Genomic DNA, 57,671 nt, shown 5'->3' with positions numbered 1-57,671 from the left:
GCAGCGTTTGCTGGAGTTCACTTGCACCGATTGCTTGCTTTGTCGCATCGGCGGCGAAGAGTTTGCGGTGGTGTGTGGCGTGGAGGCCGATCAAGTGGGGCCGAAACACCCAGCAGAGCAGATCAAAGCGTATTTGGATAACAGTAATTGGCCGTTACGCACCAAAGATGAAGCGCGCATTACCATGTCGATTGGGGTGGCGTTGTGGCAACCGGAAGACGATCTCGGCAGTTGGTACCAACGGGCCGATGAGGCGATGTACCGCGCCAAGCAGGGCGGTCGCAACCGCATTGAGTACTAATTCCTCTTTGCCTTGCCCCAGCCTTACCTTCAGTCTTTAGCTTGATCCTCGGCGTGCGCTGGCGCGCGACATTTGCGGTGGCACTGCTACCGCAACCTTCCCTGTGATATTCCCCTTCTAATCGACAACGCTGGCACGATAGGGCTGTGGCGACGGCGCGCGCTGTTGTCAGCTCCCGCGAGAGTACCAGCCAGCGAACTGTGAGTGACCAGCCAGCCAGCTAGGGCACGAACCACAGTCACTACATCATGAAGCTTCGGTTGTGTGAATTAATGAGCGTTTCGGCTTGGGGCTTAGCGGCGGGCGTTGGTTCAGAACAGCAGCTTACCCACGCCGTTTGCTGCGGCTGGGTTATGCCAACCACACCCAAAATGCAGGCCCAAAAAAAGGGCGCCTGATGCAGCTCAGGCGCCCTTGCGGCTTATCCTTAAGCATGGTCAGCTCATCCTGAGCTGACCCTCCTTAATGCTTTGCGTTACTGTTTTGCAGCGTACTTAGCGGCTACTTCACCGGCCAAGCGGCCAAAGGTAACGATGTCAGAAATGGCGTTGCCACCTAAGCGGTTAGCGCCGTGCACGCCACCGGTTACTTCACCGGCGCCGTACAGACCATCAATTACTTTGCCGTTGCTGTCTAAGATCTCAGTTTGGTTGTCGATCTTAACGCCGCCCATGGTGTGGTGAACACCTGGGTTAACTTCAATGGCGTAGTAGTTGCCTTCGTTCAATGCACGAGGTAACTGCTGACGTTCGAAGTCGGTGTCTTTGCCGCTGGCAACCAATTCGTTGTAGTGAGCGATGGTGCCGGTCAGGTTGGCGCCATCAATGCCCATCTTCTCACCCAGCTGCTGTGGGGTAGATTGGCTTGGCACTACGCCCAGCTTGATGTATTTCTCAATCTTGCTCAGAGACTTACGTACAGAATCATCGAAGATCAAGAAGGCAGTACCGCCGGTTTGCTTCAGGATGGCTGCCGCAGCTTTGTCGCGAGTGGTGATCTCGTTCACGAAGCGCTTACCTTCACGGTTTACCAAGATGGCGCCGTTACCACGTACCGCTTCAGTCACCATTACGCCGCCTTTGGTCGACAGAGTAGGGTGCGCCTGAATGTATTGCAGATCTTGCATGGCGGCGCCCGCTTCGGCTGCCACGTCAAGGCCGTCACCGGTGGCACCAGGGTGGTTGGTGGCACGGAAGCCTTTCAGTTTTGGATCCAGCTTGGCAACGCGATCGTTGTTTTTACCGAAACCACCGGTCGCCAGAATCACCGCATCGGCTTCAACCCAGTAGTAACCGCTGTACTTGCCTTTAACCAGCATGCCTTTAACGCTGCCGTCGCTGTCTTTCAATACTTCAACACCACGGGTGTTCAAGCGCATGTCGATGTTACGCTCAACGGCGTTATCGTACAGCACCTGCACAACGTGAGCGCCAACACCAGCACCACCAGTAGGACGGTGGGTACGGTTAACCGAGGCGCCACCCATGCGGCCAACATCAGACAGATCCGCGCCCATCTTCGTCATCCAATCCACGGAACCAGCAGAATCTTCAACCAACACTTTAACCAGTGCCGGATCGTTCAAGTTGCGGCCACCTTTCATGGTGTCTTTGGTCATCAGCTCGATGGAATCATCAATGCCTTTGGCTTGCTGCTGTTTGGTGCCAGCAGCGTTCATGCCACCAGCAGCCAGTTTAGCGTTGCCGCCGATCACCGGCTCTTTCTCAATCAGCATCACTTTGGCGCCGTTATCGAACGCAGATACTGCCGCAGAGAAACCTGCGCCGCCAGAACCGACGACCAATACGTCTACGCTTGCCGCAGGGGCAGCAGCTAAAGCCGCTTTGCGTTCGTCAGCTTGTTGCTGCAGCTTGGCGATGCTTGGCTCGTTGCGCTGCCATTTGCCTTGGTAAGGCATGTCGAATTCGAAGCTGTGGCAAGAATCACAGTAGTTCAGAGACTGCTCGTGGCCAGCGTGACAAGCGGTACAAGAGACGTCACCTGGGAAGTGAGAGTCGTGGGCGTTGTAGTTACCGCGATCGGTTTCTGCCGCCACCTCTTCTAGGGTGCCGTGGCACTCTTGGCATTTGCCGTTTTCAAAGCTGAGGTTGTCGTTGGACAGCTCACCGCTTTCCATGTGGCAGGCGTCACAAGACAGTTGTTCAGCGTGGAAGTCAGCCAGGTTATCGGCAGCGAAGGCGTTGGTGGTTAGGGCACCAGCGACAAATAAAGCACTTAAGGTAAGTGCGAAATTGCGAGTGTTCATGCAACCTCTTTTAAATAGTGGTTCTCTTATCTATGTGACAAGAAAAATATAATGATGATGAATTAATAAAACGACGATTTGGCAATTCCCGATTTATGCTGTGAAGAATATTCCACTAAAAATTGAACGCAACTGGAATAGCCGTTGTCTGTATTGAATTGCCAATGGCCTCACATGGGTGAAATGGCGCTATGCACGAATGCATTGCTGCACTAGGCTTTATGCGTTTTTGCATGGCGCATGTGGACTCAAATTAAGTTATTGGTTAGAAATACAATGGCTTTATCGTTTTTACCGTTAACTCCCCGCGTTAAATTACATTCATCGCTTTGATCACAATTTTTATTTATCGCTTTAATTAATCTTGCCGCCGATGTTGCCCCTATTTGATTCAAAGGATTAATAAAATGAAAAAAAGCGTAATTGCTTCTTCAATGCTGTTGGCATTGCTTAGCGGCGCGGCGCAAGCCCAAGTAGAAACCCCAACCTTCTACGGTGCCATCCGTTTGGCTGTGACCGACGCCGACACCAGCTTTGCGGTTAATCCAAGCGGCGGCGAAGGCACCACCATTGAAAACAACTTCTCTTTGGTTGGCTTAAAGGGTTCAGCGTCACTGACCGAAACCGTACAGCTGGTGTACAAAGCCGAAGCGATGGTGAAAAGCGATGATCAAGACAACAAAGATGGCGTATTGAGCAGCCGCGATACCTTTATTGGGGTGAAAGGCGAAGCCGGTACGCTGATCTTCGGTAAAATGGGCAGCGCGTTCTGGAAAGCCGAAGGTGGCGTGGATCAGTTCAACCTGACCAACACCGATATGGGCCGTTTGTTTGCGGGTAACTCCCGTTACGGCGACATGATCAGCTACACCTCGCCACGCATGTACAACACCAACGTATTGGTGTCTTACCAGCTGGAAGACGATGCCTATGGTGCAGATGTGAACCGTGAAGGTTCTCTATACTCGGTAGCGGTTATCCACGGCGATAAAGCCCTGAAGAAAACCAACTACTTTGTTGGCTTTGGCTACAACGCTGGTTTGGGTGGCGACGAAGCTTACCGCATCAGTGGCCAAACCAAACTGGGTCAGTTGAAGTTGGGCGCGGTGTACCAAGACACCAAAGATCTGTACAACGAAAACCTGGATGGCGACGGCTTTATGGTTGATGTGGCCTACCCACTAAGCGCCAAGCTGAGCCTGAAAGCCCGTTACGGCCAAGACGATTCTGGCAACGGCAAATACGCTGGTAATGTGGTTAAAAGCTTGACTGATGTTGGCGCTGCTGATGTTACCGACAGCAAAGTAACCAACTACGCCGTTGGTGCCGATTACAAGCTGAGCAAAGTGGCTAAGCTGTACGGTCACTACAGCCGTTTTGAAGCGGAGCTGGATAACGCTGCTGGTCGTCAATACGACGATGCCGACAACATCATCTCTATGGGCTTGCACTACAAGTTCTGATCACGCATTTGCGTAACCGAAGGGGCCTGTTGGCCCCTTTTTTGCGATCCCAGTAAAAGGTTTCGCGACCTTGGCCACAGTTGTTAGGGCGCGGTCTCAGTATTCTTCAGCCGATGAAAATTCTACTGTTTATATACGCCTGCGCCGCCCTGTTTTGGGCGCCGTGGGCCAGTGCGGCGCAACCGGAAACGGTGGTGTTTGGGGTGCATTCAAACACCGCGCCGCTGGAATGGCGCAACAACGGCGTAGATCAAGGCTTCCATGTGGAGCTTATGCGCCGTTTAGGTCAGCTCACCAACAAGCGCATTGTGGTGCGTCGCCATTCGTTTCAGCAATTGGTGAAAGCGGTGAGCGACAAGCACAGCGACATTGATGTGATTGCGGTGGTCAGCCCCATCGGCCGCAGCCGCTTACTGGCGCAGTCGGATCCCATCTATGCCACCCACGCTCGTGCCTACACGCGCCAAGGCCAAGCATTGGTTAATCGCTGGGAAGACTTAGCCAACAAGCGGGTGGCCATTAAAGTGGGCTCCTTTGTGGATGTGTACCTAAAAGGCAATCAGGTCAATTTCGAACGCATCGATGTGGATCTGTATGAAACCGGCTTTCAGATGATTGAAGCGGATGAAGTGGATGTGGTGTTGGCCGAAAGCTTTGTTGCGCGCCGTTTGCTGCCCTTTTATCCGCAAGTACGCAGCGCCTCCGATGCCTTAATTTTTGGTGCCTTTAACTTTGTTGCCAACGAACGCAACCGCGCGTTAATGGCCGAACTGAATAACGCCTTACGCCAGCTTAAGCTTTCCGGTGAATACGATCAGCTGGTGCGAAAATGGTTTGGCACCGGCCGAGAAAAAGTGGATCTGGCGTCCACCCAAAATCACGTAACCGCCTTGGCGATGTTGGTTGCCACCTTAGCGGTGATCGGCATGATCTCAACTTGGGGCATGACCGGCAGCCTGCGTAAGCGCACGGTAGAGCTAAACAACGAACTGAGCCACCGCCGCAGCGCCGAGCGCAAATTATCGCACCTGTCGCAGCAGTTTCAGCGCATGCTGGATGGCATGCCCCACGGCATTGCACTGTATACCCGCGATCAGTGTGTGTGGAGCAACGGCAAACACCACGATCTGCTGCAAGATCTGCATCTGCAGGATCAACAACAGCCACTGCAAATTGGGCCGCTGGTACAACGTGCCTTACGCAGTGGCCAGCCGCTGTTTAACGCCTTAGAACATCAACAACAGCATTGGCAGCTGCAGTTGCACCCCATCAGCAATACCGAAGTGGTGGCGCTGCTTGAAGACGTCAGCGAACAGCACCGTTTGCGTCAAGCCAACGAACAAGCCAGTCGCTTGGCCTCGCTGGGGGAACTCTCGGCTGGGGTGGCGCATGAGATCAACAACCCCACGGGGTTGATCGTGCACGCCATTGCGCTGTTTCAAGCGGCGCTGGAGGATCTCGAACCCGCCATTGCCAGCTACCAACAGCAGGATCCCTATTGGGACATCGCCGGGTTAGCGCCACGGCAGGCGCTGCAAGAGTTGCACTTTGGCAGCGACAGCATCACCGAAGCGGCGCGGCGGATCAGCCGCATCGTGAACGATCTGAAGCAGTACGCCCAGCCACAGCAGCTTAACCATCAATCGCTGTTGGTGAACGATGTGGTGCAGGTGGCGCTGCGATTAACCGCCAACCAAGTGAAGCGGTTTCACTTAACGCTGGTGCTTACTGAGGACAACCCAAGGATTTTGGGGGACAGCCAACAGCTGCAGCAGGTGTTGATCAACTTTATTCAAAACGCCTGTCATGCCATGAGTTGCCAAGACGGCCAGCTGCAACTGCGTACGCAGGTTGAGGGCGATCAGGTGGTGCTGAGCGTCAGCGACAACGGTTGCGGCATGGACAGCGCCACCATCGAGCGCATCAAAGAACCCTTCTTTACCACCCGCCGAGCCGATGGCGGCAGCGGCTTGGGCTTGTCGGTGTGCAGCCGCATTATTAATGAACATCAGGGGCAGTGGCAGATCCAGTCACAGCCCCAGCAAGGCACCACCATGGTGCTGCGTTTTAAGAAAGGATCCGAATTATGAAACTGGCTCGTAATATTTTGTTGGTGGACGACGAAGCCCAGTGGCTGCGGACGCTGTCGATAACGCTGATGCGACTGGTGCCGGAAGCCAGCATCGATACCTGCGTAGACAGCCGCCAAGTGGCCAACCGCATGATGGCGCGAGATTACGCCTTGGTGTTGCTGGATCTGACCATGCCGTTCCACAGCGGTGAACAACTGCTGGCGCAGATCCGGCAGCAGTACCCCAATACGCGCGTGTTGATCGTCAGCGGCGTTAACGAAGTAGACACCGCAGTGCGCTGCATTCGCAGTGGCGCTTACGATTACTTTATTAAAACCGGCGATGTCGATGAGCTGGCCCTGTCGGTACGGCGAGCGCTGGAAGTGGTGGGGCTCGAGCGCAGTTACGAACAGATCAAGGCGCGCTTTTTAAGCCGTACCCTAAGCCAGCCGCAAGCCTTTAGTCACATCCTTACCTGCGAGCCAGCGATGCTGGATCGATTGCGCTACCTCGAAGCCCTAGCGCAAAGCCCAGAGCCGGTGCTGTTAAAAGGGGAAGCAGGGGTGGGCAAGGGGCAGTTTGCGGCGGCGCTGCAGCAATTGATCAACCCCGAGCAACAACTCACCAGCGTGACCCTAGCGGGGCTGAGCGTCGAGCGCTTTGAAGCGCTGCTGTATGGCCAAGTCGCCAGCGCCAATGGCGACAGTGCCAAGCCGGGCTTGCTGCACCAAGCCCGAGGCGGGGTGTTGTATCTGCAACGGGTTGGCGAGCTGTGCTTAGAAGCGCAGGCCAAGCTGCTGGAGCTGCTGCAGCAAGAACACTACTTCCCGCTGGGCGCCGCGCGGCCGCAACCGCTGCGCTGTCGTTTGGTGTTCTCAGCGCAGCTCAACTTGTTGGAGCTGCAACAGCAAGGTCGTTTTCGGGCTGATCTGCTCTATCGGCTGCGCGGCCACCGCTTAACCGTGCCGCCACTGCGCCAACGTACCCTCGATCTGCCGATACTGATTGGGGCCTTTATTGAGGAAGCCGCGCAGCAGATGGCACGGCCGGCACCGTTGCAAAGCCCAGAGTTAGCGCAACGCTTAAGCCAGTATGCGTTCCCCGGCAACTTGGCTGAGCTGCGCGGCATGGTGTTTGATGCGGTCAGCCGCAGTGATGAGCAGCGGTTAAATGAAGCGCCCTTTATTGAAGCGATGAACGATCACCACAGTGACGCCCCGCAGCCAACCATTCAATTTGGGCAGCAGCTGCCGAGCTTAGCCGAACTGGGGCAAGCGCTGGTGGAAGAGGCGATGAGCCGCACCGCACACAACCAAACGGCGGCGGCCAAATTATTGGGGATCAGCCAAAGTGCGCTCAGTCGACGCCTGGCCAAAACTGAATAGAATTCATTAACAAAAGCTCGGATAACAACCGCACTGGTCGGGATCAAAATCAATGTTTTTTACTGTAACAATTGGCAATATGTTGTTATTCAAATGATTTATCCTTAGGTCTAGTGCAAAAAAATGGCACAGATAGCTGCAATTCCGTTGTGTGACGATACGCGTTGGCTTGACTACCTTAGTCACGGTGCTCTGTTGCATGCCAACGCCAAGGTGTTGGCACATAATGCCTCAGCGTCCCCATTTTTACGCCTTGCCGCGCTCAGTCAGCATATGGCGCTGTTGCAGCACGACAGCAGCGAACTGATGGTGGATGACTCCGGCACCCCTTGGGTCATGCAGTCACGCTACCTGGCGGAACTGGATTGTTGGTTGACCCAGATCCAAGCGGCGATGGACGAAAACTTTTCCCAGTTGATCTTGGCCAACCCACGGCCAATGCTGGTGCACGACAACTTTAAACCGCTGTTTGTCAACCAAGCTTATGCCGAGCTGTTTCAACTGAGCTCGGTGTCGCAGCTGTTGCAGATGGATTCGATCCGGCCATTGATTGGTGAAGAACACTGGCCGCAAGCGCAGCGTAACTACCAGCAGCTGATGATCCACGGCCACCTGTTAGCCGAACCCGTTTCCAACAGTTGGACCTGCGGCGGGGATCAGCTGCGTACGCGCATTCAAGATTTTGTGATCCAGTGGCAAGGGCGCAAGGCGCTGTGTACCGTGATCCATGATGTCGGGAACGAGCACGATAAATTAGAGCAGTTTCGCCATATGGCGTTTACCGATCCACTCACCAGCATCGGCAATCGCCGCAGCTTTAACGAGCAGGGCCATACCCACTTACTGGCCTGCTTAAATCACGACAAACTGCCGATATTGGCGATTGTGGATGTCGATCACTTCAAGCGCATTAACGACAATTACGGCCACCCGTTGGGGGATATGGTGTTGCAACACATCGCCAAGGTACTGCGGGATTGCGTCGATGAACATGGCTTTGCGGCGCGCATTGGTGGCGAGGAGTTTGCGCTGTTTGCAGCGATGAGCAACCGTGCCGATGCGATGGCGTGGATCAAAGCGGTAAAGCAGCGGGTGGATCAAAGCCCCTATTTGTTGGATGACGGCAGCGGCATTGATGTGCGGATCTCCATCGGCCTGACTCAGTGGCAGGGTGGCAACGATCATTTGGGGGATATGTATCAACGCGCCGATGGCGCGCTGTATCTGGCCAAGCGCCGCGGTCGAGATCAGATCCGGCTCGCTTAATCCGCTGCGACTGGAGCGCTCGGCTCACTGCAATCGTGCCCATCACAAGCCTCGCATCAGTGCGAGGCTTGCTGTTATTGGGCGCTCTTCAGGAGTGTTGCTTGGTTACGGTGGCGGCAAGGCTGCCGTCATGCAGGCGAATATTGAGGTTATCGCCAATGCCGATCTGACTGGCCGAGGTCAGTGCATTGCCGCTGTTGTCGGTAGCAATGGCGTAGCCGCGCGCTAACACCGCCAGTGGCGATACCCCTTCTAGTTGCGCCACTAACTGCCCCAGCTGCGAGCGTTTCGCCGCCATCTGCTGGGCTTGAGCTTGCTGCAACCGCCGCTGTAAGTTGGCCAGCTGTTGCTGGTGCAACTCGATGCGTTGCTGTGGCTGCTGGCTGTGCAGCCGTTGGCTCAGCCGCTGCTGGGCAAAGCGCTGTTGTTGCAGCTGGCCATGAATGGCGCGCTGCAACCGCAGTGATAAATCGTCTAAGCGCTGGCTGTGGGTTTGCAATTGAGCTTTTGGGTGCGCCGCTTGCAAACGGTTAGCCAGCAGCGACAACCGATGCCGTTGCTGGGTCAGTTGCTGCGACGTTGCCCGCTGCAACCGTTGCTGCAACTGCTGAGTTTGCAGCAGCAGGTGGCTGCGATCTTGGCTTAATAATTCGGCGGCGGCGGATGGGGTGGGGGCCCGTACATCGGCAACATAATCAGCGATGGTGGTATCCACTTCGTGGCCAACGGCGCTGATGAGCGGCAATTGTGAGTGGAAAATCGCTTGTGCGACCGCCTCTTCATTAAAGCACCACAGATCCTCTAACGAGCCCCCGCCACGGGTCAGCAGCAAGCAATCCACCTCTTGCCGTTGGTTGGCCAAGGCGATGCTGCGGCAGATGCTGGCGCTGGCTTCTTTGCCCTGCACCAAGGTGGGGTAGATGATCACCTTCAGCATGGGATCGCGGCGGTTCAGTACCGACAGCACATCTTGCACGGCGGCACCGCTGGCGGAGGTGATCACCCCTAAGGTACGCAGCTCGCTGGGGATCGCTTGTTTGGCCGCGGTGGCGAACAACCCTTGCCCTGCCAGTTGCATTTTCAGTGCGTCAAACTGTTGCTGCAGCAGACCATCGCCCGCCGCTTGCATCGATTCCACCACCAACTGAATGTCGCCCCGAGGTTCATACAGGGTTAAGTTGGCGCGCACCAAGATCTGCTGACCATTGGCGGGACGGAAGGTCACGCGGCCAGCCCTGCTGCGGAACATGGCACAGCGGATCTGGCTGCGATCGTCCTTCAACGTGAAGTAGATGTGGCCGGACGCGGGGGTGGCCAGATTAGAGATTTCGCCACTGAGCCAAACTCGGCCGAGGTTGCCTTCCAGAAGCTGCTTGATCTGGCGACTAAGGCCAGAAACGGTGAGGATATTGTTCGACACGTAAAACAATTTCGCCTGACGCTGAAATTAATCGACCATAAGTAACAATTTATCGTTGTTCTGGCAAGATCAGATCGCTATACTTCGCCAGCAATATTTCAAGCCCAAAACCCTACTCAGGTGGAATGTTGCACATGCTAAGAATCAAACAAGAGGCACTGACGTTCGACGACGTTTTGTTATGCCCAGCCCACTCTACCGTTCTGCCTAATACCGCCAACCTTGGCACCAAGCTAACCAAAACCATCTCGCTGAATCTGCCGCTGCTGTCCGCTGCCATGGACACAGTAACCGAAGCTCGCTTAGCGATCGCGATGGCGCAGGAAGGCGGCCTTGGCTTCATTCACAAAAACATGAGCATCGAGCAGCAAGCTAACGAAGTTCGTAAAGTGAAGAAATACGAAGCCGGTGTGGTGCAAGATCCGGTGACCGTTACCCCAGATACCACCATGCTTGAACTGCGCGAACTCACCCACAAATGTGGCTTTGCTGGTTTCCCCGTGGTCACCAGCAATGGTGAACTGGTGGGCATTGTTACTGGTCGTGACGTGCGTTTTGTCACCAACCCAGAGCTGACTGTGGCCGAGCTGATGACGCCGAAAGAGCGTCTGGTTACGGTACAAGAAGGGTGCGATCTGACCGACGCCCAAGCGCTGATGCATCAACACCGCATCGAAAAGGTGCTGGTGATCGACGCCAACTACGCCTTCAAGCTGAAAGGGATGATCACCGTTAAGGATTTCCAGAAAGCCGAACGTAAGCCCAACGCCTGTAAAGATGAACTGGGCAGTTTGCGCGTTGGTGCCGCGGTGGGCGCTGGCGCCGGCAACGAAGAGCGCATCGCCGCCTTGGTTAAAGCCGGTGTTGATGTGATTTTGCTGGATTCATCCCACGGCCACAGCGAAGGCGTATTGCAGCGCATTCGTGAAACCCGTGCGGCCTTCCCTGATCTGCAGATTGTCGGCGGTAACGTCGCCACCGCTGAAGGCGCTCAGGCGCTGATCGACGCCGGTGTGGATGCGGTAAAAGTGGGCATTGGCCCAGGTTCTATCTGCACCACTCGCATCGTTACCGGTGTTGGCGTGCCCCAGATCACCGCCGTGGCTGATGCCGCAAGCGTCTGTGATCAGCACGGCATCCCAGTGATCGCCGATGGCGGCATCCGTTTCTCTGGCGACATCGCCAAAGCACTGGCTGCGGGCGCCTCTTGCGTGATGGCTGGCGGTTTGTTTGCCGGTACCGAAGAAGCCCCAGGTGAAACCGAGCTGTACCAAGGCCGTGCCTTTAAGTCTTACCGTGGCATGGGCTCCTTAGGGGCCATGAGCCAAGGCTCCTCCGATCGTTACTTCCAGTCTGATAACGCCGCCGACAAAATGGTGCCAGAAGGCATTGAAGGTCGCATCCCTTACAAGGGCAAACTGAAAGAGATCATCCACCAGCAGATGGGCGGTTTGCGCTCCTGCATGGGCTTAACCGGTTGCGGCACCATTGAAGCGCTGCGTACTCAGGCCGAGTTTGTGCGGATCTCCGGCGCCGGCATCAAAGAGTCCCACGTTCACGACGTCACCATTACCAAAGAAGCACCGAACTACCGCATGGGTTAATCGGGATGAAGGGCAGACCAAGAGTCTGCCCTTTTTACAACATATATAAGAAGAGAAACAAAGCTCATGAGCAATATCCATGACCACCGTATCCTGATCCTCGATTTCGGTTCCCAGTACACCCAGCTTGTTGCCCGTCGCACCCGTGAAATCGGTGTGTACTGTGAATTGTGGGGTTGGGATGTATCCGAAGAGAAAATTCGCGCCTTTAACCCAACCGGCATCATCCTATCCGGTGGCCCAGAATCGGTCACTGAAGCGGGTTCGCCCCGGGCGCCAGAGTATGTCTTTAACGCTGGCGTGCCAGTACTGGGTGTGTGCTACGGCATGCAAACCATGGCCGAGCAGTTAGGCGGTAAGGTATCTGGCTCTGATCACCGTGAATTTGGCTACGCCCAAGTGAAGGTGCTGGAAGCCACCAAGCTGTTTGCCAACATTGAAGACGCGGTCAGCGAAGACGGCAATGCGCTGCTGGACGTATGGATGAGCCACGGCGACAAAGTGACTGAGATCCCAGCGGGCTTCAGCCAAATTGCCGCAACCGATACCTGCCCATACGCGGCCATGGCCGATGAGTCTCGTCAATTCTATGGGGTGCAATTCCACCCAGAAGTGACCCACTCAAAGCAGGGCAAGCGCATGCTCGAGCACTTTGTGCTTGATATCTGTGGTTGTGAAGCCAAGTGGACCTCCAGCGCCATCATTGATGACGCCATCGCTCGCATTAAACAGAAAGTCGGCAACGACAAGGTGATTTTGGGTCTGTCCGGTGGGGTAGATTCTTCGGTGGTGGCGATGCTGCTGCACCGCGCCATCGGCGACAAGCTGACCTGTGTTTTTGTTGATAATGGCCTGCTGCGCTTGAATGAAGGCGATCAGGTGATGGAGATGTTTGGCGATCACTTCGGCCTGAACATTGTGCGGGTGGATGCCGAGCAGCGTTTCTTAGGGGCGCTGGAAGGCATTGCCGATCCAGAAGCCAAGCGTAAGGCGATTGGCCACACCTTTATCGAGCTGTTTGATGAACAAGCCAGCCGCATTGAAGACGTAAAGTGGCTGGCGCAAGGCACCATCTACCCAGACGTGATTGAATCCGCAGGTGCCGCCACCGGCAAAGCCCATGTGATCAAATCCCACCATAATGTGGGCGGTTTGCCAGAGGACATGGAGCTGGGCTTGGTTGAACCGCTGACCGAGCTGTTTAAAGATGAAGTACGCAAGATCGGCTTAGAGCTGGGCTTGCCATACAACATGCTCTACCGCCACCCATTCCCAGGGCCTGGTTTGGGCGTGCGGGTGCTGGGTGAAGTAAAGAAAGAGTACTGCGATCTGTTGCGCCGTGCTGATGCGATCTTCATCGATGAGCTGCACAACGCCGACTTGTACAACAAGGTATCCCAAGCCTTTACCGTGTTCCTGCCGGTAAAATCCGTTGGGGTGATGGGCGATGGCCGCAAGTACGATTGGGTGGTCTCGCTGCGTGCGGTGGAAACCATCGACTTTATGACCGCCCACTGGGCGCACCTTCCGTATGACTTCTTGGGTAAGGTGTCGAACCGCATCATCAATGAAATCGACGGCATTTCGCGGGTGGTGTACGACATCTCCGGTAAGCCACCGGCCACCATTGAATGGGAATAAGCACAGGGCTGCCTGACTGACGGCGAAAGCGGTTGAGTTAACCTTGGCGTTCTTCAAAAAACCGAAGCATTTTTGCTTCGGTTTTTTTTGGCTGAGTGTGGGGTTATTTGATCAGCTGCAGCGACATTGGGTAGCGCCACAACACGCCATTGTTGGCTTTGATGGTGCCCATGATGATGAAGATAATGTTTAAGATCCCCAGCAGGATAAAGCCCAGTATGCCAATGCCGATAAAGCTCAACACGAAGCAGGCGAGGGCATAAATCAGCATGCTGATGATCCAATTAGCCACGTTCTTACCGTGCTGATCTACAAGGGGATGCTGCTCTTTCTGAGTCACCCACATCACCAATGGCATCAGTAATCCAAGCACGGGGATCACGAAACTGAGCAATTGGCTGAGATGCAGTAGGGTGCAGAACGCTTGCACTTCCATTCCCCACGGTTTTTGCTCGGACTCTGACATGGAACACTCCTTTGTGTGTCAATTGTTATGAGTTATATCAGTGGTAATCCTTTGATACTTCTCGTATTGGACGTTAATTCACGCCGCGGTTGCAACCGTTTTCTATTCACAGGTGAACACAATGTTGTTAACACCGTTCAATGTAACGAATGCCGACGGCAGTAACGAGTGAATTGCGCGTTGAATGCGATGGCTTAATAACGGGCTGAGTTCGAGGTTGCGACATTTTGTCGTTGCGGTTACGGCGCGTAAAGCCACGCTAAGTAATTGTATTTATGAATCCTGTTCTATTTTGCAGCTAAATCAGGCTGCAATGGAGGGTGAAAAACCTTTCCGCGCTGGCGCAGATGCCGTGCTTTAGAACGGATCTGCTAACCTTTTGTGACGCAGCTGAAGTTAAGGCTGGGCGGAGGGAATGGCGGTCACGTTTTGCATTCGGAGGTGAATTTCCTCACGAATACGGGTTTTTTGCAGGGTGATTTTGGTGTGAAAACTGACCAATCATTAAAGTTGCCAGCAAGTTAAAGTATTCCGTGGCTGTTGTAATGGATTTCTCATGAATAAATAAGTTGTGGGCAGCATCTGCTGTTGGAGAAACATGATGTTGATGCCGATTTGATGGCCAAAAAATGCGATTTTCATGAAAGTTGCTAATCCGGTCATCTTGGTGATTCATGTCACGGCAAGCTGTCTGCAGTTATCTAAAATGTGCGACATCGATCATCTCGCGGCACTGTTGGATGTGGATCCAACCGATCATCTGATTGGATACAGTGCTATTGAGGTTATCGAAGCTGCTGACGCAAATTCGACATTTACGAGGATCCGACTGTGACCTTTATTCAAACTTTAGCTACGTTAACGCCAATTATTTCGGTGTTGGTGTTTCTAGTACTGATGCGCATGCCCGCTTCTCGCGCCATGCCTATCTCTGCGCTATTAACCGGTTTAGCCGCTGCCTTCATCTGGCAGATGGATACCACGATTTTGGGCGCTTCTATTGTTCAAGGTATGTTGGATGCGATTACCCCGCTGACCATCATCTTTGGCGCCATCTTCTTACTTAAGACTCTGGCCGCTTCCGGCGCCATGGATACCATCCGCGCTGGTTTCACCAACATCTCTGGTGACGCTCGTGTGCAGGTGATCATCATCTGTTGGTTGTTCGGTTCCTTCATCGAAGGTTCTGCTGGTTTCGGTACTCCTGCTGCTATCGGTGCACCACTGCTGGTGCTGCTGGGGATCCCGCCACTGGCCGCCGCAGTTGTTGCTTTGATTGCTGACTCCACTTCCGTATCTTTTGGTGCGATTGGTCTGCCAGTACTGTTCGGTATGGACAAAGGTCTGGACGCTGGTGGCGTATCCATGGCTGCTGGCGAAATGGCTCGCCTGGGCATGACCGACTTCTCCGAGTACGCGCAGTACATCGCGAAGCACATGATCACCATCGACATGGTGACGGGTACGCTGATCCCACTGGTATTGGTTGCCGTTCTGACCGGTTTCTTCGGTCGTAACAAGTCCTTCATGGAAGGTCTGGCTATCTGGAAGTTCGCGCTGTTCGCTGGTTTCGCGTTCACCATTCCAGCTTGGTTGATTAACTACTTCGCCGGTCCTGAATTCCCATCGGTAATTGGTGCTTTGGTTGGTATGGCCATCGTTATCCCAATGGCGAAGAAAGGCTTCCTGTTGCCGAAAGAGCAATGGTACGACTTTGAAGGCGTAGAGAAGAAAGACACGCCGACTGCAGCCGCGGGCGAAGCGAAATTCTCTCAGGTTGCCGCTTGGACTCCTTACCTGGTGATGGCTGCCCTGCTGGTACTGTCTCGCGTTGTGGCTCCTCTGAAGAGCTTCCTGCTGAGCTTTAACCTGAAGTGGGCTGGCCTGATGGGCACCGAGTTGGCTTCTGGTTTTAAGACTCTGTACGCCCCTGGCGCCTTCTTCGTAACCGTATGTATCTTGGCTTTCTTCATCTTCAAGATGAAGCCAAAAGCGTTCGGTGGTGCCTTCACTGACTCTTGTAAGTCAATGATCCCAACCATCATCTCTTTGGGTGCTTCGGTACCGATGGTTAAGATCTTCCTGAACTCTGGCGCCAACAGCGCTGCTCTGGAATCCATGCCAAAAGCACTGGCTGCTTTGCTGGCTGACACCATGGGCGCAGTTTGGGAATGGACCGCACCAGTGGTTGGTATCTTCGGTGCCTTCCTGTCTGGTTCTGCCACCTTCTCTAACATGATGTTCTCCTCTTTGCAGTTTTCTGTAGCGGAGCAAACCGGTAACGCACCGGCGCTGATCATGGCACTGCAAGGCATTGGCGCGAACGCCGGTAACATGATGTGTGTGATGAACGTAGTAGCTGCTGCCACCGTTGTTGGTATGGCGGGTCGCGAATCTGAAATCATCCGTAAGACTCTGCCGATTGCTCTGGCTTACGCCATGACTGCCGGTACCATCGCGTTCTTCTGGGGTGGCTTCTAAGCCACGTTGATTCCCAAACGCGTATCGAACCGGGCCATTGGCCCGGTTTTTTTATGCCTGCGATTTGGGGCTGTTGGCACCTGGAGCGCGGCCAACTTGGGGGCGGCGTGGCGTTGAACCCTCGGCGCTTGTTGCGTCGTGGCCATCGCGGTTACGGCCTTGATTGCCAGAGAGGGAACAAGCCACAGTGCTTTGTTTATCGGGGTTAATCTTCGGTGGTTTGTTGCTGCCAATGGCGCTGGGGCAACGGGGTGAAAAGAGCAGATGCAGCCCGCTGAACCGGGCTCAGCCGCGCTCAGTGGCTGACCCGATTTGAGCCATTAACAGTAAGATTGATCGCGGCGAACAAGGGAAAGTGGGAGGGGGGTCAAATGTGTCGATTTTGACGCTAAATGCCGCGAAATTTCGTCAAATTCCATAATGTGATCGGTATCTACCGTGCCTGTGTCACACTGCGATTCTACGACAGTGATCTAGGCGAAATTTATAATTAAAACAAGGCTAAATTGCGTAAGTGTATGCTTTTAGTGCGGTCGCCATCGCATTTTTCGCGGTAACCATTTAATAGCCTGATCCCCGAAGTGAACGACCGAGCCTTAGCTTGGTTAGTCGTTACAGACCATAGGGATGAGATCACATGTTAACTGCAAACGTAACTGCATTAGCGAACAAGCTCGGCGAGATCCTCGATCAAGACCGAGTCCACACCGATTACCTGCGCCGTGTTGCTTGGGGCACCGATGCCTCTTTCTACCAAAAGCGACCACAGGTAGTTGTACACCCAAATACCGAAACTGAAGTGGCTGCGGCCATGGCTGAGTGCCATGCGGCGAAGACCCCAGTGACCTTTCGCGCCGCGGGCACGGCGTTGTGTGGTCAGGCAATTTCTGACTCCGTATTGATGGTTGCTGGCGGCAACTGGGACCAATACGAAGTGCTCGATGGCGGCGAGCGCATTAAGGTTCAGGCGGGTGTAATTGGTTCTAAGATCAACCAATTGTTGAATCCACTGGGTTGGAAGTTTGGACCAGATCCAGCCACCATCGCCTCAGCAATGGCGGCGGGCATTGTGGCCAACAACGCCTCTGGCATGAACTGTGGTACCCACGCCAACTCTTACCAGTTGCTGGAATCCGCACGTATCGTGATGGCCGATGGTTTTGTGCTGGATACGGCCTCGGAAGCGTCGCGGAAAGAGTTCAGTGCCAAATACCCACAGGTGCTGGCGGGCATCGAACAGATCCGCGACGAGATCGCGGCGGATGAAGAGATGACGGCGCGCATTAAGCGCAAGTACGGCATCAAGAACGTAACCGGCTTTGGCATGAACTCGTTCGTTGATCACAGCGATCCGTTCGACATCATCTTGAAGCTGATGGTGGGTTCTGAAGGTACCTTGGGCTTCCTGTCTGAGATGACCATGAAGTCGGTGCCAAAGGCCTCGCACTCGGCTTCTGCCATGATCTACTTTGATTCCTTGCGTGGCGCTTGTGAAGCCATTGTTGAGCTGCGTAAAGAAGCGTTTGAAGAAACCGGCGCGGCGGAGCTGCTGGATAACTTTGCCCTGAAAGCCGTTGCGGCCTCCAAGTACAAAACCCCAGAGTTTTTGAGCGACATCCACAAAGACGTAACGGCAGTGCTGTTTGAAACCTTCGGTTCAAGCCAAGCTGAGATCGACGCCAATGTGGCCAAGATGGGCGCCATCATGGCCAAGCACGGCCTGTACAAGGAAGTGGAATTCACCCAAGATGCGGCAGAAATTGCCAACATGTGGGCCATTCGTAAGGCGATTTTCCCACTGGCGGGCTCCATGCGCCCAGCGGGCACCTCTTGCATCATTGAAGACATCGCGTTCCCAATTGAAGTGCTGCCAGAGGCCACCATCGATCTGCAGAACCTGTCGTTCGAACACGGTTACAACGATGCGGTGATCTACGGCCACGCATTAGAAGGCAACTACCACGTTATCTTCTCGCAGGATTTCTCCACCAAGGAAGAGATCGACCGCTTTGATGGCTTTATGGATGCGGTGGTTGAACTGGTTGCGGGCAAATACGACGGTTCATTGAAAGCCGAACACGGTACCGGCTTTGGTATGGCTGCCTTCGTTGAGCGTGAGTGGGGCACCCCAATCTACAACATGATGAAGCGCGTTAAGCAGGTGATGGATCCAAATGGCATCCTTAACCCAGGCGTTATCATTAACGATGACCCACATTGCCACTCTAAGGGCTTTAAGCCACTCCCAGAAGTGCACGAAATCGTTGATAAGTGTATCGAGTGTGGCTTCTGTGAGCAGCACTGTGTGTCGCATTCACTGACCCTGTCGCCACGCCAACGTACTGCCGTATCGCGGGTAATGAAAACCCTAGAAACCACCGGTAACGAGCCGGAAGTGTTGGCGGCGCTGAAGGAGAACTTCCAGTACTTCGCGATGGACACCTGTGCGGCGGATGGCCTGTGTAAAGTGGCCTGTCCGATGGGCATTGATACCGGTAAGTACATCAAGGCACTGCGTGCAGCCAGCGCAACGGCGTTGGATAAGAAAATCTCCAACTTTACCGCCGATAAATTTGATGCTCTGGAAGGCGTTGCTCGCTTTGCCTTAGGCGGTACTGACATTGCTCGAGTCTTGATTGGCGAGAAGGGCATGAGCGGCGTAACGTCGTTGGCGCGTAAAGTGATGCCAGGTATGCCTATCCCGCAGTGGACCAGCGGCATGCCAAAACGCGGTAAAGCGTTGCCAGACATGACCACCAGCGGCGACATGAAAGCGGTGTACTTCCCAGCCTGTTTGAACCGCATGTTGGGCACAGCGCCGGCCAACAAAGATCAGCGTTCCATTCCAGCAACGATTAAATCGCTGTTTGAAAAGTCGAACATTGAGATGGTGTCAGGCATTAAGCCTCAAGGTTTGTGTTGTGGTCAGCCGTGGGAATCTTACGGCCATGATGAGCAAGCGGATCGTAAGTCCGACGAGCTGTCGCTGTGGCTGTTGGAAGTGTCCAACTACGGTGAGTACCCAATCTTGGTGGAAACCACCGCCTGTTTGGAACGGATGCAGCGTGCCTGTGACAAGCGTTTGAACATGATGGGGCCAGAAGAGTTTGCCATGAAGTACATGGTTGATCGTCTGGAGATCAGCAAGACCCGCGAAAAGATTGCCATTCACCCAACCTGTACCTGTCGTAAGACCGGCATCGTTGGCGATCTGGTTGGGGTTGCTGAACTGTGTGCCAATGACGTTGTGGTGCCGGAAAAGGTCGGCTGTTGTGGCATGGCAGGTAACCGTGGCATGAACTACCCAGAGCTGAACGAGCATGGCTTGCGCCACTTGAAGGCCGAAACCAAAGATAAGGGCTGCACCAGCGGCTACTCGGTATCGGCAACTTGTGAAATTGGCTTAACCACGCACTCTGGCATTCCGTACAAGAACATCTTGGTGCTGCTGGATAACCAGTCGGTGGCGAAGCGTTAATCGCGGGCTACCCCTTAAGCGCGGTTCCAGATTGGAATTGATCTGCTAACAGCGGGCTCAAACTTCGGTTTGGGCCCGTTTTTTTGTGTGGGAGCGGCTTTGATGTGGGCTTAACCAGCAGAAGCGGCGATTGCGGGTTACCATGGCCACCAAGGCGCTGAGTTAGGAGTGAGAATGGCCAAACCCAATAAAAAAGGGCCAAGCAAAACCGTTGATCTGTATTGCGCTAAGTGCAAACAGAAGTTGTATCACTACCGCAAAGGGGGCACTGGGGCCTTGGTGAAATGCTTTAAAGAGCGGATCACCAAGGATTTTACTGAGGAAGCGGGGATCTGCCCCGGCTGTGGTGGTCAGTTTGCGCGCGATACCTTAGTGCGTGGCACGCCCGCGTTTAAGATTATTGGCGGCAAGGTGGTGGTGAAGTGATTGTTGCCAAAATGGCAGCAACTGCTGCAACACCCGCTGGGGCGCTTCCAGCTGTGGGTAGTGGCCCACGCCTTGCAGTTTGATCACCGGCCGATCCGGCATCAACGCTTGATAGCGTTCAACCAAGCTGCGGCCAGAAATGGGATCTTCAATGCCGTTGATCAGCAACAGCGGAATATCGGCATTCACTAACGCCCCCAACCAGCGATCGCGATGGATGATCCGTTCTTTCATGTAGCGGATCAGGTAGGGGATGGCAGCGCGGCCATTGTTGACCAAGAGCAGCTGCCACAATCCCTCTAATTCGGGTTGTGATGGTGGGGTGTTGCCCCAGATCTGACGCAGGTTGCGATTAAAGCTGCGCTGGGAAAAAAAGCGTCCCAGTAGTGGCCCCATTGGGCTGGCTAACAGTCGCTGGATCAACAGCGGCCGATGGGATTCTGGAAACAGGCCGCCATTCAGCAACGCGCAGGACAGCCACTGCACCTGCTGGCGGTGGTGTTGCTGCCGAGCCAAGAGCTCTTGTGCCACGGTGTCGCCATAATCGTGGGCCAGCAAATGGGCTTGCTTCACCCCAAGGTGAGCGCACAGCGCTTCGGTTAGATCCGCCTGCTGAGCCATGTGGTAGCCGTGGGTGGGTTTGTCGCTGTAGCCAAAGCCGAGCAGATCGAAATAGATCACCCGAAAGTGCTGCGCTAACGTCGGCAACAGGTATTGCCAGTCCCAGCTGGCGGAGGGGAAGCCGTGGATAAGCACTAAGGCCGGGCCACTGCCTTGCTCACCATAAAAGATCCGTTGTTGCTGCCACTCAAAGTAGTGGCCCTGTTGTTGCCACTGTTGTAACGCGGGAAGTAACTGGCTCATCAACACACCAACTGGCTAGGGGGTGTGTTCAACCTGCCGTGTAAATCAACAAAACGCAACCGCAAGTGATTGAATGATCGTGGGTTTACCGCTGCTGTTGGAAACGATAACGATAACGATAACGGCAGCGGCGGTGAGGCTTAGGCCAGTTGACGGAAATCCTGCAGCTGTTGTTGATAGTGGATGGCTAAGGCATCAACGCAGCGGCCATCGATCCGATCTTGCTCCGCCATTTGGTACATCTGGGCAATGGCTTCGGCGATGGACCACGCCGGTTTGTAAGGGCGATCACTGGTTAGGGCATCAAAGATGTCGGCTACGGTGACCATCCGCACAGGGATGGGGATCTGCTCTGCGGTTAGGCCCACAGGGTAGCCTTGGCCGTTAAGTTGTTCGTGGTGCAAGCCAATCAGTTGCTCAATTAAGGCGGTGACTTCGTGGCGACGTTCTTGGGCGCTTAAGCTGCCAATAAACACGTTGAGCCCATATTCCACATGGCGTTTTACTTCGCGGTATTCGTCGCTGCTGAGTGGCCCCGGCTTTTGCAAAATGTTATCGGCCACGCCCACTTTGCCGATGTCGTGCAGTGGCGAGAACTTGATGGTGTAGTACACGATGCGATCGCTCATCTCCTCAAACTGCACCATGTGGTTGGCGATAACGCGGGTGATGTTTTTTAGCCGTTGGCAATGCAATGAGGTTTGCATGTCGCGGATCTCACACAGCTTCTCTGCCACATCGCACAGTGCTGAGATCCGTTGATAGATCACTCGTTCCTGTTGCACTAAGCGTTCAATTAAGACCAATTCCGGCTGGATAGCTTCGATTCGCTCTGGGCTGAAATAGCCGGCCGTGGCGGAATTAAAGAAGACAAAGCCGATGAATTCATCGAACAGATAGAGTGGCACGGTATAAGAGGAGCGGATCTGCTCTCGTTGCAGCCACGCGTTGGCCTTGCTGTGATGGGGGTAGGCCTGCTGATAATCTTCAACCACTCGGGGCTGGCCGCTGTCTGCCAGTTGTTGCAGTGACGGTGCGGTGCACAGGCGCCGCTCATGATGGCGTAAGGGGTTAACGCCGATGCTGGAATCTGCATAAGTACGCAGATAGCCGTCATCAATTAAGGCGATGGAGATCCGATGTAGTTGGGTTAGCCCGGCGTCAATCAGGCGCTGGTGGGCTGCATCGATCCGCTCCACAATCATGTCAAATTCCTTACTGCTGTTTGAATGATCTTTGTTTCATGCAGATGATAACCATGTTTAGCGTGTGTGATTCAAGTGTTCGAATAAAAAAGAATAGGTGCCGATGTCAGCGGGCTGGGGCACTGTTGCAGGGGGGCCTATGTTTCTTTATGCAGGTGCTAATTTTGTCGCCACTTTTGGCTTGAACTTGCTGCTGTTGTGAGCAATCTGCGCTGACGCTGAAAAAGACAGCAATTGATCTGTTTTTTGCTGATGGCGGGGGGAGGGGGGAAAGATCGGCGCGATGACAAACCGCAGCAGTGGGTTTGAGCTGTTGCTATGGGGGCAGGCCGGGGCATCAGGGGAAGGCATCAGCAGCGGCCATGGTGATTGGGGCTACATCACTGCGCGGTGGCCGTGCCGTTATGGTGGTGGTACCGATTCGGCAACTTAAAGGCATAAAAAAGCCGCGCTCGGCGCGGCTCGTTGGCGGCTTAGGCCAGATCGTCAGCAAACTCTTCTGGGCTTACTACAATGCCTTCACCAGCGAGGCTTGGGGCAATGGCAACATCAAAGCCATCGTCGCTCATGCCTGGTACCCACTTTTCGTGGAAATCAGCCAGTTCAATTTTCAGCGCTTTGCAGTCGCTGTATTCACCCGTCGCCCAGCTTTGTGCGATAGCTTCGTCGTGCCACAGCAGCAGGCAGCGTTCTTGATCGCTTTCCAGCACCACACAGCCTTGGTCGTCGGCTAGAGTCCACAGCACTTGCTCGGTTTTAATGCCGACTAAAGTGGCTTCATAGCGGGCTTGGCTATTTTGACTGTAAAAGGATTTTACGTTTTCGGTGCTCATGGGCAACTCCTTAAAAATGCTTGGCTAGAGTATACCAGCGAATGGTTTATTGCGGCGATAGCTGCGGTGGTTGTCTGGCATCAATGACGACGAAGTTGCGTTTTGTGATGGGGGTCACCTTCGGCCCGCTTTGGCAGCGCAGAGTGTGAACTGGCAATTAAGTTTCCCGATTTCGGCGGTGCTAAAGTGGCGCCATCTGAGGATGAGGCCAACACAGCGGCCACAGGAAGCCCAAATGAGTGTAACTTTTGAGCAGATCCAAGCTGCAGCGCAGCGGATCGCGCCCCATATCCATCGCACCCCATTGTTGCAAAGCACGCTACTGAACCAATTGACCGGCGCTGAACTGTACTTTAAAGCGGAACACCTGCAGAAAACCGGGGCGTTCAAAGCCCGTGGTGCCCACAACGCGGTATTTAGCCTAACGGACGAGGAAGCCGCCAGAGGTGTGGTGACGCACTCATCGGGCAACCATGCGGCGGCGTTGGCGTTAGCGGCGCAGCGCCGTGGCATTCGGGCTGATATTGTGATGCCAAGCAACGCTTCTGTGGCCAAGATGGACGCGGTGCGGGGCTACGGCGGCCACATTCACCGCTGTGAACCCACCTTGTTGTCACGGGAATCCACCGCTGCGGCACTGCAACGAGAGAGCGAGCGGGTGTTTATCCACCCGTTTGATAACGATGCTGTGATCGCCGGACAGGGCACCGTGGGGCTGGAGATCACCGAACAGCTGGCTGCGCCGGCGGATGTGGTGATCACGCCGGTGGGCGGCGGCGGCTTGCTGGCGGGCTGTGCCACTGCCATTAAAGCGCAGTGGCCTCAGTGCCAGATGATCGGTGCCGAACCTTTTGGCTCCGACAACGCCACGCGCAGCTTCCACAGTGGTGAACGGGTAACCAGCTATCAATCGGAAACCGTGTGTGACGGCCTGCGGGCGGTGATTGGTCAGCGCAACTTTGAGCTGATTAAAACCCAAGTGGATGACATTCAATTGGTTGGCGACGACACCATTTTGCATGCGATGCGCTTGGTTTGGAGCCGTTTAAAGCAGGTGATCGAACCCTCTGCCGCCGTGGCATTGGCGTTGGTGTTGGCCAACCCAACCGCTTTCCGCGGCAAGAAGGTGGTGGTGGTGTTAACCGGCGGCAACTTAGATTTAGACCGACTGCTCTGGTAACGGTTGGCTCTGCTTGTGGCGGTGCTTGTCTTGATACATCGAGTCATCCGCCACGGCAAGCCACTGCTCCACACTGTCGATCTGTGGATTCAGCTCGGCAAAACCACAGGCAAGGGTGATGGGCAATTGCTGCTGATCAAACTCCACGGTAATGCCACAGGCGATCACCCCTTGGTGAAATTGCTGCGCTTGGGCAAGGTTTGCGCCCCGCAAAAGCAGCGCAATTTCATCGCCGCCGTAGCGGCCAACGGTGTCGGTCTCACGGCTATGTTGCAGCAAGTGCTGGGCTAAGCTGGTGAGCACTTTATCCCCAGCAAGATGGCCGTGTTGATCGTTTATCTGCTTAAAATCATTCACATCAATAAACAGCAAACAGGCGTCAGTACGGTGCCGTTGATAGCGTTTATGTTCTGTTTGCAGTGCTTCATAGAGCGCCATGCGGTTACTTAATCCGGTTAACGGATCTCGGCGTGAGCTGGCATTTAGCTGTTGATAGGCGTTTTTCAACTGGGTGAGTGACGACTTCAAGCGCAGCAGCGATTCATTCAGTTGCTGTTTTTGAGTGACCTGCTCGGTGATGTCGTAAGCGCCGCCGATGTAGGATTCAATCTGGTTGAATTGATCCCGCACTTCGGTGCCTCGAGCCACCATGTAATGCAGGTTGTTGTCTGGATCAAACAGTCGAAATTGCACATCCCAGTGGTGCGCTGCGCTTTTGGTTAACACCTGCTCCACCTTGGGGCGATCCTGTGGGTGCACCGCCGCCAAAATGTGTTCTAACGACGCGTTGGATTGTGGTTGGCCAAACAGCCGCTTAAAGCCATGGCAATAGAACACCAACTGTTTTTGATTGGCGGCAAGGATCCACGAAGCAGAACGATCTTGCCAAGGTAACAGCAGCTGTTCAAATTTATGCTCCCACAAGCGCTGCGATTGCATCGCTTCAAACTGACTGCTGATGTCTTCAATGTTCACCACAAAATAGTGCGGTTGGCGCCGTTCATCGCGCACCAACAACAACTGCAATCGCCCCCACTTGGTCACCCCAGCTTTCGTCTTAAAGCGGGTGTTGGTGCGAATTTCGGTAAAGTGGCCCGCTAAGATCTGCTCGATTTGCGCTTGGCTTTTGTCGCTGTCGCTGTGATGCAGCAGTTGCTGCCAGTTCATCTGTTGTAATTGGCTGCGGCTGTAACCCAGAAAATCCACCAGGCGCTGATTGACCCGCAGCAGTTCCCCGTTGGCATCGGTCACCATTACCGCCATCGGGCTATTTTCGAAGCTGTGTAATAGCAGTTCATCCAGCCAGTCCTCGCTGTGGTTAATGCGGCGGCTGGCATACCACAGCAGCGCCACCGCCAATTGGGCGAGCAGGGCTATGGACACGAATAAAGTGATAGGCAGGGCTTTATGTACTAGCGCCGTAAGCGCTAGAAAGAGGGTAACAACAACGGCAACAATGGCAACAGCAACGGCTATGTTAGGCACAGCTCTATATCAGGCAGTTAGGTCTTACATTAAGCATAGTTAACTTGTTGTTGATGTTGGGCGAAATATCCGCGCGCTTTCATCATAAATGCAGAGTGTGACATAGTGATGGCCGCATAAAATAAGGAGTTAAGTTCATGGTATTGCTGATCACAACCATCACCGTCTCGCTGTCGGCTCTGTTGGGGTTGTACTTAGCCTATTTGACGGTGGTTGCACGCAAGCGCAGCAAAATTGGCGTGGGCAGTGGCGACGATCACGCATTGCAACTGCGGATCCGTAGCCACGGTAATTTAGTTGAATACGCGGTGTTTGCGTTGCCGTTGTTGGGGCTGTTAGAGCAAAACCAAGCGCCGCAGTGGTTGGTGGCTCTATTGGCGCTGCTGTGGTTATCAGGGCGAGTGCTGCACCCGTGGGGGCTGATTGCCGGAGAGGGTAAATACCACGTTGGCCGTTTTAGTGGCACGTTACTGACGTGGTTTTCAATTGCCGCCTTGGCAATCGCAAATGTGGTGATGGTGCTGTTATAGCCGCTGAGTGATGGCAGCGCTTGGGTTATTCGCACGGCTTGAGTATGCTGCCATCATCAAGGAAAGTAGGGCAGTGAACCGATGAAAACAATCTTAAGTGTCGTGATGGCAACGGCGGTGTCGATTGCGGCTGGCGTTGAAGCCAAAAGCGGCCTGGATCCATTCTTTGCTAATCAGTCGCTGCAGCAACAGGCGCCGCAAGCGTTTGTATTACAGCCCCAAGCCGAAGGCTTTTTGCGCAGCGCTTGGCCGCAAACTCAACAACAAGGGCTGGCACTGGCAGCAGCGATTATCGAGGACGATGAACTGGCTGAAGCCGTCAGCGTTTGGCCAGAGTTAACCTTTGCCAAGCAGCAACCGCTGCTGCAGCGGATCTTTGAACTGCAATGCCAACAGATGGGCATTGAAGCCCCCACCTTGCTGATTGATGACAGCAGTTACCCAGACAAAATGGTCTATTTCGATTTCGACCCAGCCACACCGGATCGCGGCACCGTCTTCCTCAATTCCGCCAAATTGGCCGAGCAACCGCCGGTGGTGAGCTTAGCGTTGTTGCTACATGAAACCCGCCATTCCTATCAGTTCCAGCTGGCGTTTGCCCAAGATAATGTGTTGGCGCAAGGCTATCGGGCGGCGTTTAAAGCGCAAAAGCAGCTGGCGCCTAAATCGTTTTCAGATTTCCTGACGCTGGGCAACGAATATGAAGCGTTTCAATTCGCCAATTTGGTGATGGGGGAGTTGTTTAATTGGAAGGTGGATATGCCAAGCATGGGCACCTATGCCAGCCAATACTGGGCCAACAAGCAGCTTAAGATCGATCTGCTGGAACAGCTGGATCAGCATCAACCAACGCCGTTGTTGGATCTGTTTAATCAGCAGATGCAGGCGCAAAAAGAGAAGTTAGGCCGCTAACCGCAATAACCGGCGCGGCCGTGCAACGTGGTTAACCGACCGCACCTCAGGGCAAGCGCGGTTAACGCAGTAACCACTGTTTGGCTTGCTGTCGTTGCACCGCAGCAAAGTGGCGCACCTTGGGTTGTTGCCAGAGCGCCCCCAACTTCGCAAGCAGATCGCCACTGCAGGAATTGGTGACAATCGCCAGCTGGGCGCTGATGGTGGCCAGCGACCACAAAAACGCCACCGTGGCCTGAACATCTTGCCAGTGCTGCCAGCGCGGCATCGCCGAAGCGCACCACAATAACCCCTGCAGATGTTGGCGCTGGCGTAAGTACGGTGCCAGCAGCAACCGCGCTTGCTGTAATTGCTGGGCGCTGATCTCGCCACCAGATTCAATGGTGATCACGCCGGCACAATGATCCAACTTAACCTGAAACATAGGCACCTCCGTTGTGACTTGTTTCAATGGTACGCCGCGCTGCTTTTTTAGGCAACGGGCGGGTTAGAACACCTCGTTCACGCTGAAGTAGGCGCCTTTGTCGCCGTTGCCAAAGGCCAGATCTAAGCGCAAGTTCACGTTCGATTTGATCGCAAAACGGTAGCCAACGCCGATGCTGTGCAGCCACTTTTCTTGGCCTAACTGACTGATCTTATCTGCCAAGGTACCCATACCTACCCAAGCTACGGCACCATGGCGGCCATACAATGGTTGCCGCCATTCGGCCTGCGCCATCAGCAGCTGATTGTCGCGATAGCGGCCGGCATCATAGCCTCGCAGCTTGCGGCTGCCCCCCAGTTGCGCCATTTGATCCCACGGCACATCCCCTTGGCTCAATTGCGACTGCACCTGCCAGGCCAAGGTGGCGGCGCCAATTGGCTGGTATTGGGAGTAGATCAAAGCCAGTTGCTGGAACGACTGTTCTGAACCCACGTCCTTGCTATAGGCTTTGATGTCAGCTTGCAGCAATTTGCCGCTGGCGGCGTTCAGGGCGAAATCGCGGCTGTCGTATACCCAGTGGCCACTGATAGCCAGATTCTGACTGTCGGTACCAAAGCCGTTGCGGTTGTCCGGCTGTTGCGGCTTCAGGCTGCTGCCTTCGCTGCGCTGGAAGTCGATCCCCACGCCGGCATAGGTGCTGGCGGCGATGCGCCATAAAAACCGTGGCGCCAGTTGGATGCTGCGTCGGTCAAATTCCACTTCATTGCGATCCGGGCGGCCTTCCGCAATGCCAATGCCGTAGTAACTGTCTGGGGCATCCTCAAGGTTGATATCCAAGTAGAACCGGCGGCTGTCGTGCTGAAAGTGGCTGCGTACCTCCAGTTCGGTGCCAATAGAGCCGTTGCTGCTGCCGTACCCTTTTAAGGTGATTGAGCTTGGGGCGTATTCGGTCATGGTGTCGTCAGCGATGAACAAACCAACGGCAGAGAGACCGATCCCAAACTGTTTTTCTGGCGAATAGACAGGGCCGGGGATCAACCCCCAGTCGATGCCGTTGCTGGGATCAAACTCCCCATCGGCACCCAGCCACTCTAAGGTATCGCGTGCCAATTGATCGGCCCAAGGCCAAGGTAAAATTTTGCTTTGATCGGCAGCGGCAGCGGGCAGGGCCAGCAAGCACAGTGGCAGAGCCAGAAAACGCAGGCAGGGTAATGTCATAGGATCTTAAACTAAGTAAATAGGGTTAAAACACAATGGCCTGCCATCATACGATAGCAGGCCAAAGAGATTGCCTAACAAAAGGGTGAGCGATTGTATATTGGCGACGCTGGGCTTACTTCTTGTTTGCCATCATCGCTTTGAGATCGGCAAATGGGTTGCTGGTGGCCACGTCTCGTTTTAAATCTTCACCCGCTTGCACGGTGCTGCCATAGGCGGCCGCTTGGGTGTATTTCTCATGCTCATTATCGTGGCAGAACAGGCAGAGCAGTTCCCAGTTCGAGCCATCGTTAGGGTTGTTGCTGTGATCGTGATCGATGTGATGCACCGTCAGTTCACGCAGATTGGAATAGGGAAACTCACGGGCGCAACGGCCGCAAACCCAAGGAAACAGTTTTAGTGCTTTATCGCGATAGCCTTGCTCTAACGAGGCGTAATTAGCGGGGATGTGTGACATGGCCCTATCTACCTAATTCAATATTACCCCCACTATAACATCGTCGACTTTTATTGGCAGTGACCCAGCCTGCAGCGTCTCTGGCAAGAGGCTTGTTTGGTGATAAATGCAGCAGCTAGCAAGGCGGTCGCCCCATGACGGGGAAATCGGGTTATGCTGCCCGCGGTAAGACAATCAGCCAGATAAAGGAGTAGGCGATGGAATGGGGTGTAGTTGCGGCGATATTGGCACTGGGAACAGCGGCATCGATGCTGTTTATTGGCGTGCTTTGGAGCGCGATGATGGCATTGGGGCAAAAGCGTTACCTGTACGGTATCGCCATCATTGTCTGTTTTCCGGTCGCGCTGGCGTACTGCTTGCAGTATCGGCAACAAAGTAAAGACGCGTTGAAGTTTCTGCTGCCAGGGTTAATAGGCACCGCGTTGTGTGCCGTGCCGATGGTTTATCTGAGCGGTTACCTGACTGCCATCGGGTAAGTTGGCTTTCTTGTAAATTATGGTAGGTTGAGCTGTTCGCCAAGGAGTGGCTCGGAGCACGATGCAGCGAATGTTGCAACAACATGGAGTTTACCTTGAAGCTTATCTTACCTTTATTTTTTGGGTTAGCCCTCTCTTCGGCTAACGTGAGCGCAACCGAAGCGCCGGTTGATTTTAGCCAAGCGTACCAAGCCTACCAAGCGGCGGTTGCCAGCAATAACAAAGAGCAAATGCTTATCAGCGCGGCACAAAGCTATCGACTGGGGTTGGCAAAATATGGCCCAACCTCAATCAACAGTGCCAACTTAGCGCTGAATTGGACCAATGCGATGCTGCGTTATGATGAGCGTGCAGAGCCACTGCTAAAAGAGTATTTTCCGGTCTTTAGCAGTGAATACGGTGAGCAAGGATTAGAGCTGATCGACGTTTACTTTGCCCAAGCACGGCATTCAACTAAACCGCGACAGTATTATCAACAGGCGCTGGATATCAGCCTAGCCAATCACGGCAAAGCCGCGTTAAAGCACGGCGAGATCCTGTTGCAACTCTTGTCGCAGTTTTGGGTCAATGATCAGCAGCAGCTTAACTTCGCCAATAAGCTGCTTAAGCAGGTGGATGAGATAGTGGCTGCCAATCAGTTGAGTAACAGCAAGATGGCGTTGCAAGCTGAGTTTTACCGTGGCAAATACGCGCGAATGGCCAAGAAAAACAGCCAGGCCATTGCATCTTTCGAGCAAGTGATTGCGATGACGGCGTCGTTGGAGACTTCCCACCCCTTAGCCCTAGTGAGCCATGCTGCGTTGGTTGAGTTATTTGAAGCAAAAGGCGATTCTGAGCGGGCGACCAGCCATTGTCAGGCGATTGGCCTGATGCAGCCTTGGAGCGACAATTTAGAGCAAACGCCATTGTATCGGGTGAATCCACGCTATCCGAAGAGTGCGGCTCGAATGGGCAAATCGGGATCGGCGGAATTGTCGTTCGACGTTGATACCAATGGCTTTGTGACTAACATTAAGGTGCTGAATTATAAAGGCCATAAAGGCTTTGTTAACAGCAGCAAAGAAGCGATTGCCAAGTGGCGTTATGCCCCCAAATTCGTTAACGGCCAGGCGGTTGTCGCCAGCAGCCGCGTCCGGTTGGATTATTCCTTAAATAAGCCTTCTCACTAACGGGCCCTTGTCAGCGGTTACGTCGCTTGAATCCCAGCATAAGGCCGCAGATAATGCGGCCTTATTTTGTTATTTGAGATCATCATGTCGCAACTTGACCAAGCACCAGACCACATTAAGCTGGCCGTCGATCTGATTTACTTACTTGAAAGTAACGAGGTTGAGCCCAGCGTGGCGTTAGCGGCCTTGGCGATAGTGCAGCAAGATCTGCAAAGCAAAGTCGACAACAACTAAAAAGAAGACGGCACACGGAGAATGCTCCCCGTGCGCCATCGGGTTCGTCAATCGATGATGGGCCAACGAACCGATGTCCGATCCCCCACCAACGTTGCGAAAAAGTTATCAAGCTGACCTGACATCCGCTTGATGTAATTGCTTAATGCTTGTTTCGACGGGGCTATCATCGCCGATTTGCTTTGCCGCAGTGTGGGGCCGGATCACGTTTGTTTTAACTGAAAATTGCCCTTGTTTGTTGTTGTGAATTTGAGCAAGCAAAGCCGCAGTTGGGCGGTAAAGCTGTTTTGTTAAAAATAAGATTTCTGTTATGTGTCAGTGATTTATTAGTCAACTGTGGGGACGAATGGCAAACAACGCCATGGCCGCCGATTGAGATCAAAGGGCGGCAGCAGCGTGTGCGCTGACGGCGTGTTTTAGGGCTTCATCGTAAACGCTTACCCAAGAACTTAGGCGCGAAATTTGCGACCGAAACGTTTGCGGTATTCGGTCGGGGTTAAGCCGGTCACACTGCGAAAGAGGCGCCGGAACGAACTGGTGTCTTCATAGCCCACCGCATTCATCACCTGCTCGACCGTTTGATTGGTTTGCTCCAGTCGTTTTCGAGCCGCTTCAATCCGCAGCGATTGAATGTAGCTGTTGGGTGCAATGTCCATTGCTTGATTAAAGCGCCGGATCAAGGTGCGTTTCGAGATATTAAATTGCGCCGCCAGCTGCTCCAGTGGCAGCGGCTGATCAAAATGCTGCTCTAAATACAGCTGCACCTGTTTGACCAGCGGATCCTTATGGGGCTTGGCCAGTTTCAGCAACGAATAGCTTTGCTGACTGTCGCGGTGGTAATCCAGCACAAAGGCTTTGGCGGTTTCCAATGCGGTATCGTAACCGTGAAACTGCTCAATCAGATGCAGCGCCAAATCAAACCACGCTTGGCCACCCCCAGCGCAAAACAGATTGCCGTCTCGGGTGAGCATCAAATCGGCGTGCAGATCCACCTGCTCGAAACGTTGCCGAAACTGCGCTTCATAGCCCCAGTGGGTGGTCGCGACTCTGCCGTTGAGCACCCCCGCTTCCGCCACCAGAAAATTGCCAGTGCAATTGGCCGCAATCAGCCACCCTTGGCGTTCGCCGTAGCGGATCAGTTGCAGCAGTTCGGGGTTGTCGGCCAACACATTAGGGATGTGGCCGCCAATGGTGGGAATGATGATGGCACTGGGGTTGTCGATTTGATCAAAGCGAATGTGGGCATTGAGTTGCAGCCCATTGATGCACTGGATCGGTTGGCCATCTTTGCTGGCTATCTGCACCTTAAATTTGGGGGTTGGGGCCTGTTGTTGCAGGCGGTTCCAGCTGACACCGGTCAAGGTGAACAGATCGGCCATGCCGGCAATGGCACTGGCTAAGGCTTTATCAAAGCCGAGGATGACGATGTTAAACATATCCGTATGTCACTTTTAGCATCAAGAGTGTCCATAATGACAATCGCTGCCGAGTTTGAAAAGCCAGATACTGGATTTAAATCATTCCTAGCCAAGGAGATGGCACCAATGAGCCAGTTTATCAGCCTCAAGGAAATCAACTTCCTGTTGTACGATGTGCTTGATGTGGAACAGATGCTGCGGTTCCCGCGTTTTGCCGATCACGATAAAACCACCTTCGATGAAACCCTCAACACCGCCTATCGCGTGGCCACCGATCATTTTGCCAACCATTACAAATTGGCGGACGAACAAGAGCCGCAATTCGATGGCGAGCAGATCCGCACCCCAGCGGCGGTGAAAACCGCCTGGCAGCATTATTGCCAAGCCGGTTTTATTGGTGCGGGAAAGGATTATGAGCTAGGCGGCATGCAGTTGCCCTACAGCATTAACGCCGCCATTGGTGCCACATTTGCCGCGGCTAACGTAGCCAGTGCCGCCTACCCATTTTTAACCGGCGCCGCCGCCAATGTGATAGACAGCTTTGGCTCCGCCGAGCAAAAACAGCGTTTTTTGGCGCCGATGCTCAGCGGCGAATTTGCTGGCACCATGGCCTTAACCGAACCCGATGTGGGCTCGTCCCTTGGAGATCTCAGCACCAAGGCCACGCCGATGGCGGATGGCAGCTACCGGATCAGCGGCAACAAAATTTACATCTCCGGTGGCGATCAAGACATCACCAGCAACATCGTGCACTTAGTGTTGGCTCGGATCGAGGGCGCGCCCAGCGGCACCAAGGGGATCTCGCTGTTTATTGTGCCCAAAGTATTGGTGAACGACGACGGCAGCCTGGGCGAGCGCAACGATGTGCAGCTGGCGGGGCTGCTGCACAAAATGGGCTACCGTGGCACCACCTCAACCGCATTAAGTTTTGGTGAACAGGGGCGCTGCGTTGGCTACCTGTTAGGCGAGGCCAATCACGGGCTGGGCTACATGTTTAAGATGATGAACGAAGCGCGGATCTTTGTGGGGATCGGCGCAGCATCGTTGGGCTATCGGGGTTATTTGGAATCCTTGGAGTACGCCCGTCATCGCCCGCAAGGGCGCAAGCCCAGTGAAAAAGATCCCCACGCTAAGCCGGTAAACATCATTGAACACAGCGACGTCAAACGGATGTTGCTGGCACAGAAGGCGTACAGTGAAGGGTCGTTGGCGCTGTGCTTGTTTGCCGCCACCTTGGTGGATAGAGCGGAAGCCGATAACGATGGCGACGCCAAAGAGTTGCTGGAGCTGCTGACTCCGGTGGTGAAATCCTTTCCAAGCTATTACGGCCCCCGCAGTAACGATTTGGCCATTCAAATATTGGGCGGTGCCGGTTACACCCGTGAATACAACGTTGAACAGCTGTACCGCGATAATCGCCTGAATCCAATCCACGAAGGCACCCACGGCATTCAGTCGCTGGATCTGCTGGGGCGCAAGTTGTGGCAAAACCGAGGCCGAGGCTTAACGCTGTTGCTGGCGCAATTTCAACAAACCGTTGCGGCGGCTGAAACCCAACCGCAGTTGCGACCGTTACTGACGCCATTTTCGCAGCATCTGCAAACCGTTACGCGCACCATCGAAACCCTTGGCCAAGCGTTGCATGGCGGCAAGGTGGAATTGGCCTTGGCGAACTCGGCTCTGTTTCTCGACATGATGGGCAAAACCATCATCAGTTGGATCTGGCTCAAAAGCAGCGAGCGCGCCATTGCGGGCTATGGCCACAGTCAGGACGAAGAGGATCAGGCGTTTGTGGCGGGCAAGCTGCAAGCCGCCAAGTACTTTATTCAGTGGGAATTGCCGCAGATTGAGCACCAAGCGCAGCTACTGATCGAGTTTGACGACAGCTGCGCGGCGATGCAGCCAGAGTGGTTTTAAGGGGAATATCATGAGTTCATTTACCGTTGAAAAGCGCGATCACATCTTAACCTTTACCTTTAATCGGCCTGAAAAATACAACGCGTTAGATATTGAGAGTTACCACGCGCTGGCGCAGGCGATGTACCAATTAGAGCACGACGAGAATTTGCGGGTTGGGGTGATCTTGGCCGCGGGCAAGCACTTTACCGCAGGGATTGAGCTGGATCAGTGGGCGCCGGTGTTCGCCGCTGGCGGCGTTGTGGCGCCGGCTGAAGGCGAACTGGATCCCTTTGGGGTGGTTGGGCCTCGATTGTCGAAGCCGCTGATCATTGCAACCCATGGCTTGTGTTACACCAGTGGGGTTGAGCTTTCGCTGAACTGCGATTACCACTTTTCTACTGCGGAAACTCGCTTTGCCCAATTGGAAGTGAAACGTGGGATCTACCCCTGTGGCGGCGGCACCGTGCGCCTGCCAAAAGCGATCGGATGGGGCAACGCCCAGCGTTATCTGTTAACCGGTGATGAATGGAGCGGGAAGCAAGCCCACCAGTGGGGCATGGTGCAGGAGCTGTGTGAACGCGAAGCACTGCCCGCTAAAGCCCGAGCCTTGGCGCTGAAGATGGCACAGGCTGCGCCTCTTGGGGTGCAGGCTTCGCTGCGAAGTTCGAAATTGGCCCGCTTTGAAAGCGAACAAGCGGCGCTGGATGACGTGTACGGCGAGATGCCCGCGGTGATGAAATCGGCGGACGCGGCGGAAGGGGTGAACTCATTTTTAGAGCGGCGCCAAGCGCACTTTAGCGGCAAGTAAACGCGCTGCGGTTTCACCCAAATAAAAAAGCCCAAAGCAGTATGCTTGGGCTTTTTAAGTGCGGCTGCCGTTGGCGTTACAGCTTAATGATAACGCGACCGGTGACTTGGCCGTTGGTGATCGCTTCGGCGTACTCTGGCACCTGCTCAAGGCTGATGGTGGTGGTGGCTTGTTCGAAGAACGACGCTGGCAACAGCTGCAGCAGTTGTTCCCAAGCGCGTTCACGCACGGGCACAGGGCACATGACCGAATCCACCCCTTGCAGGCGCACGTTACGCAGGATAAACGGCATCACAGTGGTTGGCAGGGCAAAACCACCGGCTAAGCCACAGGCAGCCACTACGCCGTTGTAGTTCATCTGAGCAAGGGCGTTGGCTAAGATCTGGTCACCCACGGTGTCGATCATGCCAGCCCAGCGGCCTTTCTCTAGTGGACGGCCTTCGCCTTCCAACTCGCTGCGCTCCATAACGCTGGTCGCGCCCAAAGATTGCAACCAAGCGCCGTTGCTGTCGCTGCGGCCGGTTAAGGCAACCACGTTGTAGCCCAGTTGCGCCAGCAACGTAACGGCAACCGAACCAACGCCGCCAGAGGCACCGCTGATCAGTACTTCGCCGTCTTCGGGTTTGACGCCACCATCGATCAGCGCTTGCACACACAGCATGGCGGTTAAGCCAGCGGTGCCGATGGCCATGGCTTTATCGGCGGTGCAGTTGTGCGGCATGCTGACCAGCCAATCGGCTTTCACACGGGCTTGTTCTGCCATGCCACCCCAATGGCGTTCGCCCACGCCCCAACCGGTTAGGATCACCGCTTGGCCCACTTGAAAACGGGGATCGGCCGATTCCAGCACGGTACCGGCAAAATCGATGCCCGGCACCATTGGGAAGTTGCGGATGATTTTGCCTTTACCGGTTACGGCTAAGCCGTCTTTGTAGTTCAAAGAGGAGCGATCGACCGCCACTAACACTTCACCTGCGGGCAATTGCGACGCATCAATTTGGCTTACGGCAGCAACAGTGGCTTTGCCGTCTTGGTTTAGAACCAGAGCGTTAAACATTTTCGGAGTCCTTTGAGGATTGGCTATTGCGCTAGTTTAGCGTAGCCAGAGCCGATCCAGAATCAGACCAAGGGGGCAGGTTGTGCCAGTGGGATTGGGGTCACAGCTTTATAGATCAACAGCATAAGGGCTGTTATCGGCGCAACAGTTTGGAACGGGTTCCAGTGGCGTTTTTTGCGGCTAGGGCGCGGTGTGATGGCTCAGTTGCAGCAGCAATGGCGCTTGGGTTTTCTTTGGCAGCGACGCCACCACCAGCAGGTAAGAGTTATCGATCATGCGCTGAATCTCTCCGCTGGGGATCGACCCATCGAGGATCACCGTATTCCAGTGGGCTTTATTCATGTGATAGCCGGGGATCACCGCGCTAAAGATATCCCGCAGGGCTTGCGCTTCGTTGGGATCGCATTTTAGGTTCATCCACCAGTGTTCGCCGCCTTTACCCAGTGCCAAGGTGGCAAACATCTTATTGGCGACCTTGAATACCGCCACCTCGGGGCCAAAAGGGGTGCTTAAGGCGCTTTGTGGCTTGGCGAGCAGATAGGCTTGGCTTTGTTGATGATCCATAACGTCCTCGTGGTTGACGACAGCAGCCAAACGTGGCGACCGGCAGCCATTACCATGGATGCCGATCGCCATGTGAGTGTGCCAGTGCGTTAGTTCAGCTCGGTAAACAGTTCGATGCTGAAGGTTTTCTCACAGAAGTGGCACTTCAACTTGGGCACGGCCGCGGCGTTGTTCACGTAGAAGCGGGTGTTGCTTGGCTGATGTTCAGTGATGCAGTTGCTGTTGGGGCAACGCAGTACCCGTTCAATCGATTCTGGCAACTCGACGTGATATTTGTTGATCACCTCGAAGTTGTGAATGCGATTGATGGTGGCACTTTGGGCAAACAGCGCCAATTGGTCGGCTTGCTCTTTGCTGAAGGTGGTGTTTTCCACCTTGATTAAGTCTTTGCTGCTGTCGCTGCCACTGCGTAGGTTCAAGCCAACGGTAATGCGCTCGCCATTATCCGTCAGTTGAAAGAACTTTAAGATCCGCACCCCCATGCCCGCAGGAATGTGATCAATCACGGTGCCGTGCTCAATGGCTTCCACTTTTAATTTCGTCATCGGTTACAGCTCCTCACTTAAAACCAGTGCCAGCAGGGCTTGGCGTGCATAAACGCCGTTCTCCGCTTGTTGGAAATAGTAGGCGTATGGGGTGTGATCCACCTCGGTGGTGATCTCGTCCACCCGTGGTAAGGGGTGCAAGATCCGCAGGTTGTCTTTCACCTGAGTCAGCATCTGGGCACCGAGCACAAACTTGGATTTCATGTGTTGATATTCGGTGGGGTCAAAGCGCTCTTTTTGAACGCGGGTCATGTACAACACATCAAGGTGGGGCAACACCGCTTCCAGATCGTCGCTGAACTGATACTTCACCCCAGCTGCGTCAAGCTCTTCACACAGGTAGGCGGGCAGCTGCAGTGGTGTTGGGGCAACAAAATAGAACTCGCAGCCAAACAACGACAGCGCTTGGGTGAGCGAGTGCACGGTGCGACCGTATTTTAAGTCGCCCACCATGGCTACTTTCAGGCCTTCTAAGGTGCCTTGGGTTTCATAGATGGAAAACAGATCCAATAACGTTTGGGTTGGGTGTTGGTTGGCACCGTCACCGCCGTTAATCACGGGTACCTTGGCGTGCATGCTGGCTAATCGAGCGGCGCCTTCTTGCGGGTGGCGCATCACAAAGGCATCGCTGTAAGAGCCAATCACTTCAACCGAGTCCGCTAAGGTTTCGCCTTTTTGCGCCAACGAGGTGTTGCCACCGGAATCAAAGCCGATAACGGAGCCACCTAACCGGAATACGGCGGTTTCAAAGGAGAGACGGGTGCGGGTTGAGGCTTCAAAAAAGCAGCTGGCGATGACTTTTCCAGACAGTAGGGTTGGCCGCGGCGTTGTTTTTATTGATTGGGCCGTTGCAACAATCAGCTCAAGTTCCGATCGCGACAGATCGGTGATAGAGATGATGTCTTTTTGATACAGAGGGTTTGTCATGCTGAATCCTTCGATTTCGGCATCTACCGAATGTGCCTGCAGGCCAGACACAGCCGGAAAGGAAAGATACCACAAAATGAACAGTTTAAGAGGCTGTTTCGACAGCGGATTAAAGTGACCATTGTGGTCTAGGTCATAGAGTTTCACGGTGGAGAAGGCTATGGTAAAAGGCACAAGTGGCAACGGGTTTCCTGCGTCAGGATCAATGGCTAACCAAGAGAGGCTGTGGTGAAGAAACTCAAGAATGAGAAAGAGCTGCTGAAAAAAGCGATGGAGATTGGCCAAGCTTACGCGGTGAAAAGTGGGTACAGCTCGTTTAGCGGTACCGATTCTGCTGATGACAAAGTTGAAGCGGTGTATCGCTTATTGGTGCATGACAAGCTGTTAACGCCGCTGCCTGAGGATCAGGAAAGCAGCCAGAATTTTCGCCGTCGCTTAGTGAAGTGGATTGCCGGTAAGTTGCCAGCGGATCATCCGCTGCTGCAGTGATCATGCAGTCAGTGATGACGAGCCCCCCTTGTTAATGGTCGCCAATGGCGGCCATTTTTATTGTTTGGCGCTGTTAACGTGTTGTTCTTGCTTATCGGTTCGCCCCCAAGCGCGGATCCCTATTTCGCGGTTGTCCCGCCTTGGTCATCGCGCCTGCCTCGTACGTTCTTGTTTTCATTATATTAAGCCCCGCAGAACCGGTTAACGCTAAGTGGGATACGCCACTTCGATGGCGAGGAACCGCCTTGGCGGTGGTCGCTGCCGTGGATCCGAATCGGCAAGTCGAGGTCGCCACGCTGTATCCGCTTCCGCATTCATTTGGGTAAAAAATCAATCTGGTCGTCACTTTAAGCGTAAAAGCCCGATTAATTGCGTAAGTGAGCAGGTTTGATTATTTATCGCCCACATCAACCGTAAGATAAAAATACTAATTTGATTAATTAATGTACCGATCGGTTGTTTTTTCTTCCTTTCTGTTTTTGGGTTTTATTGTTTTTGCAGCAAAACTAAGTAGTCAATTTGTTAATTGTTTATTTTTTTATCATTGCTCGCGCTCAAATTTAACATTTAATTAACTTAAGGGTGCTGGTGCGCTGCAGCGCCTGATAGCAGGGGGTTGCAGATAATTCTGTGATTTTAGTCACTTATGAGGAAATTGCATATTAACAATCTCGCAACAAGTGATGATTAAATGCAACAAGTGAGCGGTTGACACAACAGTGTGTTGTGGAGAGTATCTGGTTGTGAATGTGACGTTACATTCGCTGAATATAAAAAATAATTCGCTGCGTTGTAGTTGCAAAATATAACGATGGCGAAACAAGGGAGAGTTACCATGGCTATGGAATCATCAGTATCTAAGGCAGTACGCCGCGGATTAGTTTTTTCCTCTTTAACTGCGATCGCATTGGGAACCGCAAGCTTCTCTGCTGCCGCTGAAGAGGGTGCAGAAGACGTAGAACGCATCGAAGTAACCGGTTCACGCATTAAGCGAACCGATATGGAAGGCGCTTCTCCAGTTAGTTTGATTACCGCTGAAGATTTCGCTAAAAGCGGTGCCATGTCGGCAGCCGACGTATTGCGTTCAAGCAACCTGAACACGTTCGGTTCTTTCTCTGAATCGTCTGGTTCTACCTTCCAAAGTCAAGCAAGCATCAACCTACGTGGTGCTGGTGCTGACCGTACGTTGGTTCTGTTGAACGGCAAGCGTATGCCAGGTTCCCCTACCATGGGCGGCACCGCGGTAAACTTGAACACCATCCCAACTGCAGCCATTGAGCGTATTGAAGTTCTGACTGACGGCGCGTCAGCAGTATACGGTTCTGATGCAGTAGCTGGTGTAGTAAACATCATCCTGAAGCGCGGTTACGAAGGCCTTGAAATCTCTACGACTGCGTCATCACCAGAGCAAGACGGTGGTGAAGAATGGAAAACTCACGTTGTTGGCGGCGTAGCCAGCGACAAAGGTTCTGTGACGTTCTCTGTAGAGCACATGGATCGTGAGATCATTTTCCAACGTGACCGTTGGTTCTCCCAGGCAACTGGCCACGATGAAGCGTTGTACAACAACACCACTGGCATCTCTCTGTATGCCCGTAACTTCTTGGACATGACCACGTTCGCGTTAAGCCCACTGGAAGCGTGTAACAACGACAAGATGGTCGGCGGCGGCCACATCTTTGATGCTGGTGATGGCGACTACGCTTGTGGTTACGATTACACCGCAGAAGCGGCTGATCACGCTTCTCGTGCATACACTGCCGGTTACCTGAACGGTGAGTACTTCATCAACGATGAAATCACCTTTAACGCCCAAGCGTTGTTCAGCCGTAACGAGACCTTTGGTCGTTACGCACCAGCCGCGGGTTGGTTTAACGTGGCTGCTGGCCAAGTTGAAGTACAGAACTACGACGCAAACGGCGTAAACACCGGCAACAGCATGAACGAAAATGCTGGTCGCGTTTACTACCGCTTTACCGATGTCGGTACTCGTGATTCCACCACCATCGATTACTCCACCGACATTCAGCTGGCGCTGGAAGGTGAGCACGATGATTTCGGTTGGGATTTGACCTACCACTTCAACCGCGCTGAAAACAGCAACTACGGCAGTGGCTACGTACACCGCCCAACCGTAGAAGCACTGGTTGAATCTGGTGAGTTTAAGTTTGGCACCGAAGGCAACAGCGACGACGTAGTTGCGGCCATCAGCCACGATGTACTGGCTCAAGATTTCATGGACTTCCAAAGCATTAACTTTGGTGTGAACATGGAAGCGATTGAACTTCCTGCAGGTATGGTTGGCTGGTACTTCGGTACCGAGTGGGCTGAATACAAGTACACCTCTGACGTTGATAAAGAATCTGCTAACGGCGAAGTGATTGGTTCGTCTGGTAACGGTTCAGGTGGCGATCGTGATGTGTGGGCAATCTTTGCTGAATCGGTAGTTCCAGTAACTGACGATTTAGAGCTGAACTTTGCTTTGCGTTACGATGATTACTCTGACTTTGGTGACAACGTAGCCCCTAAAGTTGGCCTGCGTTACCAAGCTCTGGATGGCGTAGTTGTACGTGCATCTTGGGGTCAAGGTTTCCGTGCTCCAGCCCTGTCTGACCTGTACGCCGCTGATTCATTCAGCTCTGATTACGCGACCGATTACCGCTACTGTGAAGTAACCGGCACCGCGAAAGAAGACTGTCAGGAAAAGCAGTACGACGTAACTCGTACTTCTAACGAAGGTCTGGATGCAGAAACGTCTGACTTCTACAACGTCGGCGTTATCTGGGACATTACTGACGAGTTCAGTGCCAAGGTTGAGTACTACAACCTGAGCATCGACAACGTAATTCAGTTTATCTCTCTGGACTCGTTGTTGACCGAAGAAGCGGCAAACGGTTACGGCAACCTGTCTAACGGTGCTGAAATCATCCGTGCTGGTGATAACCCAGATGGCAAGATCTTAGAAGCAACCACACCTCAGGTGAACGGCAGCGGCTTAGACACTACCGGCTTGGACATCAACCTGAACTACTCTGGCTTCGCGACTGAAATTGGTGAGTTCGGTACCAACTTAGACGTAACTTGGGTACTGAGCTACGAAGAAGAAGAGTACTTCGGTGGCCCAGTAAACGATAAGATTGGCCGTAACGGTCTGCCTGAGTACCGTGCTTCTTGGACCATTGACTGGGAGATGGGCAACCACTCTGCTGCACTGTTAACTCAGTACATCGATGGCCAAACCGAGAAGACCGATCCTGATACTTACGCACAGTCTGGCAAGATTGACTCTCACACCACTTTCGATCTGTCGTACAACTACAGCACCGATTGGAATGGTAAGTTGAGCCTGGCGGTTCGTAACTTGACCGACGAAGATCCAGAACTGGACAGCAACTTAAGCTACGACTCTAACTTGTACAACTTGTACGGTCGTACTTTCTTGGCTACCTACACTCAGCGCTTCTAAGCAAGCAGGCTGAAAGGTAATAAAAAGGGGCTTCGGCCCCTTTTTTTGTTTGGAGGTTTTGATGAAACAGTGGGATAACTATTGGCAGAATCAAGCGGTTGCAGCGGTCAACGAACCGCAACTCCAGCGTGCACTAGCGCGCTTTTGGCGGCAACGAACCCAGCACTTTGATAAGGTCATTTACGCTGTGGATGTGGCGTCTGGCCATGGCGACGTCATTCGGCATATTGATCGGCCGCAATGGCATTGGGCGGCGACCGACTTGGCCTCAATCCCCGCCCAGCAACACGCCATTACGTTGGCTGGGATTGATGCAGCACAGCAGCCATTTTCAAGTGGCCAGTTTGATTTAGTGGTGTCGCAGTTTGGGCTAGAGTACGCCGATGTGGCTGCGGCCTTGCAAGAGGCGCTGCGGATCGGCCGTCCTAATGCCACGATACTGGCGCTATTGCACCACACGGACTCCATCATTAGCCAACAAGCCCGGATTGACGTGATGGATGTACAGCACTTTGCAAACAGCAAGGTGGCGAGCCTCATCGAAGCGCTTATCGAAGAGATGGGGGTTGTGGTGACCGAGGCTGACTTTGCTGCGCTCGAACAGCGGCATTCGCTGCAAGCGCTGGGGCAGCAACTGGATGTGGCGTTATCGGCACTGCGTAAGCAGATCAGCGCGGGTTTGTTTCGGTTGGTGCTGGCGGGGATCGAGCGCGTGTTGAATGAACAGATGGCGCAGCCGGTGTCTGTTCGACTCGAACTGTGGCGTGCCGGTGTGCAAGATCTGCAGCTGTTTCGTGAGCGCAATCAACACCAGCTCAGTGCGGCGTTAACCGCGGCTGATCTTCAGCGGATCTGCCACGGGTTAAGCGCGGATAACCTGCACATTGAACACGGGCTGTTACAAAGCGAAGAGGGTTTAGTCGCGCATTGGTTGCAACTGACTAAAATCGAGCCTAAGCATTTGTGATTTTTGCTAATTTGTGAGGTGCATGCTGTGGTGTTGCTGTTGGATAAGCCACACTCATGCTAGATTGATCGGCTTTTTTGCAACAGGGCAAACCGACATAAATGAGGAAATCGATATGATCCCAGCAGAACGACAACGAATTATCTTAAGCATGCTTGAGGATAAGGAGATCTGTACCATCGGTGAACTGACCGACAAGCTGGCGGTTTCCCACATGACGGTACGTCGCGATATCGCCAAGCTGGAAGAGAAAGGCCGAGTGTTCTCGGTGGCTGGCGGGGTTCAGCGCATCGAAACCGTGCGCGAAGAACAAAGCCACAAGGCCAAAAGTACCCAAAACCTTGATATGAAGTTGGCGCTTGGCCGTGCCTGTATTGCCCAAGTGCCAGCGCAAGCCACCGTGTATCTGGATGCGGGCACCACCACCTTAGAGATCGCCCGAGCGATCGCCCACCGTGACGACATCTTGGTGATCACCAACGATCTGTTCATTGCGGATTACTTGGCTGAACACGGCCACTGTGAACATTACCTCACCGGTGGCCGCATTGATCGCGATAACCACTCTTGCATCGGCGACATGGCGGCGTCGTTTGTGTCGCGCTTGAATGTCGACGTGGCCTTTGTGTCAGCCACCTGTTGGGACCGACGCGGGATCTCCTCGCCAAGCGAAGGCAAGGTGATGGTGAAGAAGGCGCTTAATGGCGTCTCCAAGCAAACCATCTTGGTGTCGGATTCAAGCAAGTTTGGTCGCTCAGGTACCTTCCTAGCGATGGAAAACCACGATTTTGACATGATCATCTGCGATGAAAATCTGCCGGTAAGCTACAAAGAGTTGCTGACCCAGCTGGACGTAGAACTGCTGGAAGTGTTGGCGTAATGACCCCAGCCATCGTGGCAGCGAAGCGAGCCAAAATTCGCTTTCAAACCCACCAGTACCAAGCGGATCCGGCAGCACCGTCTTATGGCGATGAAGCCGCCAACGCCATCGGTCAGCCGCCCCAGCGGGTGTTTAAAACGCTGCTGGCCAGCGACGACAGTGGTCAGCTGTATGTGGCGGTTGTGCCGGTATCAGGGCAGTTGGATTTGCGGGCGCTGGCGAAAGCGGTGAGCGCGAAAAAGCTGTCGATGGCGGCAGTGGATCTGGCGCAAAAAGCCACCGGTTATGTGGTTGGCGGGATCAGCCCGTTGGCGCAGAAAAAACGCCTGCCGTTGGTGCTCGATGCCAGCGCGGCGCAGTTTGATACCATTTTTGTTTCCGCTGGCCGACGCGGATTGGAAATTGAGTTATCTGCAGAGGATCTGCTGCAATTAACCCGCGGCCGCTATGGGGCGATTGGCCGCGCTTAATCGGCGTAGACCAAGGTGCAGCACCAAGGCACAGCAGAGTGACCGACGGTAAAACTTGCCCAGCTTTTTAGGGCGAGTGCGCCGTTTACCGCCGCAGTAACCAGCCAAAGCTGGTGCCTTGCACCAATAGGCTAAACAACACCACCCCAAACACCATCGATTGTATTGTCCACCATCCGGGCAAACTGGTTGGCAGCGACAGCACCAGCGCCACCGCAATGGCCCCGCGCAACCCGCCCCAACTGAGCAGCAGAGGCCAACCTTGGGGCAGCGGCTGACCAACAAGGCTTAACAGGCCATGGCAGCAGTAAACCGAGGCAAATCGCGCCAGCGTGGCGGCCGCGATGGCGATGCCGATGGCCAAGTAGCGTTCAACAAACATATCCAGCGTTAACACCAACCCCATCAGGCAGAAGATCAGCAGGTTAAACAGCAGCCCAAACCAATCTAAGCCGTGGTTGAGTTGTTGGCATAAGGCCGGTTTGCGGCGGTGCAATAACCCTTGGCATAGCAGCGCGCTGGTTGCGGTGGCCATGATCCCCGAGACATGCAGTAGGTGCTCGGCGATAAAAAAACTGCCGAACGCCAACAACAACAGCGCCACCATCCCTTGGTTGTGATCGGCCAGCAGCCGCAACACGGCTGTGGCGAGCGCGCCGCACACCAAGCCGACCCCAATGCCACCAAAAAACACCAACACAAAGCGCAGTAGGATGGTGCCGATGGCCGGTTGCGCCATGTCGCCGTTGGCGATCGCCAGCACGATCCCAAACAGCACAATGGCGGTGCCGTCGTTGAGCAGACTTTCGGTTTCAAACAAGGTGGTGAGATCGGCGGGGGCTTGGCGCTGGGTTAAGGTTGCCACCACCGCAATCGGATCGGTGGCGGCCAAGATGGCACCGCCCAGTAAGGCGGTAGCAAGGGGAAAGGCACTGGGGTGGCCGATCCCAAGGTACAGGCCTACGCCGCAGATCAGGCAGGTTAACAGCACGCCAATGGTGGCCAGCAGTAACGCGGGGCTAAACCACTTTTTCAGCAGCGCTGGCTTTAAGTGCCACGCCGCTTGAAACACCAACAGCGGCAGCAGCAAGTAAAACACCTGATCCTGAACATGCTCGGCGCGCAGGCCGATGTCGAGCTGGCACTGGGTGATCACAATCGCCGCCAGTACCCCGCTGCCAAGGCAAGAAAGGGTGAGATCGAGCCGCGTCAGTCGATGTATTACGCAACCAACGGTCGCCATTAGCACAAAGGCCAGCACCTGACCGAGCAGTAGCAAGGTTGCCATCGATTCTCACCATCCGTTACTCAATAGCACAAGCATAGGTGAGCCCAGCAGAGAAGCCTCTGGCAGTCTGCGCTGGGCCTTGGTTTGCGTTCAGGACGGCAGCGGGTGGCCAAGGCGCTGACCAATAAGGGCCTAGTTGCCTACGGCATCCAACGCTTGAGCCAGATCGGCCAAGATGTCGTCGATGTGCTCAATGCCGATGGAAAGGCGGATCAGATCCTCACTGACCCCCGCCTGCGCCAGCTCCGGTGGCGATAGCTGGCGGTGGGTGGTTGAGGCTGGGTGGCACGCCAGCGACTTGGCGTCGCCGATGTTGACCAAGCGCAGGATCATCTGCAGCGCATCAATGAACTGACCACCGGCCTCAATGCCACCGTGGATCCCAAAGCTGACAATGCCAGAGGCTTTGCCATCGCACAGCCGGTTGGCGCTGGCGTAATAGGGGCTGGTTTCCAGCCCCGCGTAATTCACCCAGGTGACTTTCGGGTGTTGGCTAAGGTATTGCGCCACGCGTAGGGCGTTGTCGCAATGGCGCGCCATTCTGAGCCCTAAGGTTTCCAGCCCCTGCAAAATCAAAAAGGCGTTGTGGGGCGAGATGGCCGCGCCGGTGTTGCGCAGCGGCACCACACGACAGCGGCCAATGTAGGCTGCCGCGCCTAAGGCTTCGGTGTACACCACGCCGTGATAGGAGGGATCCGGTTGGTTAAGCATCGGGAAACGTTCGGCATTGGCGGCCCAATCGAATTTGCCCGAATCGACAATGATGCCGCCAACGGCGATGCCGTGGCCACCAATGTACTTGGTGAGTGAATGCACCACGATGTCGGCGCCGTGCTCAAAGGGGCGGCACAGAGCCGGGCTGGCCACGGTGTTGTCGACAATCAGCGGCACCCCATGTTTGTGGGCGATTTGCGCCAAGCGTTCGATATCAACCACATTGCCTTTGGGGTTGCCAATGGACTCGCAAAACAACGCCTTGGTATTGGCATCAATCGCGGCTTCGAAGCCGGCAAAGTCATCGGCGTCGATCAGCCGAGCTTCAATGCCTTGATTGGGCAGGGTGTGGGCAAACAGGTTGTAGGTGCCGCCATACAGTTGGCTGGTGGAAACGATGTTGCTGCCAACGCTGCAGATCGCTTGCAGCGCATACGTAATGGCCGCCATGCCCGAGGCCAACGCCAGCGCCCCGATGCCGCCTTCCATGGCGGCAACGCGTTGCTCCAGCACATCGGTGGTGGGGTTCATGATGCGGGTATAGATGTTACCGGGCACCGCCAAGTTAAACAGATCGGCGCCATGCTGGGTGTCATCGAAGGTGTAAGAGGTGGTTTGGTAAATGGGCACGGCGGCGGCTTTGGTGGTGGGTTCAGATTGGTAGCCGTGGTGCAGTGCGATCGATTCCAGTTTCATGGTCAGCTCCTTGATGGCGGTTAGGTGTCTACTATAACCACAAAAGAAGTCTGGGCGTCTAGCCATCTTCAAATGCAATGATAACTTCCATCAATTGATCCATGAATTAATTTGGCGCAGTTGCTGCATACGTATGCATGCTGCGCGTTGTTTAAGTGGTTGTTAAGCTGGATTTTTCTGTGTTGGAGTCTTCGTTATGCGCGCGTTATTGTTGGGCTGTTGCCTTTGGAGTGCGGCGGTTATGCCGGCAGCGGCCATGTGCCCCCAAGATTCAGATCCCACCCCATTGGCGCCGATCCCACTGAATGCCCAAGGGGAGTTTGTGCCAGCGTGGGCCAAACAGGCGATCTGGTATCAGATCTTCCCAGAACGGTTTCGCAATGGCGATCGCAGTAACGATCCAACGATGGCGGATCTGGTTGGCGCCGATCCGGCCGAGCCGCCGCAGCAGTGGCAAATTCACCCTTGGGGCAGCGATTGGTATCAACGCCAACCCTACGAGCTGGCCAATGGCGAGCCAGAGCTGTGGAAGCACCTATTGCGTCGTCGCTACGGCGGTGATCTGCAAGGGATAATCGACCAACTGGATTACCTTGAGCGGCTGGGGATCAACGCCATCTACCTGAATCCGGTATTCGATTCGCCGTCGCTGCATAAATACGATGGCGCCAGCTACCACCACATCGATCCCAATTTTGGCCCCGATCCCGCAGGCGATCGGGCGCTGATGGCAACGGAAACCCCGCTGGATCCGAAAACCTGGGTGTGGACCCAAGCCGATGAACTGGCGTTGTCGTTGATTAAACAGGCGCATCAGCGCGGCATTCGGGTGATCTTTGATGGCGTGTTTAACCACATGGGCATCAACAGCTTTGCCTTTCAAGATGTGCAGCAGCGCCAAGCGCAATCGCCCTACAAAGAGTGGTTTAACATCAACAGTTTCGATGGCCCCCAAAGCGAATTCGATTACGACGGTTGGTTTGGGGTGGCGTCATTGCCGGAATTTAAAGAGATTAACGGTGATCTGGCCATGGGGCCGAAGCAGTATGTCTTTGCCGCCACCGAACGCTGGATGAACCCGAAAGGGCAAGGGGCAGAGCAGGGCATTGACGGTTGGCGTTTGGATGTGGCTTTTTGCATCGGCCACCGTTTTTGGAAAGATTGGCGTCAACAGGTGAAATCCCTTAACGCCAACGCCTACTTAACCGCCGAGATCGTCGACAGCGTGGATAAGGTGAAGCCCTACCTGCAAGGGGACGAGTTTGATGGCGAGATGAACTACAACTTCGCCTTCACCGCGGCGGAGTTCTTGTTTAACCCGAAAGGCCAAGGGCAGATCAGCCCCAGTGCGTTTGATCAAGAGCTGGCCACCATGCGTCAGCACTACCCCAAAGGGGTTGCCTACGTTACCCAAAACCTGTTTGGCAGCCACGACAGCAACCGCATCGGCTCGCACATTGTTAACCGTGGGATCGGCAACTTCCGCGATTGGGGCCACTACTTTGGTTTATCCCAAGCGGCCAATAATCCCGATTATCAGGTGCGTAAGCCCAATGCCGACGAACAGGCGTTGCAGCGTTTGTTTGTGACCTTGCAGATGACCTACGTGGGCGCCCCGATGGTGTATTACGGCGATGAAGTGGGCATGTGGGGCGCGAACGATCCCGATGACCGCAAGCCGATGATCTGGCCAGACATCACCTATCAAGATGAAAAAACCAACGCCGATGGCCAGTTGCGCGCACCAGATAAGGTGGCGGTGGATCAGTCGATGTTGCAGCACTACCAACGGTTGATCCAGATCCGCAAGCAGCATCCGGCGCTCAGCCTCGGCAGTTTTGCGGCCATCTTAATTGACGATGACCGCGGGCTTTATGGCTACGAACGCCGTTATCAGCAACAACGCATTCGGGTGTGGTTGAATCGCAACAGCACGGCGCAGTCGGTGGCGGTGCCCGCGGGCACAGAGCTATTGCAACAGCGCGCGCTCAGCGCCGGTACGCTGACGATCCCCGCTCGGGGGGCGGCGGTGCTGTTGTTGCAATAACGGCCACTGAGCGCAAGCAAAAACAGGGGCCATTGGGCCCCTGTTTTGGTTGCTGCGGTAGCCTCGGCTCCCGCATTGCGGTTGCATCTACTGCGATTCAGGCAGGTGTTGCTGGGCAAAGGGCGTGGCTTCCATCGGCAGGGAAAACAGCAACCCTTGGCCGTAATCACAGCCAATCTGCATCACTTTTTGTCGCTGCTGCTCGGTATCCACCCCTTGGGCAATCACCTTCAGTCCCAGCTTATGGGCCATTAACACCATCGCTTCACACAGGTTCGCGATGGTTGGGCTGTTGTCGATGTCGGCAATCAGGGCGCTGTCGAGCTTAATGCACGCTAAGCCTTGGCGCTGCAAAGTGCTGAGCGAGGCTTGGCTGTTGCCAAAGTTCTCAACCACCAGCTGGTGACCATGTTGGGCCAGTTTATCCAGTGCTTGTTGTAACTGAGGTTCGGTGCTGCCTTGCAGTTGCTCGTTGATCAAGAAACACAGCTTCGGAGCCGAAGGCTGCAACAGCAGTTCGATGCTGTCGCTCTCTTCCAGCAGCAAGTTGGCGCACAGCGGCAAACAGATCGGCGCTTGAGGCCAGTAGGCCGATTGCTTCGCGGCGGACAGGATCATGGTGCCGTTGATCTTACTTTGCAGGCCAATCTCTTCCGCTAAAGGCATAAATTCGGCGCTATTGAGCAAGCCGCGCTTGGCGGAACGCCAACGGGTTTGGGCTTCCACCATGACGATGTCGCCACTGTCGAGCGCCACAATGGCTTGGTAGTAAGGCACAAACTGGTTGTGGCTGACGGCATCGTGCAGATCGACAATCATGCTGTGGCGTTTGCTGGACGCTTCCAACATCGATTGCTGGAAATAACAGGCGCGGTTACGGCCACGCGCTTTGGCCATGTACATCGCCTGATCGGCCCGTTGCAGCAGTTGGTCGTAGCCTTTGCCGTTGTCGGGGTAGGTGGCGATGCCGATACTGGCAGAGACGCGGGCTTCGTCGTTGTCAATTTGGTATGGCTGGCTCAGGCGCTCCAGCAGCAAATTGCTGACCTTGGCGGCGTCGCTGCCGGAGTTGATGCTGGTGAGCACGATAACAAACTCGTCGCCGCCTAAGCGGGCGATGATGTCGCTGTCGCGCACCGATTCTCGCAGGCGCTGCGAAACTTGGCACAGCAATTCGTCACCGGCTTTATGGCCTAAGGTGTCGTTGACCTCTTTGAACTGATCCAAATCAAGCAGCATCAGCGCCATTGTTCGTTGGTGCCGGTTGGAGTTTTTCAGCTCGTGTTCGGTCAGTTGCTGGATCACGTTGCGGTTATGCAGCCCAGTGAGCGTATCGAAGTGGGCCAATTGGGTTAATTCAACCTTGCGTCGCTGCAGCTCGCGGTTGAGCCGATAAACGTAGATCCCCGCCAGTAGGGTGATCACAAAGCCAGCAAAGATAAACCACACCGCTTTTTGGTAGCTTTGCAGCGCCAGCGAGTAGTTCTCAATGGAGTACATCATGTCGTTGAAGTCGTACCCTTCCGGCAGTAACCCCAGCTCGGCGTAGCGATCGGCGATGTGGCGCCAGCGCCAGTAGTTCATGTAGCCCGGCTCAACGTAGGGGATGTTCATCAAGCGGAACATCTCCCGTGCTTCAAAGCGCAGATGATCGGGGCTTAAACGTTGGCTGTAATCTTGGTAGATCAGCTGAACGATCTCCTCCTTGTGGCTCATCGCGTATTTCCAGCCTTTTACGGTGGCGTCGCGGAACGCTTCCACCAGGTTGGGATCTTGCTCTATCAGCTGGCTCGAGGTGTAAAAGTTGTCGCCGTAAAATTCAATGCCGGCCGAGCGGGGGCTAAAGACATTGAAGCGGATCTGTTGCTGCTGCAGTAGGTACAGTTCGTCGGTCGAGAACACCAGTTGCGCGTCGATGTCGCCCTTGATCAGCTTCTCAATGGAATATTCGATCGGTTGCGCTTGGTAATCGTTGGCATCCAACCCTTCGCGGCGCAAAAAGGCGAATATTTCATGATCGTATGAGGCGATGCTGAGCTTTTTATTGGCGAGATCTTGGGGGGAGCGCAAATCCGGACGTTCTAGGCTAACCAGCACTCGGGGGGAGTCTTGCAAAATGACCCCGAGGATCACCAGTGGCATCCCTTCGGCGTGTTTGATCATCACTTCGCTGCTGCCAAGGCCAAATTCGACTTCGCCGTCGGCCACCATCTGGTACACGTTGTCGCCATCGTGTTTTTCCCGAATGGTCACGTCCAAGCCGGCCGCTTCGTAATAGCCTTGCGCTTTGGCGGCGTAGTAACCGGCAGCTTGAAACTGGTGTTTCCAGTTTAACTGCATGGTGACCGACTGGGTGGCGCTGGCCACGGTGCTGGTGACTAGCAGGGTGAGCAGTAACAGTGATCTAAACATGAACAAATCCGCTGATCTCGAACCAATGTGCCCAACCAAATTCGGTAGAGCATACGGTTGAGCATTGTATCTGTTGCAGTGCTAAGCGACAGAATCGATTAACCGCCCTGTGATCTGGCTCAGACAATCGCTCGGTTTCGCTGGCAGAGTTGCGAGGCAGCAAGGGGGGGGAGGGCCGAGGCAGGGCCCGCCGCGAAAGGCATTCGCGGCGGCTGCTGTGTTGCTCAGTAGCTGTCGCTGTGTACCGAACGTACCGCGCGGCCAGAGGGATCGGTGATCTGGCTTAGGCTGTCATCCCAATCTAAGGCTTCAGGGGTCGAGCAGGCAACCGATTTACCGCCGGGCACACACCGAGCGCAATCGTCGTGGGGGAAGTGCTCGGCAAACAGCTGTCGGTACAGATAGGCTTCTTGGGTGGTGGGGGTGTTGTGGCTGAAGCGCTCGGCGGCGTTGGCCAGTTCGGCGTCGCTCACTTGGCCAGCGGCAAAGGCTTTCAGTTGATCAATCCACGAATAACCAACGCCATCGCCAAATTGCTCTTTTTGTCGCCATGCAACGGAATCCGGTAGGCAGTGGGCAAAGGCTTGGCGCAGGATCTGCTTTTCAATTTTGCCTTCGGTGATCAGCTTGGCATCGGGGTTGAGGCGCATTGCCACATCAATGAACTCTTTGTCTAAAAACGGCACTCGGGCTTCCACTCCCCACGCCGCCATTGCTTTGTTGGCGCGCAAGCAATCGTACCGGTGCAGCTGCGACAGTTTACGAACGGTTTCTTCGTGGAACGCTTGGGCGTTCGGGGCCTTGTGGAAATAGAGGTAACCGCCAAAGATCTCATCCGCGCCTTCGCCAGAGAGCACCATCTTAATGCCCATCGCTTTTATCATGCGCGCCATGAGGTACATCGGGGTGGCCGCGCGTACGGTGGTGACGTCGTAGGTTTCTAAGTGGTAGATAACGTCGCTGAGTGCGTCTAAGCCTTGCTGCACGGTAAAGTGCAGCTCGTGATGCACGGTGCCCAGCACTTCGGCCACTTCGGCGGCGGCTTTGAGATCCGGTGCGCCTTCAAGGCCGATGGCAAAACTGTGCAGTTGTGGCCACCAGGCTGGGCCTCGGTCGTCCTCTTCGACCCGTCGATCGGCAAACTTCTTCGCCAAGGCGGAGGTGATGGAAGAATCCAGCCCACCAGAGAGCAGCACGCCGTAGGGCACATCACACATCAGTTGCCGGTGCACTGCCGCTTCTAAGGCGTGCTGCAGTTGCGTTTGGTCGGCGGGGTTGTGCTGCACCGGCTTGTACTCTTGCCAGTCGCGCTGGTAGTAACGCACCGGCTCTTTACGGCGGGAGTCGATGTAGTGGCCGGGCAAACATTCGTTAATTTGCTGACAAGGGCTGACAAGGGCTTTCATCTCGGAGGCGAAGTAGCGGTTGCCGTGTTGGTCCTGCCCTTGGTACAGCGGGATGATCCCGAGGTGATCACGACCGACCAGATATTGCTGCTTGGTTTTGTCCCACAGCACAAAGGCGAAAATGCCGTTGAGCTTGTCGAGAAAGTCGGTGCCGTACTTCAGGTACAAGGCGATGATCACCTCGCAATCGGATCCGGTTTGAAATTGATAGCCAACCGCCAACTCTTCGCGCAGTTCGCGGTGGTTGTAGATCTCGCCATTGACCGCCAACACCACCTGCCCATCCGGGCTGTACAGCGGTTGGGCGCCAGTCTCGACGTCGACAATGGCTAACCGTTCGTGGGCTAAGATGGCGTGGTCGTCGGCGTAGATCCCCGACCAATCGGGGCCACGGTGGCGCAGGGTGCGCGTTAATTTGAGCGCCGCGTGGCGCAACTGCTGCGGATCGCTTTTCAGATCCACAATGGCAAAAATTCCACACATAGGGGCACTCCTGTTCATTGACTGCAGGTTGTGATTGCGGCGGTTGGTGGTGGGAAGTGGAGGGCTGCAATACAACGGGGTATAGCGCAACGTGCCATGATGTGCGGTTGAATCCAAGTTATGACAACTGCGACAAATGGCTCTGTTTATGGTTGTACATCATTCACTTATTGCATAAACACTAATGCTTTATTTGGGTGGCCACGGCGGCTTGAATGTGGCGGGCAAGAAAGGCAAAAACGGCGCCAAAGGCGCCGTGTGTACAAGCCGCGGTGCTTGCGGTGACCTAGCGGGCAGGGCGCAAGCGGTGGAACTCGCTGCTGGCATTAAAGCCGGGCCAGTCATCACTGTTGGCTAGGGCTTGGCCAGCGCCGTAGTACACCTGCATGTCCATTAAGGTGCCAGACAGATCCCAGTTAGGGCGGTAGGTATCACAGGGGTTGTGGTAACAGCCACGCATCTGCGCTTTCATCGCCACTTTGTAATCGGCGGTGGCCTGATCCCACGGCACGCTGCCGCCCCCGGCAAACACCGCCGGCACGCCTTTGGGCACAAACGAAAAATGATCCGAACGGAAGTAGCCACCAGCGCCGGGGTTGGCTTCGGCGGTAACTTGGCGATTTTGTGCTTGGGCGGCGCGAACCAGATAGTCTTCCAGCTGGGAATGGCCAAAGCCGACCACGGTGTAATCGCGGGTTTTACCGTAGACGTTGGTGGAATCGATGTTAAATACCCCCACGGTGCTGGCTAATGGAAACAGTGGCTTGGCGGCATAGTAGCGGCTGCCTAACAGCCCTTGCTCTTCGCCGGTTACGGCCACAAAGGTGACGCTGCGTTTGGGGGTAGGCGCGGCGCGGTAGGCGCGGGCGATCTCCAGCATGGCGGCCACCCCAGAGGCGTTGTCCATGGCGCCGTTGTAGATCTTATCCAGATGGCTGCCGATGTGATCCCAGTGGGCGGTGTACAGCACATGTTCATCGGCCTGCTCCGTGCCCGGCAAGGTGGCCACAATGTTGTAGCTGATGGCGGTGTCGGTGGTTTGCTGCAAGCTGGCGTTGGCGGTTAGCCCAAGAGCCACTTGGGTTGGGCGCTGCTGTGCCTGTTGGCTTAGGGCGGTAAAATCTTGGCCGGCTTCGGCCAGCAGGGCTTTGGCGCTATCTAGGGTGATCCAGCCTTCCAAGTCGGGGTGCGGATCTAAGCTGCCTTGCAGATCGAGCTTCGGCCCGGTCCAGCTGTTTTGCACCACGCTCCACGGGTACGCTGCGGGTTTGGTGTCGTGCACAATCAGCGCCGCCGCGGCCCCTTGGCGACCGGCCTCGGCAAACTTGTAATCCCAGCGGCCGTAGTAGGTCATGGTGTCGCCTTTAAAGTGGCTTGGATCGCCGCTGGCAAAGCCGGGATCGTTCACCAACATCAACACCGTTTTGCCGCGCACGTCCACATTGGCGTAGTCGTTCCAGTCGTGTTCTGGCGCGTTGATGCCGTAACCCACAAACACCACTTCGCTGTTACTGAGCTGCACCGAGTTTTGCTCACGGTAGCTGTTCAGCACCATCTGTTGGCGATATTTCAACGGCTGCTGGCCCAATTGCAACGTGGCATTGGTGGTTAAGAACCGCTGCATCGGCACGGCTTGGCGGTAACTGTCGCCATTCGCAGGGGCTAAGCCCATCTGCTGAAATTGGGTTTCGAGGTAATCTAAGGTTAAAGTTTCGCCGCGGGTGGTGGGCATTCGACCAAGATAGCGATCAGAGGCTAATTCTTTGATGTCGCGACGTAAGCGCTGCTCATCGAAAGATTGTTCCGAATTGGTAGAATATGAAACAATGCCGCACGCACTTAGCAGTGTGGTAGCAGTAAGCAGGGTAATTAGGCGCTTCATGGCGTAAGCTCGTTATTGTTATCAGAGAGTTAATCGCCGCTAAGCATGCCGCGCATTGCCACAGGGGTAAATAGCTGGGGTTAATTAAAGGTGTATGCGGTTGTGTCCACAACTGCGCCACCGTTCGGAGATGTTCATGAGTAGTACTACAACCAATCCTTGGCAGCATTCAGAGTCGGTGCCGTGGCAAAACAGCCCCGCCGCCGGTGTGATGCGAAAACGGCTGTACCATGTGGGTGCGAGCGAATCCGGGGTGGTGTCGTCCATTGTTAAGTACGCCCCCGATTCGGTATTTGCGCCCCATCAGCACCCTCAAGGGGAAGAGATCCTGGTGCTTGATGGCGTGTTCAGTGATGAACATGGCGATTATCCGGCGGGCACTCATGTGTTGAATCCCGATGGCAGCAGCCACTCGCCATTTTCAACAGCGGGCTGCACGTTGTGGGTTAAGTTGCGCCAATACGCTGGCGATGGTCGTCTACAGCACCGCCTAGATGGCAACAAGCTGAAGTGGCAACCATTGGCGCTGGGATCGTGGCAGAAGTCGCTGTATCAGCAAGAGGGCTTCCCAGAGCGAGTGCGTTTGATCAAGCTTGCTGCCGGCAGTGAGATGACCCTAGAAGGGAAAGCGGAACTGTTGCTGCTTAGCGGCGAGTTACGGGATCAGCACGGCGAGCACCGCAATGGCGCTTACCTGCGACTTGAGTGGCAACAACACAATGTGATTAAAGCGCAGCGTCAAAGCGAATTCTATTTGTGTCAATACTGATGGCTGCTGCGGTCATACCACATTGATCTCGCCCGCGTTGGCAAAGATATGATTAGGGCGGAAGGGAAACTGCTCTAACTGATCTTGATGAGTAACCCCAGACAGCACCAGCACCGTTTCCAATCCCGCCTGAAACCCCGCCAAAATATCAGTACTCATGTTATCACCGACGATGATGGTGTCGTTGGCGTGGCTGTCCAGATGATTTAACGCAGAACGCACAATCCACGCACTGGGCTTGCCCACATAAAAAGGCTGTTTGCCGGTGATCCGTTCTATGGGGGCACACAATGCGCCACAGGCGGGGCTGTGGCTGGGGCCACAGGTGTCTGGGTTGGTGGCGATAAAGCGGGCGCCCTGGGCAATAAACTTGGCGGCGCGGTGGATCATGTCCCAGTTGTAGCTGCGGGTTTCGCCAACAATCACAAACTCTGGGTTGATGTCGGTAATGGTGAAGCCATTTTTATACAGCTCGTGGGTCAGTGCGCCTTCGCCAACCACATAGGCGCGGCGTCCCTCTTGGTGCTTCAAAAAATCGGCGGTGGCCATCGCTGAGGTATAAAAGTGATGGGGTTCCAGTTCGATCCCTGCCGCGCCCAGCCGGTTGGCCAGATCGCTGTCGGTTTGCACTGGGTAGTTGGTTAGGCACAGGAGCTTATTGCCTTGCTCCCGCAAGCGGGCGATAAACTTATCGGCGCCGGGGATCAGCTGGTTGTTGTGCAGCAGTACCCCATCAATATCGCAAATTACACTTTTCATTGGTGCCCCTGTGGTGATCTGATTGCCCTTAGCCAGACTGTAGATGGCGAATGCCGGATTGGCGCTGTAAGTCACTCATTTTTCTGTTGCGGTGCCGGCGCGGGTTCTGTGCGCTGCTGCGGATAGCGGCGGCAGTTGTCGTTGATCTGTAGCCAACTGACTTGGCTGCGGGTGTGGATGTGGTAGTTGGGTGCCACTTGGTTGGGGTTATCCAAGCTGGCGATGGTAAGGGTTAAGTAATCTGGGTGATCCAGGTGGCGGTAGCTGATGCTGGCACCACAGTGTGGGCAGAAGCCGCGGCGGATCTTCTCGGAAGAGGGGTATTCAACGGGCGAGCGGGTCAGCCACGTGATCTGGCTGCGTTTGAAATCCATCCAACTGGCCAGCACGCTGCCGACGCTGCGTTGGCATTGGCGACAATGGCAATGATCGGCATCAAAGGGGGCGTTGCTGCTGTGGTAGCGAATGG

At 54.6% G+C, this 57,671-nt stretch carries 47 protein-coding genes (2 of these 47 only partly in view); 25 read left to right on the top strand and 22 right to left on the bottom strand.

Features of this window, described 5'->3' with window-relative positions; translation table 11 throughout:
* On the top strand, positions 1–301 hold the 3' end of the coding sequence (locus Q0796_RS02030) for a GGDEF domain-containing protein (RefSeq protein WP_298439774.1). The gene continues 812 nt to the left of window position 1, outside the view; the window shows 301 of its 1,113 coding nt (coding positions 813–1,113); its start codon lies off the left edge, out of view; the stop codon is at positions 299–301.
* A gap of 475 nt (positions 302–776) precedes the next feature.
* On the opposite strand, the gene Q0796_RS02025 is transcribed toward Q0796_RS02030, so the two are convergent.
* Complete coding sequence (locus Q0796_RS02025; RefSeq protein WP_298439772.1) at positions 777–2,567, bottom strand: flavocytochrome c; 1,791 nt, start codon at positions 2,565–2,567, stop codon at positions 777–779.
* 407 nt (positions 2,568–2,974) lie between these two features.
* Between Q0796_RS02025 and Q0796_RS02020 the strand changes: the two genes are divergently transcribed.
* The 4 genes from Q0796_RS02020 (at position 2,975) to Q0796_RS02005 (ending at position 8,753) form a co-directional block, all read left to right on the top strand.
* Entirely contained in the window at positions 2,975–4,030 is a 1,056-nt protein-coding gene (locus Q0796_RS02020) for a porin (protein ID WP_298439770.1), read from the top strand.
* 113 nt (positions 4,031–4,143) lie between these two features.
* Positions 4,144–6,120 carry a transporter substrate-binding domain-containing protein gene (locus Q0796_RS02015; RefSeq protein WP_298439768.1) on the top strand — a complete coding sequence of 659 codons (1,977 nt, stop codon included), beginning with the start codon at positions 4,144–4,146 and terminating at the stop codon, positions 6,118–6,120.
* On the top strand, positions 6,117–7,487 hold the full coding sequence (locus Q0796_RS02010; RefSeq protein WP_298439766.1) for a sigma 54-interacting transcriptional regulator: 1,371 nt from the start codon (positions 6,117–6,119) through the stop codon (positions 7,485–7,487). Before Q0796_RS02015 ends, Q0796_RS02010 begins: the two co-directional genes overlap by 4 nt.
* Before the next feature lie 123 nt (positions 7,488–7,610).
* On the top strand, positions 7,611–8,753 hold the full coding sequence (locus Q0796_RS02005; RefSeq protein ID WP_298439764.1) for a GGDEF domain-containing protein: 1,143 nt from the start codon (positions 7,611–7,613) through the stop codon (positions 8,751–8,753).
* An 88-nt stretch (positions 8,754–8,841) separates the two neighbouring features.
* Here the strand turns inward: Q0796_RS02005 and xseA are convergent, their stop codons facing one another.
* The gene (gene xseA / locus Q0796_RS02000) at positions 8,842–10,173 is read right to left on the bottom strand and encodes an exodeoxyribonuclease VII large subunit (RefSeq protein WP_298439762.1); all 1,332 of its coding nucleotides are present in this window, start codon (positions 10,171–10,173) and stop codon (positions 8,842–8,844) included.
* Between the two features lie 134 nt (positions 10,174–10,307).
* On the opposite strand from xseA, the gene guaB reads away from it, so the two are divergent.
* Positions 10,308–11,777 (top strand): IMP dehydrogenase, encoded by a 1,470-nt coding sequence (guaB, locus tag Q0796_RS01995; protein ID WP_298439760.1) that lies wholly within the window; start codon positions 10,308–10,310, stop codon positions 11,775–11,777.
* A 66-nt stretch (positions 11,778–11,843) separates the two neighbouring features.
* The gene (gene guaA / locus Q0796_RS01990; RefSeq protein ID WP_298439758.1) at positions 11,844–13,418 is read left to right on the top strand and encodes a glutamine-hydrolyzing GMP synthase; all 1,575 of its coding nucleotides are present in this window, start codon (positions 11,844–11,846) and stop codon (positions 13,416–13,418) included.
* Positions 13,419–13,521: 103 nt separating this feature from the next.
* Here guaA and Q0796_RS01985 read toward each other — a convergent pair whose 3' ends face one another.
* Complete coding sequence (locus tag Q0796_RS01985) at positions 13,522–13,884, bottom strand: DUF4870 domain-containing protein (RefSeq protein WP_298439756.1); 363 nt, start codon at positions 13,882–13,884, stop codon at positions 13,522–13,524.
* 831 nt (positions 13,885–14,715) lie between these two features.
* Here Q0796_RS01985 and Q0796_RS01980 point away from each other — a divergent pair.
* The 3 genes from Q0796_RS01980 (at position 14,716) to Q0796_RS01970 (ending at position 20,269) form a co-directional block, all read left to right on the top strand.
* Positions 14,716–16,365, top strand: a complete 1,650-nt coding sequence (locus Q0796_RS01980; RefSeq protein WP_298439754.1) for an L-lactate permease — start codon at positions 14,716–14,718, stop codon at positions 16,363–16,365.
* Positions 16,366–17,002: 637 nt separating this feature from the next.
* A complete protein-coding gene (locus Q0796_RS01975) occupies positions 17,003–19,843 on the top strand; it encodes an FAD-binding and (Fe-S)-binding domain-containing protein (protein ID WP_298439752.1) in 2,841 nt (946 codons plus the stop codon).
* A 174-nt stretch (positions 19,844–20,017) separates the two neighbouring features.
* A complete protein-coding gene (locus Q0796_RS01970) occupies positions 20,018–20,269 on the top strand; it encodes a hypothetical protein (protein WP_298439750.1) in 252 nt (83 codons plus the stop codon).
* Here the strand turns inward: Q0796_RS01970 and Q0796_RS01965 are convergent.
* The 3 genes from Q0796_RS01965 to Q0796_RS01955 form a co-directional block, all read right to left on the bottom strand.
* Positions 20,213–21,133, bottom strand: a complete 921-nt coding sequence (locus Q0796_RS01965) for an alpha/beta hydrolase (RefSeq protein ID WP_298439748.1) — start codon at positions 21,131–21,133, stop codon at positions 20,213–20,215. The two genes, Q0796_RS01970 and Q0796_RS01965, sit on opposite strands and share 57 nt — an antisense overlap.
* A gap of 140 nt (positions 21,134–21,273) precedes the next feature.
* A complete protein-coding gene (locus tag Q0796_RS01960) occupies positions 21,274–22,338 on the bottom strand; it encodes an HD domain-containing phosphohydrolase (protein WP_298439746.1) in 1,065 nt (354 codons plus the stop codon).
* Between the two features lie 473 nt (positions 22,339–22,811).
* A complete protein-coding gene (locus tag Q0796_RS01955) occupies positions 22,812–23,171 on the bottom strand; it encodes a DUF2750 domain-containing protein (RefSeq protein ID WP_298439743.1) in 360 nt (119 codons plus the stop codon).
* Positions 23,172–23,406: 235 nt separating this feature from the next.
* Between Q0796_RS01955 and Q0796_RS01950 the strand changes: the two genes are divergently transcribed.
* Positions 23,407–24,351 carry a threonine/serine dehydratase gene (locus Q0796_RS01950; RefSeq protein ID WP_298439740.1) on the top strand — a complete coding sequence of 315 codons (945 nt, stop codon included), beginning with the start codon at positions 23,407–23,409 and terminating at the stop codon, positions 24,349–24,351.
* Here the strand turns inward: Q0796_RS01950 and Q0796_RS01945 are convergent.
* Complete coding sequence (locus Q0796_RS01945) at positions 24,331–25,734, bottom strand: sensor domain-containing diguanylate cyclase (RefSeq protein ID WP_298439738.1); 1,404 nt, start codon at positions 25,732–25,734, stop codon at positions 24,331–24,333. The genes Q0796_RS01950 and Q0796_RS01945 overlap by 21 nt on opposite strands.
* Positions 25,735–25,973: 239 nt before the next feature.
* Here Q0796_RS01945 and Q0796_RS01940 point away from each other — a divergent pair, with 239 nt between their 5' ends.
* Both Q0796_RS01940 and Q0796_RS01935 read left to right on the top strand, forming a co-directional pair.
* Positions 25,974–26,366, top strand: a complete 393-nt coding sequence (locus tag Q0796_RS01940) for an MAPEG family protein (protein WP_298439736.1) — start codon at positions 25,974–25,976, stop codon at positions 26,364–26,366.
* An 81-nt stretch (positions 26,367–26,447) separates the two neighbouring features.
* Positions 26,448–27,278: a hypothetical protein gene (locus tag Q0796_RS01935; RefSeq protein WP_298439734.1), complete on the top strand. Its 831-nt coding sequence runs from the start codon at positions 26,448–26,450 to the stop codon at positions 27,276–27,278.
* A gap of 61 nt (positions 27,279–27,339) precedes the next feature.
* Here the strand turns inward: Q0796_RS01935 and Q0796_RS01930 are convergent, their stop codons facing one another.
* The 3 genes from Q0796_RS01930 to Q0796_RS01920 form a co-directional block, all read right to left on the bottom strand.
* A complete protein-coding gene (locus Q0796_RS01930) occupies positions 27,340–27,702 on the bottom strand; it encodes a hypothetical protein (protein ID WP_298439732.1) in 363 nt (120 codons plus the stop codon).
* 63 nt (positions 27,703–27,765) lie between these two features.
* Entirely contained in the window at positions 27,766–28,920 is a 1,155-nt protein-coding gene (locus Q0796_RS01925) for a BamA/TamA family outer membrane protein (RefSeq protein WP_298439730.1), read from the bottom strand.
* Between the two features lie 115 nt (positions 28,921–29,035).
* Positions 29,036–29,377, bottom strand: coding sequence for a YajD family HNH nuclease (locus Q0796_RS01920; protein ID WP_298439728.1), 342 nt, complete (start codon positions 29,375–29,377; stop codon positions 29,036–29,038).
* Positions 29,378–29,574: 197 nt separating this feature from the next.
* Here Q0796_RS01920 and Q0796_RS01915 point away from each other — a divergent pair, with 197 nt between their 5' ends.
* The 3 genes from Q0796_RS01915 to rsmS all read left to right on the top strand — a co-directional run bounded on the left by Q0796_RS01915 (position 29,575) and on the right by rsmS (position 31,256).
* On the top strand, positions 29,575–29,853 hold the full coding sequence (locus Q0796_RS01915) for a hypothetical protein (protein WP_298439726.1): 279 nt from the start codon (positions 29,575–29,577) through the stop codon (positions 29,851–29,853).
* Positions 29,854–29,948: 95 nt separating this feature from the next.
* Positions 29,949–31,022, top strand: coding sequence for an energy transducer TonB (locus tag Q0796_RS01910; protein ID WP_298439704.1), 1,074 nt, complete (start codon positions 29,949–29,951; stop codon positions 31,020–31,022).
* 84 nt (positions 31,023–31,106) lie between these two features.
* The gene (gene rsmS, locus Q0796_RS01905) at positions 31,107–31,256 is read left to right on the top strand and encodes a pleiotropic regulatory protein RsmS (protein WP_298439702.1); all 150 of its coding nucleotides are present in this window, start codon (positions 31,107–31,109) and stop codon (positions 31,254–31,256) included.
* Between the two features lie 449 nt (positions 31,257–31,705).
* Here rsmS and Q0796_RS01900 read toward each other — a convergent pair whose 3' ends face one another.
* Positions 31,706–32,692 carry a helix-turn-helix domain-containing protein gene (locus Q0796_RS01900; RefSeq protein ID WP_298439700.1) on the bottom strand — a complete coding sequence of 329 codons (987 nt, stop codon included), beginning with the start codon at positions 32,690–32,692 and terminating at the stop codon, positions 31,706–31,708.
* Between the two features lie 108 nt (positions 32,693–32,800).
* On the opposite strand from Q0796_RS01900, the gene Q0796_RS01895 reads away from it, so the two are divergent.
* Positions 32,801–34,591, top strand: a complete 1,791-nt coding sequence (locus Q0796_RS01895) for an acyl-CoA dehydrogenase (protein ID WP_298439698.1) — start codon at positions 32,801–32,803, stop codon at positions 34,589–34,591.
* A gap of 10 nt (positions 34,592–34,601) precedes the next feature.
* The gene (locus Q0796_RS01890) at positions 34,602–35,381 is read left to right on the top strand and encodes a crotonase/enoyl-CoA hydratase family protein (RefSeq protein WP_298439696.1); all 780 of its coding nucleotides are present in this window, start codon (positions 34,602–34,604) and stop codon (positions 35,379–35,381) included.
* A gap of 76 nt (positions 35,382–35,457) precedes the next feature.
* Here Q0796_RS01890 and Q0796_RS01885 read toward each other — a convergent pair whose 3' ends face one another.
* The 4 genes from Q0796_RS01885 to pyrB all read right to left on the bottom strand — a co-directional run bounded on the left by Q0796_RS01885 (position 35,458) and on the right by pyrB (position 38,474).
* Complete coding sequence (locus Q0796_RS01885) at positions 35,458–36,438, bottom strand: MDR family oxidoreductase (protein ID WP_298439694.1); 981 nt, start codon at positions 36,436–36,438, stop codon at positions 35,458–35,460.
* A 180-nt stretch (positions 36,439–36,618) separates the two neighbouring features.
* Positions 36,619–37,002 (bottom strand): MmcQ/YjbR family DNA-binding protein, encoded by a 384-nt coding sequence (locus Q0796_RS01880; RefSeq protein ID WP_298439691.1) that lies wholly within the window; start codon positions 37,000–37,002, stop codon positions 36,619–36,621.
* Between the two features lie 89 nt (positions 37,003–37,091).
* Complete coding sequence (gene pyrI / locus Q0796_RS01875; RefSeq protein WP_298439689.1) at positions 37,092–37,547, bottom strand: aspartate carbamoyltransferase regulatory subunit; 456 nt, start codon at positions 37,545–37,547, stop codon at positions 37,092–37,094.
* Positions 37,548–37,550: 3 nt separating this feature from the next.
* Positions 37,551–38,474 carry an aspartate carbamoyltransferase gene (gene pyrB / locus Q0796_RS01870; protein WP_298439688.1) on the bottom strand — a complete coding sequence of 308 codons (924 nt, stop codon included), beginning with the start codon at positions 38,472–38,474 and terminating at the stop codon, positions 37,551–37,553.
* A 228-nt stretch (positions 38,475–38,702) separates the two neighbouring features.
* Between pyrB and Q0796_RS01865 the strand changes: the two genes are divergently transcribed.
* The 5 genes from Q0796_RS01865 to ybaK all read left to right on the top strand — a co-directional run bounded on the left by Q0796_RS01865 (position 38,703) and on the right by ybaK (position 44,746).
* A complete protein-coding gene (locus Q0796_RS01865) occupies positions 38,703–38,963 on the top strand; it encodes a DUF5062 family protein (RefSeq protein ID WP_298439686.1) in 261 nt (86 codons plus the stop codon).
* Between the two features lie 907 nt (positions 38,964–39,870).
* Positions 39,871–42,429 carry a TonB-dependent receptor gene (locus Q0796_RS01860; RefSeq protein WP_298439684.1) on the top strand — a complete coding sequence of 853 codons (2,559 nt, stop codon included), beginning with the start codon at positions 39,871–39,873 and terminating at the stop codon, positions 42,427–42,429.
* Positions 42,430–42,490: 61 nt separating this feature from the next.
* Entirely contained in the window at positions 42,491–43,396 is a 906-nt protein-coding gene (locus Q0796_RS01855) for a class I SAM-dependent methyltransferase (protein WP_298439682.1), read from the top strand.
* 115 nt (positions 43,397–43,511) lie between these two features.
* The gene (locus tag Q0796_RS01850) at positions 43,512–44,276 is read left to right on the top strand and encodes a DeoR/GlpR family DNA-binding transcription regulator (protein WP_298439680.1); all 765 of its coding nucleotides are present in this window, start codon (positions 43,512–43,514) and stop codon (positions 44,274–44,276) included.
* Positions 44,276–44,746 carry a Cys-tRNA(Pro) deacylase gene (ybaK, locus tag Q0796_RS01845; protein WP_298439678.1) on the top strand — a complete coding sequence of 157 codons (471 nt, stop codon included), beginning with the start codon at positions 44,276–44,278 and terminating at the stop codon, positions 44,744–44,746. Before Q0796_RS01850 ends, ybaK begins: the two co-directional genes overlap by 1 nt.
* An 85-nt stretch (positions 44,747–44,831) precedes the next feature.
* Here ybaK and Q0796_RS01840 read toward each other — a convergent pair whose 3' ends face one another.
* Both Q0796_RS01840 and Q0796_RS01835 read right to left on the bottom strand, forming a co-directional pair.
* Complete coding sequence (locus Q0796_RS01840; protein WP_298439676.1) at positions 44,832–46,034, bottom strand: sodium:proton antiporter; 1,203 nt, start codon at positions 46,032–46,034, stop codon at positions 44,832–44,834.
* Positions 46,035–46,166: 132 nt separating this feature from the next.
* On the bottom strand, positions 46,167–47,444 hold the full coding sequence (locus Q0796_RS01835) for an aminotransferase class I/II-fold pyridoxal phosphate-dependent enzyme (RefSeq protein WP_298439674.1): 1,278 nt from the start codon (positions 47,442–47,444) through the stop codon (positions 46,167–46,169).
* 196 nt (positions 47,445–47,640) lie between these two features.
* Here Q0796_RS01835 and Q0796_RS01830 point away from each other — a divergent pair, with 196 nt between their 5' ends.
* Positions 47,641–49,491: an alpha-amylase family glycosyl hydrolase gene (locus Q0796_RS01830; protein ID WP_298439672.1), complete on the top strand. Its 1,851-nt coding sequence runs from the start codon at positions 47,641–47,643 to the stop codon at positions 49,489–49,491.
* Positions 49,492–49,578: 87 nt separating this feature from the next.
* Here Q0796_RS01830 and Q0796_RS01825 read toward each other — a convergent pair whose 3' ends face one another.
* The 3 genes from Q0796_RS01825 to Q0796_RS01815 all read right to left on the bottom strand — a co-directional run bounded on the left by Q0796_RS01825 (position 49,579) and on the right by Q0796_RS01815 (position 55,674).
* The gene (locus tag Q0796_RS01825) at positions 49,579–51,903 is read right to left on the bottom strand and encodes a diguanylate cyclase (RefSeq protein WP_298439671.1); all 2,325 of its coding nucleotides are present in this window, start codon (positions 51,901–51,903) and stop codon (positions 49,579–49,581) included.
* Positions 51,904–52,127: 224 nt separating this feature from the next.
* A complete protein-coding gene (asnB, locus tag Q0796_RS01820; RefSeq protein ID WP_298439669.1) occupies positions 52,128–53,792 on the bottom strand; it encodes an asparagine synthase B in 1,665 nt (554 codons plus the stop codon).
* Positions 53,793–54,078: 286 nt separating this feature from the next.
* Positions 54,079–55,674 (bottom strand): M28 family metallopeptidase, encoded by a 1,596-nt coding sequence (locus tag Q0796_RS01815; protein WP_298439667.1) that lies wholly within the window; start codon positions 55,672–55,674, stop codon positions 54,079–54,081.
* Between the two features lie 136 nt (positions 55,675–55,810).
* On the opposite strand from Q0796_RS01815, the gene Q0796_RS01810 reads away from it, so the two are divergent.
* A complete protein-coding gene (locus Q0796_RS01810; RefSeq protein ID WP_298439666.1) occupies positions 55,811–56,443 on the top strand; it encodes a cupin domain-containing protein in 633 nt (210 codons plus the stop codon).
* A 12-nt stretch (positions 56,444–56,455) separates the two neighbouring features.
* Here Q0796_RS01810 and Q0796_RS01805 read toward each other — a convergent pair whose 3' ends face one another.
* Both Q0796_RS01805 and Q0796_RS01800 read right to left on the bottom strand, forming a co-directional pair.
* Positions 56,456–57,202: an HAD-IIA family hydrolase gene (locus Q0796_RS01805; RefSeq protein WP_298439664.1), complete on the bottom strand. Its 747-nt coding sequence runs from the start codon at positions 57,200–57,202 to the stop codon at positions 56,456–56,458.
* Positions 57,203–57,273: 71 nt separating this feature from the next.
* On the bottom strand, positions 57,274–57,671 hold the 3' portion of the coding sequence (locus Q0796_RS01800) for a GFA family protein (RefSeq protein ID WP_298439662.1). 43 nt of this gene lie beyond the right edge of the window; only the last 398 of its 441 coding nucleotides appear in the window; its start codon lies off the right edge, out of view; the stop codon is at positions 57,274–57,276.

The organism is uncultured Ferrimonas sp. (assembly GCF_947489035.1).
Classification (GTDB): domain Bacteria; phylum Pseudomonadota; class Gammaproteobacteria; order Enterobacterales; family Shewanellaceae; genus Ferrimonas.
The sequence above is the reverse complement of the archived record's forward strand: the minus strand, read 5'-3'. Positions and strand labels throughout refer to the sequence as shown.

Coding starts and splice junctions, on each gene's coding strand:
- Q0796_RS02025 (WP_298439772.1), bottom strand. CDS start 2,567: ATGAACACTCGCAATTTCGCACTTACCTTAAGTGCTTTATTTGTCGCT.
- Q0796_RS02020 (WP_298439770.1), top strand. CDS start 2,975: ATGAAAAAAAGCGTAATTGCTTCTTCAATGCTGTTGGCATTGCTTAGC.
- Q0796_RS02015 (WP_298439768.1), top strand. CDS start 4,144: ATGAAAATTCTACTGTTTATATACGCCTGCGCCGCCCTGTTTTGGGCG.
- Q0796_RS02010 (WP_298439766.1), top strand. CDS start 6,117: ATGAAACTGGCTCGTAATATTTTGTTGGTGGACGACGAAGCCCAGTGG.
- Q0796_RS02005 (WP_298439764.1), top strand. CDS start 7,611: ATGGCACAGATAGCTGCAATTCCGTTGTGTGACGATACGCGTTGGCTT.
- guaB (WP_298439760.1), top strand. CDS start 10,308: ATGCTAAGAATCAAACAAGAGGCACTGACGTTCGACGACGTTTTGTTA.
- guaA (WP_298439758.1), top strand. CDS start 11,844: ATGAGCAATATCCATGACCACCGTATCCTGATCCTCGATTTCGGTTCC.
- Q0796_RS01985 (WP_298439756.1), bottom strand. CDS start 13,884: ATGTCAGAGTCCGAGCAAAAACCGTGGGGAATGGAAGTGCAAGCGTTC.
- Q0796_RS01975 (WP_298439752.1), top strand. CDS start 17,003: ATGTTAACTGCAAACGTAACTGCATTAGCGAACAAGCTCGGCGAGATC.
- Q0796_RS01970 (WP_298439750.1), top strand. CDS start 20,018: ATGGCCAAACCCAATAAAAAAGGGCCAAGCAAAACCGTTGATCTGTAT.
- Q0796_RS01965 (WP_298439748.1), bottom strand. CDS start 21,133: ATGAGCCAGTTACTTCCCGCGTTACAACAGTGGCAACAACAGGGCCAC.
- Q0796_RS01960 (WP_298439746.1), bottom strand. CDS start 22,338: ATGATTGTGGAGCGGATCGATGCAGCCCACCAGCGCCTGATTGACGCC.
- Q0796_RS01955 (WP_298439743.1), bottom strand. CDS start 23,171: ATGAGCACCGAAAACGTAAAATCCTTTTACAGTCAAAATAGCCAAGCC.
- Q0796_RS01950 (WP_298439740.1), top strand. CDS start 23,407: ATGAGTGTAACTTTTGAGCAGATCCAAGCTGCAGCGCAGCGGATCGCG.
- Q0796_RS01940 (WP_298439736.1), top strand. CDS start 25,974: ATGGTATTGCTGATCACAACCATCACCGTCTCGCTGTCGGCTCTGTTG.
- Q0796_RS01935 (WP_298439734.1), top strand. CDS start 26,448: ATGAAAACAATCTTAAGTGTCGTGATGGCAACGGCGGTGTCGATTGCG.
- Q0796_RS01930 (WP_298439732.1), bottom strand. CDS start 27,702: ATGTTTCAGGTTAAGTTGGATCATTGTGCCGGCGTGATCACCATTGAA.
- Q0796_RS01925 (WP_298439730.1), bottom strand. CDS start 28,920: ATGACATTACCCTGCCTGCGTTTTCTGGCTCTGCCACTGTGCTTGCTG.
- Q0796_RS01920 (WP_298439728.1), bottom strand. CDS start 29,377: ATGTCACACATCCCCGCTAATTACGCCTCGTTAGAGCAAGGCTATCGC.
- Q0796_RS01915 (WP_298439726.1), top strand. CDS start 29,575: ATGGAATGGGGTGTAGTTGCGGCGATATTGGCACTGGGAACAGCGGCA.
- rsmS (WP_298439702.1), top strand. CDS start 31,107: ATGTCGCAACTTGACCAAGCACCAGACCACATTAAGCTGGCCGTCGAT.
- Q0796_RS01900 (WP_298439700.1), bottom strand. CDS start 32,692: ATGTTTAACATCGTCATCCTCGGCTTTGATAAAGCCTTAGCCAGTGCC.
- Q0796_RS01895 (WP_298439698.1), top strand. CDS start 32,801: ATGAGCCAGTTTATCAGCCTCAAGGAAATCAACTTCCTGTTGTACGAT.
- Q0796_RS01890 (WP_298439696.1), top strand. CDS start 34,602: ATGAGTTCATTTACCGTTGAAAAGCGCGATCACATCTTAACCTTTACC.
- Q0796_RS01885 (WP_298439694.1), bottom strand. CDS start 36,438: ATGTTTAACGCTCTGGTTCTAAACCAAGACGGCAAAGCCACTGTTGCT.
- Q0796_RS01880 (WP_298439691.1), bottom strand. CDS start 37,002: ATGGATCATCAACAAAGCCAAGCCTATCTGCTCGCCAAGCCACAAAGC.
- pyrI (WP_298439689.1), bottom strand. CDS start 37,547: ATGACGAAATTAAAAGTGGAAGCCATTGAGCACGGCACCGTGATTGAT.
- pyrB (WP_298439688.1), bottom strand. CDS start 38,474: ATGACAAACCCTCTGTATCAAAAAGACATCATCTCTATCACCGATCTG.
- Q0796_RS01855 (WP_298439682.1), top strand. CDS start 42,491: ATGAAACAGTGGGATAACTATTGGCAGAATCAAGCGGTTGCAGCGGTC.
- Q0796_RS01850 (WP_298439680.1), top strand. CDS start 43,512: ATGATCCCAGCAGAACGACAACGAATTATCTTAAGCATGCTTGAGGAT.
- ybaK (WP_298439678.1), top strand. CDS start 44,276: ATGACCCCAGCCATCGTGGCAGCGAAGCGAGCCAAAATTCGCTTTCAA.
- Q0796_RS01840 (WP_298439676.1), bottom strand. CDS start 46,034: ATGGCAACCTTGCTACTGCTCGGTCAGGTGCTGGCCTTTGTGCTAATG.
- Q0796_RS01835 (WP_298439674.1), bottom strand. CDS start 47,444: ATGAAACTGGAATCGATCGCACTGCACCACGGCTACCAATCTGAACCC.
- Q0796_RS01830 (WP_298439672.1), top strand. CDS start 47,641: ATGCGCGCGTTATTGTTGGGCTGTTGCCTTTGGAGTGCGGCGGTTATG.
- Q0796_RS01825 (WP_298439671.1), bottom strand. CDS start 51,903: ATGTTTAGATCACTGTTACTGCTCACCCTGCTAGTCACCAGCACCGTG.
- asnB (WP_298439669.1), bottom strand. CDS start 53,792: ATGTGTGGAATTTTTGCCATTGTGGATCTGAAAAGCGATCCGCAGCAG.
- Q0796_RS01815 (WP_298439667.1), bottom strand. CDS start 55,674: ATGAAGCGCCTAATTACCCTGCTTACTGCTACCACACTGCTAAGTGCG.
- Q0796_RS01810 (WP_298439666.1), top strand. CDS start 55,811: ATGAGTAGTACTACAACCAATCCTTGGCAGCATTCAGAGTCGGTGCCG.
- Q0796_RS01805 (WP_298439664.1), bottom strand. CDS start 57,202: ATGAAAAGTGTAATTTGCGATATTGATGGGGTACTGCTGCACAACAAC.